Raw genomic sequence first — 57,359 nt, 5'->3', positions numbered from 1 at the left:
GTGGGAGCGCGGTCCTGGGTGCCGTCGTGACGGTCGTGCTCGCCCTCGACAGTGCCGGACCGGCGTCCGTCGTGATCGGCCTGGTGTGCACGTCGGTCGCTCAGCCACTGCTCGGTGCGCTGGTGGGCGGCGGCGTGCGGCCGTGCTGGGATCCCCCGTCGGCGGCGGAAGCCCTGCGCTGGGCCTCGGCCGTGGGACCCGCGGCCGTCGTGGCGGCGATCCTCGTCAATCTCGACTACCTGGTGGTCGGCCATCTGCTCGGACCGGACGCGGTCGGCGTCTACTCACTGGCCTACCGGCTGGCCTGGGTGCCCTACATCATGGTGGCGGTTGTACTGGGCGCGGTGGCCTTTCCGGTGTTCACAAGGTTGCGCGGGGAAGAAGGCGCGCTGCGGGAGATGGTCACCCGGTTCACCCGCGCCGTGCTCGTGCTCGCCGGCGGCCTGTACCTCGCGCTGATCGTGCTCGCCGACCGTGTCGTGGTGCTGGGCGCGCGGTGGGCGGACGCGGCGGATCTCCTGATCCCGTTGTCCGGTTACGGCCTGAGTATCTGCTTACTGCAGATTTGGTACCAGGCGGTGAAGGCGACCGGGCACGCCAAGCGGTATCTGGCGCTGGAGTGCGCCCATCTGGCGATGCTCGTGGCCGGGCTGGCGCTGCTGGCCGACCTCGGGATCGGCGCGGTGGCGGCGGTTCAGTTCTCCTCGGCCTGGCTCATGCTCCCGATCGCCTGGCGCGTCCTCACCGGGCTCGGCGTCGCGCCTCCTATGCCCGGACTGGCCGGGATCGTGACCCGGCTGCTGGGTGCTTGTGTGCTCGGCGCCCTGCCCGCCGTACTGCTCGACCACGCGGGCTTGTTCGGGCCCGCGGACTCACTGCCGGGGACCCTCGGCGAGGGTCTGGTCCTCGTCGCCGGTTACGCCACCGCGACGCTGGTCCTCCACCGCGGCGAACTGCGGGCGCCGCTCCGGGAGAGTACGCGATGAACATCGTGCACGTCTCCCAGCCGGTGACCGCCGGCGTGGCCGCGGTCGTCCTCGAACTCGCGGTGGCGCAACGGGATCGGGGCTGGTCGGTGACCGTGGTATGCCCGCCATCGGGCTGGCTCGCCGAACACTTGCGGCTACACGGGATCGAGGTGCGCGGCTGGGCCGCGACCCGCTCCCCCGGCCCGCGGGTGATCACCGAAACACTGAGACTGCACCGCGTTCTCGCCGAACTACGGCCGGAGGTCGTGCACCTGCACAGCTCGAAGGCCGGGCTGGCCGGCCGGCTGGCGCTGCGCGGAAAGCGGCCGACGGTGTTCCAACCGCACCTGTGGTCCTTCGAGACCGCATGCGGACCGCTGCGTCGTGCGTCCGCCGGCTGGGAACGGCTCGCCTCCCGGTGGACCGATCTCGTCGTGTGTGTGAGCGACGACGAACTCGCCGTCGGCCGGAAGGCGAAGGTCACCGCGGACGCGGAAGTCGTCTGCAACGGTGTCGACACGACCAGGTTCGCTCCTCGCGACCGGATCACGGCGCGGCGAAAGCTGGGGTTGCCCGAACGAGCGCCGATCGCCGTCTGTCTCGGCAGGCTGGCCGAGCTGAAAGGCCAGGACCAGCTGCTGTCGGCCTGGCCGGAGGTGCTGCGGCGCGTGCCCGGCGCACAACTCGTGCTCGCGGGCGACGGCCCGATGGGCACCGTCTGGCGTGACCGTCATCCGATGGCGGCGCACGGATCGGTGCGGTGGCCGGGGCATACCGACGACCCGGCGATGTTCTACACGTCCGCGGACGTCGTGGTACTCCCCTCGCGCGCCGAGGGAATGGCACTCGTCCCGTTGGAGGCCATGGCGTGCGCCCGGCCGGTGGTGGCCTTCGACGTCGGCGGGATGCGCCAAAGCATCGCCGACGCGGGCACCGTGGTGCCGCCGGGTGACCTGGACACGCTCGCCGCCGCGGTGGCCGCCCGGCTCGCCGGACCGGAACTGGCCCGGCTCGAAGGCGAACGCGGTCGGCGGCGCGTGGAGCTGTCCTTCGACCGGAGGCGGATGACCGACCAGATCGCCGTCCTCGTCGAGAAACTCGTCACGGAGGAGCACATCCGGTGAACCGCGTCGCCTATCTGCTGACCCAGGACCGGGGCGGTCCGGTCGACGTCACCGTCCGGCTCGCCGCGACCCTGCTCGGCGAAGGGGTCGACGTCCGTGTCTTCGGGCCTGTCCCCGCCAGGGGCGCCGACCTGCTCGACGACAACCACGAGCGGCTTCTGGTGGCGGACAAGCAAAACCTCGCCGCCGCCGGTCGCGCGCGGGCGGCGATCCGGGCCTGGCGGCCGGACGTGGTGCACGCCCAGGATCGCCGTGCGGGGCTCGTACTCGCGGGAATGCGCTTCACCCGCGCGGCACGGCCGCTTCTGGTCCAGACCTATCACGGCGTGCCGGACGACGTGACCGAGAAGTGGTTCCGTGCCGGACAAGGTGCCGCGGGGCCGTCCGCCTACACGCGGGCCGTCCTGGCCGGCGACGCGGCGGTGGCCAGGATCCTCGACCACACCATCGTGCCCGCCGGGGCGATGGGCCGCTTCCTCCGCGCTCGGCTGCGCGTGCCGTCAAGTCGGCTGAGCCAAATCGACAACTGCGTCGAGCCCGCCGAACCGAACCCTCCGACCGGACCGGTCCGGCACTTGATCTTCGTGGGCCTTCTGGTGGAACGCAAGGGAATCCTGGACCTCCTCGCGGCACTGTCGATGCCGGGGGTCTTCCCGCCCGGCGCCGGTCTGACCGTGGTGGGCGACGGCCCGCAACGAGCCGACGCCGAACAAGCCGCGCGGACGCCGCCCTTGTGCGGACGTGTCGACTTCCTCGGGTTCCGGCCGGATGTTCCCGCTCTGCTGGCGAAGGCGGACGCGCTGGTGCTGCCGTCCACCATGGAACAGCAGCCCTTGGTCGTGGCCGAGGCCATGGCGGCGGGAAAACCCGTCGTCGCTACCGATACCGGAGGAGTGGCCGACATGCTCGGCTCCGCTCCCCTGGCACCGCCGGGCGATGTTCCCGCCCTCGCCGAACGCCTGCGTGCGCTGTTCGCCGACCCGGACCCGGCCCGGACAGGCGCCCTGCTCGCCGCGCGAGCCCAGCGGCGCTACGCACCGGATGTCTGCGCGCGGCGACACCTCGACCTGTACGCATCGCTTCTCGCCGCGCGGGGTACTGCCGAGGGGTGAGTCGCAAGGAGGACGTGCGCGTGCTCAGAAACGTAACTCGCGTGTCTGGACGCCGCACTCGGGTGTTCGGCGTCCGATCACGCGAGTTACGTCTTCAAGCACGCGAGATCCGTCTTCAAGCACGCGAGACTCGTGTCTGATCACACGAGCGCGGTGCCGCGTCAGACACTCGGTCACGCCGCGTTCGACCAACGGGTACTACTTCGGCTTGACCATCACGATCCCGTCGGCGGCCGCCAGGGTGATCGGCGCGGGCCGTGCCGACGAGGAAGACGACGAGGAAGACCGCGAGGACGACCGCGAGGAAGACGACGAGGACGACGGCGAGGACGACCGCGAGGAAGACGACGACGACGACGAGGAAGACGACGAGGAAGACCGCGAGGACGACGGCGAGGAAGACGACGACGACAGCGGGGACGACGGCGCGGAAGACGACGACGACAGCGGGGACGACGAAGGCGGCCACGAGGAGGTCGGCGCGGTGCGGGTGCCCGCCACGACGAGTCCTTCAGGCGGCGTCACGGTCTGAGCCGCCGACGTGGGGTTCACCGCGACCCAGCCGCCGGTGAAGGTCCGGGTCCACACCCCGTTGGACTGCCGCTCCGCCGCGTCGACCGCTTCCCCGAGATCGCTGCCCTGCAGGGGCGACCATTCGGGATCGCGGTAATCGTCCGTGGTGGCCGGGGTCCAGCATGTCCGGGGGCCGGCCAGCAACGCGGCACTCGCATATCCCGCCCGGCCCTGCTGAGCCGACCTCGTCCGGGTGACCAGCAGCAACAGTGACTCCCCGAGCGCGGCCTGGGCCCGCAGTTCCTGGAACTCGTTGCCGCGGAAGGTGAGCAGACCGCCGGTCCCGCCGTCCTCGCGAAACCCGAAGTTCTCCTCCATCGCACCACCGAAGCGGGAATGCGCCGTCCACCTCCCCGGCAGCAGATGCGTCTCCGACACGTTCGGCACGAACAACTTCCCCGCCTTCTGCACGGCGTCCCCGATCAACGAAAGGAAGGCGTCGAGCCCCTCACGCAGCTTCCGATCGGTCTCCGCCGGGGTCGTCGTACCGGCGAGGACCGCCGTCGAGTAGTGGCGCAGGGAGTTGAAGTCGTTGTCCGCCAGGATCCCGTCCCAGCCCTCCCTGGTCACTTCCGTCATCACGGCGGAGGTCCACGCCTGCTGGTAGGCAGGATCCCACACCGTCATCTGCCAGTGCTTCGGGTAACCCCGCCATTCGATGCGCTGCCCTCGAATGTCGGTCGCGAACCATTCGGGATGCGATCGCTGCGCCGCGACGTAACCGATCCCGCTCGGCAGGAACTCGGCGTCCTCACCGCCGTTCACCGCGCCCGCGTAATTGCGGGTGCTGGACAAATCCTTGTAGACGAGCACCTTGACCCGCGGATTGAGCTCCCGGAGCGTCCGCATCGCCGCGGTCTGGTCGGCGTTGAGCACCACGACGTCGTACCGCCGGGCGGCCAGCTTCAGTTCCTCCGCCGTCGGCGGCTGCCCGATCCCGTACCACCACGCGCACGGCGCCAGCGGTTTCGGCGGTGGCGCCGCCGACTCGCCTGCCGAACTGGCCACACATCCGGCGGCCATGACCAATGCGGCGCATCCGGCGGCGAGCCGGACGACGACCGGGCGTTCGAACGTCAGCGCCGCCTTCCGCAAAACAATTCTCCCATCGTGAGGATGATGATCTTGACGTCCAGCCAGAGTGACCAATTGGCGATGTAGTAGTTGTCGTACCGGGCACGATCCGCGATCGAGGTGTCCCCACGCAACCCGTGCACCTGCGCGAGACCGGTCAACCCCGTCGGCACCCGATGACGGGCCCAGTAGAGGTCGTGGACGGCGGAGAACTCCTCGACGAACACCGGCCGCTCCGGCCGCGGTCCGACCAGGGCCATGTCTCCGCGCACCACGTTCCACAGCTGCGGCAATTCGTCCAAAGAGGACTTTCGCAGGAACCGGCCGACGGGTCCGACCCGGTGGTCGCCCGCCACCGACCAGCGTGTCGCGGAATCGTCGACCGTCTCCTGCCGGACACTGCGCAGCTTGTAAAGCAGGAAGGTGCGGCCGTCCACACCGACGCGCACCTGGCGGAAGATCACCGGGAATCCGCTCTCCAGCAGGACCGCGACCGCGCACAACGCGATGACCGGCGCCAGTACGACCAGCGCGACGGCGGCCAGCACGGTCTCGATCACGCGCTTGATCAGCCAGCTCGGCCGTCGAGTCGGCGACCCGGCCAGCCGCATCAGCGGATAGCTCCGAAGCCGGTCGACGCCGAACTTGTCCGGGCAGAGCGCGAACAGCCGAGGCAGGACCAGGGTGACGCACCCGAACCGGTGCGCCGTGACAGCCGCGTCGACGGCGGAGCTGTCACCTTCTCCGGTGTGTGCGAGCACGACCGTCCCCGCACCATGCCGGACGATGGCCTCGGCCAGCCCGTCACGGACCACCTCCACCGGGAAAGCGGACGTCCTCCCGACCGGGGCGGAGGGCACGAATCCCACCGGGAGGAGACCGAATTCCGGATGCCGCAACATCGTGCGGATCAGGTCACCGGCGCTGTCCCCCGCACCGACCACGATGGCGCGGTCACAGCGCCGGAACCGTCTGCGTCCCCATCGCCCGAAGGCGAACACCCACGGCCGCATGCCTTCGCTCAGTAGGGCGAACTCCAGCACCATCCAGTGCATCGAGGTCATTCCCGATATCACCGGTCGGGTCGCCGCCACGAAGCACGTGATCACCGCGAACGCGAGCAGGGAAGCACCCGCCGACCGCGGCAGATCCTGCAGCCACGACAACCACAGCCGACGCCGGTGCACCCGTCCGCCGACCCGCGCGCCCGCCAGGATCGTTCCGATCAGAAGCGCTTGAGGCACGGTCACGCCGGCGATCCGCGCCGCCGCCAGCCACGCGACGACGTCGACCACGACGAGCAGCACCACGACGGCGTTCACCCGCGCCAGCAACGGACGTCTCCGCCTGGTGGCGGACGGTCGGCGGTACGACCGGTCCCGTGGCGGTCCGGCGAGTGCCGGAATCCTCAGTTCGGTCACCACGCCGGTCCTCGCCGGGATGGGTGAACTCGCCCGGCCGAACCCTGCGCGAGTCCGCGTGTCGAACGGAAACCCCGTCCGCTGCCGGATCCGCCGTGGATCGATTTCGTCTTCACGATGAATTTCCACTTCGTCACAAGTCAGCCAATCGGACCAAGTCCTGTTCGGTCCGCCGTCTTTTTCCTCGGTTTTCCCCCGGCAGACCCGATCGGACGAGCGGAGTGGACCGACCTTTCAGGGGACACCGGTGAACACTTTGTGTTTGCAGGGACAACCCTCCTTTCGGGGGATCTCGGCCGACCCTAAAGAAAGGGTTCAACATAGCCGAATATGAGCTGTCGGCCGAACCGAGGTTTGCGGCCGGGGACCATTTCGAGCACTCGAAGGGGATACGTGTCAGCGAATGAGACCGCTCTGGCCACGAGAGCGGAACCGGACCGTCAAAGGGCACGGACCACTGGACGGTCGCATGTCGTTCTGCCCGCGTTCAACGAAGAAGCGGCCTTGCCCGTTCTGCTGGAACGGCTCGCCGAGGCCGCGCTCACCGAGGAGCTCACCGTTTGGGTGGTCGACGACGGTTCGTCCGATCGCTCCGCGGCCGTGGCCGAAGCCGGATTCGGCGAACTGGACGTGCGCGTCGTACGGCACGCGGTCAATCTCGGCCTCGGTCGCGCCGTGCAAACCGGTCTCCGCGCCGCGCTGGAAGAATCGGGTGTCGACGACATCATCGTCGTCATGGACGCCGACGACACCCACGATCCCGGCTTGCTCCGCCGGTTGCGTGAAGAGATCGCCGCCGGCGCGGACGTCGCCATCTGTTCGCGGTTCGTCCCCGGTGGCGACGATCGGACCGCGCCACCGGTCAGGCGACTGCTTTCCCTTGGCGCCGCCCAGCTTTTCCGGCACACCCTCGCTGTCGACGGGGTTCGCGACTTCACCAGCGGTTACCGCGCCTATCGCGCGACGCTGCTGGAGAGGGCCTCGGCGCACTGGGGTGACCGGCTCATCGAAGAGCAGGGCTTCGCGTGCATGGTGGAGCTTCTGCTCAAGCTCCGTCACTGCGACCCGGTGATCAAGGAGGTTCCGCTCACCCTGCGCTACGACCGCAAGCGCGGGCCGAGCAAGCTGAAACTCCGGCGGACCCTCGTGCAATACCTGAAACTGCTCGTCCGCGACCGGCTCAGCCCGGCGCCGTACCGGAAGCTGTGATCCTCCGGTGACCACCATGTCGTCCCCTGCCGTCGCGGTGATCGGCGGCGGAATCTGTGGCCTGACCACGGCTCATCGGCTCGCCCGCCGCGGGGTGCGGGTCACTCTGCTCGAGGCCGGTGACCAGCTCGGCGGGCTCGGCACGTTCTTCTCGCACGGCGACCAGGCGGTGGAACGGTTCTACCACTGCGTCATGCCGACCGACGCCGATCTCCTCGCCCTGCTGGACGAGGTGGGCTTGAAGGACGCCGTGCGCTGGCGGAAGACGACGATGGGCATGGTCGTCGACGGCCGCCGTCATCGCTTCAACTCCGCCCTCGACCTGCTGCGGTTCACCCCGTTGCGACTTCACGAGCGGGTTCGCTTCGGCCTCGCGTCCTTGATGCTGCGGCGGTGGGGAAGCGGCCGCGACCTAGACCTTCTCCGCACCGAGGACTGGCTCCGCGGACTTTACGGCCGCCGTATCTGGGAAGAGTTCTTCGCTCCGATGTTCGGCTCGAAGTTCGGTCCCTCCTTCGGTGACGTCCCCGCCCTGTACCTGTGGCAGCGACTCGGGCGTGAACGCAATGTCGCGACGCGCGGATATCCCGACGGGGGCTACCGAACGATCATCGACGCGCTACGGGCGTCCATTGAGGACGCGGGCGGGACGATTCGCCTGTCGACACCGGTCCATCGGCTCCGCGGCACCACTGGTGGCTGCTCACTCACGTTGCCTGGCGGTGAGGAGCTGGACGTGGACAAGGTGGTGTCGACCGTTCCCCTGCCGCAGTTGCGCCGGCTGGCCGACGATGAACTCGCCGAGCGCCTGCCGGGAAGCGAACTCCGGTACCAGGGAGTCGTCACCGGTGTGTTCTTCCTTCGCCGTCGGCTGAGCGGACATTATTGGACACCGGTGTTGCGCTCCGGTACGGGGTTCGACGGCGTGGTGGAGATGTCCGCCCTCACCGGTACCGAAAGACACGGCGGCGCGAATCTCGTCTACGTCATGCGCTACACCGATCGTTCATCCCGCCTCTACCGCGGCGAGCCGGACCGTATCGCCGCGCAATGGACGGATCAGCTCAGGGAGCTCTTTCCCGAGCTGCGCCCGGAGGACGTCGAGTCCGTGCGGGTCTTCAAAGCACCGTTCGTCGAGCCGGTGTACCCCCTGGGATATCTGGCGGCGCGGCCACCCGTCACGGTCGACGGCACGAGCCTTTTCTTGGCGACCACCGCACACGTGTACCCGGACGTCACGAGCTGGAATTCGAGCGTCAAGCTCGCGAACCGGGTGACCGGCCTCGTCTTCGAGAGCCTCGGACGGCAGGACGCCGGTGAGCGGGTGCCGTGACCGGCTCACCCCGGCGCGACCATTCCCTCGATGGCGTCGACGATCCGCTGCGCGGCGAACCCGTCCCCATACGGTGAAGGGATGTGCCGCAGCCGTTCGCGGTGCCCCGCCACGTCGTCCAGCCACACGGCCGCCTCCGCACCGATCCGCGGTCCAGGCGGCACGAGTGTCCCGAAGTCACCGCTGATCTCCGGGCGCTCGGTACTCCGGCGAACCACGATCACCGGTCGTTTCAGCACACTCGCTTCTTCCTGGATACCACCGGAATCGGAGATGAGCACCGCCGCTTCGGCGGCGAGTGCGAGGAAAGCGGGATAGGCCTGGGGTTCGAGTACCAGGAGTGGGACGAGAAGCCGGGTCAGGCCGAACCGCCGCACGTTCTTGCTCGTCCGGGGATGCAACGGGAACACCACCGGGAGCGGCAGCCTGCCGAGCTCTCGCAGGATCTCCGACAGCCGTGCGGGATCGTCGACGTTCTCCGGCCGATGGAGCGTCGCGAGAATATATCCGTCCCGGCGCAATCCGCGAACGGACAGGAGATCGGCCCTGGCCGCCGCGGGCGGGAGCCCGGCCAGAAGCGCCTCGACGACCGTGTTGCCGGTGACCACGATCCGTTCGGCGGAAACGTTCTCAGCGGCGAGGTTTCGCCGATTGAGCTCGGTCGGAGCACAACAGAGATCGGCGAGATGGTCGATGAGGACACGGTTGTGTTCTTCGGGCATCGCCCGATCGTGACTGCGCAGGCCGGCCTCGACGTGCACGAGCGGGAGTTCCCGGGCGTTCGCCGCCAGCGCCCCGGCGAGCGCGGACGTCGTGTCACCCTGCACCAGAACCACTGGCGGAGGGAAGTCGGCCAGGGCCTTGTCGACAGCGCTGATCGCTTGGCCGAGCTGCGCGGCACGGCCGTCGGCGGTCACGCCCAGTTCGCGAAAACGCCGAGACGACGGCAAGTCCGCGCGGATACGCGAGTACAGCGACTCGTCGTAGTGCTGTCCCGTGTAGACGACGGCGCAACGGTCACCGAGGCGGTTCATCAACGGGGACAGTTTGATGAGCTCCGGCCGCGTCCCGCAGACCAGCACGACGCCACCGGTTGTCGCTTGCCGTCGCGACCGGGGAAACACATCTGTCCGCTCTTCCGGTGGCGCGCCGGCACCGGTGACGATCGACATCTGGAGGTCCTTTCGGCTTCGGTCTGCACGCACGCTACCCACCGACACCATCGGTGACACCTCAATCAATCCATTGTGTGGTCCGGTTGCGGCACCCACCAGAAAGCACACCACTCGAATAGGGTGAAACGATCGAATGCCCACACAGAATGGGAAGCCCTTGCTCAAGAAATACCTCGCCCTGACGGCCGTGGTGCTCGCGGCCGCGGTCACCACGTCCATTCCACGCTCGGACGCCTCACCGGGCTTTCTGCTCCCCGATCTCCGTCAGGCACCACCAGGGTGCGCCGGAGGGTTCTCGGGTGATCCGCTCAAGTGCACCCATTGGGACGTGTGCATGGTGATCGATCCGGCCGCGCCGAACGGCCGCTGTGTTCTTCCCGCCGCCGCGAAAGCCGTCCGGATCCGCTTCACCAGCTCGGAAGAGAACATCGGCGACGGACCATTGCTGCTCTACGGCCGGCGCGACGACACGAAACAACCCCGCATGTCCGTCCGTCAGGCCTTGCGCGACGCCAAGGACGGCTCCATCCCCGCCGACTACAACGCGGCACAGCGACCGACCCGCGCCTTCACGTACTACGAACCGGCCATGGCCCATCAGCATTGGCACTTGATGAACTTCGAACATTTCGCGCTGACCTCGAAACGAGGTGAGGTCGTCGTCACCGACCGCAAGAACGGCTTCTGCCTCGGCGACCGGTTCCCCATCGCCGACCCGGTCAAGCCGGCCCGTGTTCCGGGGACCACCGGCCCCGACGCGGAACTCGCCGAACGTCTCCGCGCGAACAACTGCCGCCATCACGAACCGAACGCACTCGACGTCGTCGAAGGGATCTCCGTCGGATCAGGTGACGACTACAAGTACGACGTGGATTTCCAGTGGCTGGACATCACCAACGTTCCCTCCGGCCTCTACACGCTGGTGAACACGGTGAACGGGGACCGCACACTGGCGGAGACGGATTACGGGAACAATTCCTCGTCCGTGGCGCTGTCGATCGAATGGCCGGATGGCGAACCCGGGTTGTCCGGCGCCCTCTCGCGGGGACCGGTCGTCAAATTCCTCCGCAGTTGCCCTGGACAGGCACACTGCGGTTGAGGTGAATTCCGGCGTTGGGGCCAGGCTACCCGGACCGTGCCGGGTGCCTGGTCCATCACCCATCACCCATCGGCTGAGCGGCTCGGGGATGCGAAAAGCCGCCGCGCGGAAGATTTCCGCGCGGCGGCTTCGACGGAGTCGGTCAGTTCCCCTGCAGGGTCCCGCCGTCTTCGATGATGCCGCTGGCGCAGTTGTCCGGGGTGGCGCCTTCGGCCTCGGTCTCACCCGGGGACAGGACCGGAATGGCGATGCCTTCGGCGACGTCGCGGATCGGGACCTGCACACCGAGCACGTTGATGTTGTTGTCGCAGACGCCGCCGACGACGTTGAGGTTGTGGACCACGTCGAGGTTCTGGACGTTGGCGAGCCCGAGCTGGCCGTTGTGGTCGACCGGGTAGTCCGCGATGGCGGTGCCCGCCGCGGAGGCGGTTCCGCCGACGATCGCCATTCCGGCGGCGAGGGCGGTGGCGACGAAGCCGAGTTGCTTGATCATCTAAAAGACTCCTGAGGATATTGCCTCACCGCGTGCCCCGGTGAGGTCGGTTATGGTCCGTTCACGCCGGACGGGGACGCCTTCGCCTGGTTTCTCGACCGGCCCCCGCCCGTGCCGGCGTCGCTCCGCGTCGCGGGGGCGCCCGGAGTACGGAGCAGGAGTGTGCAACTCTCCCCGTACTCCCGGCACCCACCACGACAGCGACTCGAATCGCCGACCCCTGTGCCCCGGCCGCCTACTGTGCACGCGGGAACGACCGTGGCACCGAGACTTTCTAGTTGTCCTGCACCGTGCCACCGTCGGTCACGGCACTCGAGGCGCAGTTGTACGGCGAAGCGCCTTCGGCCTCGTGCGAGCCCGGCGAGAGAATCGGCACGCCGATGCCGTTGAGCGAGTCACGGATCGGCACCTGGACGCCCAGCACGTTCACGTCGTTGCTGCAAAGGCCGAGTGTGCCGTTCACGTTGTGCAGCGCGTCGATGTTGTTCAGGTTGACCAGGCCGACCTGGCCACTGTGGTCATAGTCGTAGTAGTAGTCGTCGGGGGTGTCGGCGGACGCGACACCACCGGTGATAAAGGCTCCGGCGGCGATCGCGGCCGCGACAAAGCCGATCTTCTTCAGCATTTGAGAATCTCCTCGATTCGAAGATCGCTTCGGACGGACGTCAAGCAGCGTGCTTCTGTCCTGCGACGAGGGAAACGTACTGACAACGAACGGTCTTTTCCAATTGCCGCCACCATCGTGTAGGTAGCGCACTGCCCTGAACACGCGATACGTGGCCCGATCGGGTTACGCGCTCTCCCTTGGGGCGGCAGGAACCTTGGGGGCCAAAGCGAATCCAGCCGGGCTATCGGCGTCGGGGACCGATGTCGCTCCACCACCAGAGCCTCGAATACCTTGGGATTACGCTGAACGAGACCATCCTCGACGCACGAACCTGCGGCGCCGTCACCCGTTCGGATGTCTTTTTCGCTTTCCGGGCAACGGATCGCAGGCCACCTCGAAGACCAGCCACCTCGGTGAGCAGCCAAAACCCGGTTCGCGGACACGAAGACCGCTCCTGTCCCCCGTCATGGTGTGTGTACTCTCCCCACGAGAGCGCCGCACCTCAGATCGCCGAGGTAGCCGCGCACCACCTGATGACCCATCACCTCGACAAACGGAGGATGTGGTGGTGAATGCCCTTGTCCTGGACGGCCGCCGTGAACCGCGTGAGCGCATGGTCCGGTTGCTCGCGAACGCACCGGGGATGCGGCGCGTCGGATCCGCCGGGACCAGCACCGAACTGATCGCCGAATTTCGTGCCCTGCCGTCGGATACCGTCTTCTTGAGCGCCCGCGTGCCCTCAGACGTCCTGACGGAGACGATCAGGACGATCGTCATGCTCCGGCCCGGCACGACAGTCGTGATCTTCGGCGCGCCGGAGTTCGCCTGCCTCGCTGTCGACGCGATCAGGCAGGGAGCCTCCGCGTTCATCGCCTGCGAAGCGAGCAGTACGAGCACCGGGTCGGCCAGCACACTGCCCGGCTCCTTCTCACTGCCGAGGCCCCGTTCCACAGTGGAACAAGCGCCGGCTTTGTCCAAGCGGGAGACCGAAGTGCTGCGCGGGATCAGCCTGGGCAAAACGAACAACGAGATCGGCAGTGACCTGCACCTCGCGGAGGACACGGTGAAAACCCACGCACAACGGCTCTTCAAGAAGCTGGCCGCCACCGACCGCGCGCACGCGGTCGGACAAGCGATGCGCAAGAACCTCATCAGCTAGGCGTTCCCAGACACACATCGGGATCGAGCGCCCCGCATCCCGGTCACCGTGACGAATCCAGCCCATCGAAGGCCACGCCGCTCGTCCATCCGTGCGTAGTCCATGCATCTTCGAGAAAGACAGGGCTCGCATTCGCTCGCCCAGGGGGAAAATTGAATGACCAACTCGTGACCGTGCCGTTGAGCGCGGCTTTCACTCCCCAGCTGGTCTGCACGACCGGCGACCGCCTCATCCATCCGGCGGACGGCCGCAACGACCTCGCCCGCATCGTCGTGCGCTGGGCGCGAAGATGGGTTCCCGAAACCTGGCCCGCGCGCGAGTACTTCGACGCGCTGGGGGTCGGCGACCTCGAATCACCCTGCTATCACGACGAATCGGTCGTAGGCTGGCTGCTCATCGAACCTCGGCCGAATTCACTGGCGTGGCAAGTGCGCACCGGGAGAATCGACATCACCACCGCGCTCACCGCCGAAGCCGAGGCCTGGCCTGACTGAGACTGACATCCCGGCCTGACTGACATCCCGCTTGAAGCAAACGAAGGCCCCTTTCCTTGCGCCTCGCAAGGAAAGGGGCCTTCGTTCGTACTCGGAACCTCGAACAGCGGTCAAACCCTGCCGCTACTTCTGCAGGAGGTTTCCCGCCGAGCCGGTGACCTGCTGCACCGCGGGCAGCCGGAGTTCCCCGTTCTCCGCCAATGCCGGCGAGTTCTGGACAGCGCCGAGCAGAGGCACGTTCTGGGACAGCGAGGCGATTTCACCGAGCATGGGCAAGCCACCGTTCGTGCCCATCTGCGCGGGAAGAATCGACTCGCCCATGGGCAAAAGCCCACCCACCAACGGAAGCCCGGAGGCAGGAGCATCGGCCCGCTGGGCCTGACCCGGTACGGCGGACATCCCCGGCATCGAGCCGGAGCCGGGGGTCTCGAACTCGGTCGCGGTCTGCGGCGCATCGGTGTGGAAAGCAGTCACCCTGGTGCCCGAGCCGGCGTCAAGCGGATCGGTGGCGACGGTCGTGTCGACCGGAGCGGGCAGCACGGCGAATTCGCCGTAAACGGGAAGGGCCGGCTTCTCCACCGGAATCTGCGCGACGCGCGAGAAAACCGGAAGGGCGGGCAACTCGGCGGCACCCAGTTCGGCGCCCAGCGGCGCGTTCAGGTCCGGCTCCTGCGCCTCGCCCGCGACATCACCGAGCTGCAACGGAAGGAAGTCCAGCAACCCCGTCGGCACCGGGTAGACCGGCCCGACCGGGGTGGTGGTGGGCGGCACCGCGGCGGGGACATCGTTCAGCACCGCGTCGACGGCCGGCTGCAAGGAATCCTCGTCCGCCGCGTCCAGCTGCTGCAGCGGCCGCGCCTGCTGCATGGCCTCGGTCAATCCGGCGGCCGCGGGGGCGACGATCTGATCCAGCGGGGAGGCAGGCAGATCGGGGTCGAGGTTCTCGCTCGCCGAGGCGATACCCGTGCCCAGCATCAGCAGTCCACCGGTGGTCACCGTGGTCTGCAGGAGGTACTTCATCCAGTTCTGCATGACAAAACTCCTTTACTGACAAAATGGGAAATACTTCGTGACGTGCCGTTGAAACGAGTCGCGGGCGACGGCCACGCGGAAAGGGGAACTACGGCATCGAACGCCGTGGGACAACGGCGATCGCCGCGGGAAAGCGACCACGCCCGGAAGGGGAAATCACCACCGGACGCGTAGGTGATCGCGAGAGGATCAGCCGGGTGTGACGTCCGGCCGGAGCACCACGGCCAGTGCGGCCTGGTGGCCGGCATTGGCGCGGTCCAGCGAAATTCGATCGGCCTGGCCCACGCGTCCGGGCAGGACGGCGCCACTACCGTGGTCGCCACCGCAGGCCACAGCGGAACTCGTCGACGTGCCGCACAGTGACATCGGTGACCACGGCGGAAGCGACTTTCCCGCGGTGTGACCGGAAGTGTGTGCGCGCGACGTTGTGGACGAAAGCTCGCCGGGAGACTCGTCCCGGCATGGTGCGGAGAGGGCGGTGCGGCCGTCGCCCGAACCCTGGTGCTCCAGGGCGGAGGAGGCGGTCACCGGGTTCGACATCGGCTGGCCGACGGCGGATGCCATGACCCCCATGGGGTCTCGATCGACATCACCCGGCCGCGCCAGAACTGCGGCGTCCAGGGTAGCGACGGTGTGGCGGGCGGCCTCGTCGGCGGCCGTAAGCACACTCGCCATGGACTTCGCTGTGCCATCAAGGTTTTTCACCGAGAGGACCGCGCGCTCGGCGAGCGACACCGCACTCTTCGATTTCCCGGTGAGCGACGGCGCCGCGGCCGCGGGCAGCGACGGAATCGCCACTGCGGAGATCGGATCACTCAACCACGCGGGTGTCGCCGATTGCGGCGAATCGATCTCGACCGCGGTCCTCGGAGCGATCCATTCGGACGCTTCCTCGATGACCGGGACATCAGCTCTCGCGGTGACATCGCCCGCGATCCATCCCGCGACGGTCGCCGCGGCCACACCGCCCACCAAGACGAGCGCACGGGCGAGAAGACGACGGACGCGCACCGCGTCGGTCATCTGGTTTCCCGCGTGCGTCACAGCGCTGACTTCCCTCGATCGTCAATTCTCTGCATGGCCGACATCGCGTGCCGTTATCGCGAATGAATGTTAATTGCGACGCATATGACGGCCACCGCGCACCCCCGGTGAAAAACCGGCCGCCGAGCGCCCGCACGGCCGGCCGGGACCGTTTATTCGAGGCTGACCAGCGACAATTCACTGAGTACCACTTCGGCGCCAAGGTCAATACCCAGCATGCCGTTCCACTCGAATCAGTGACCACGAGACGGAAATAACGGTGCGCGTCCGTAACACGATCGCGGGACTCTATCCGCGAGCCGCCTGCCGAGACGCGGACGGAACCGCCGACGTTCCGGGCCGGCCTCGTCGCGGCCTACCGGCAAGAGACGAATCGGCGGGTACTGACGGTGCTCGTCTCGACTACCGAACCGACGTGCAACCTTGTGGTCGACCGGCGCATTAGAGGGGTGGGAGCTGCCGAGGACAGGAGAGGCCGTGCGCGAGCGAGACCGTGACTACGTCGACTACGCGACGACACGGCTGCCCTGGCTGCGCCAGACGGCCTATCTGCTGACCCAGGACTGGCACCGGGCCGACGACGTGGTGCAGACGGCGTTCACGCAGCTGTACCGGCACTGGAAACGAGTGTCGCAAATGGAGAATCTGGACGGCTACACGCGCACGATCCTGGTGCGCTCGTTCCTCAGCGAGCGGCGCCGCTGGGGGTCGAGGGTCCGGCTGATGGCCGAAACGCCGGAATCTCCCGGCGAGGAGCCGGACCACGCCGGCCGGGTCGCGGTACGGACCGCGCTGGCCACCGTGCCGCCGCGGCAACGGGCCACCCTCGTGCTGCGGTTCTACTGCGACCTGAGCGTGGAGCAGGTCGCCGACGTTCTGGGCTGCGCTCCGGGAACCGTCAAAAGCCAAACCGCACGAGGCCTGGACGCGCTTCGGCGCGTGCTGGCCGACACCCCGTCACCGGCCTCGCCGGCCGCGGAGAGGAGCAATCGATGAACGAGCAGGATGTGCGCGTCCTTTTGGAGGATCTGGCCAACGCCCCCGCCCCACCATCCCGCGTCGACGTCGTGGGCGCGGTGACCGCGGCACGGCGCGGGCGTCGGGTCCGCACGGTGACCTCGGTCGCGGCGTCGGTCCTCGTCGTGGGGCTGGCCACCGGCGTCACCTACGCCGTCATCGACCGCTCGCCGCCGCCCGCCGGTTCGTCCGCCACGGTGCCCGCGGCCGCCCCCGCGCCCAGCGCGCCCCCGCGGTTCGACCCGCTGGTGCGGTACGCCTCGTTCGGCTGGCTACCCGAGCAGGACACGCTCGACCGGCGCATCACGTCGATCAACGGCGAGCGGCTGACGGTGACGGCGTCGAAGTTCGTTCCGAACCCGGCCAACGGCGCAGGCGCCGCCCTGCCCGCAGCGCACGTCGAGGTGCGCCTTTACGCGGCAGGCGTCGTCCCCATGACCGACCGGCCGATCGAGACGCGACTTCCCGGCAAGGACACGCGGATGGTGCCCTACGGGCCGGTGACCGACGCACCGGCCGTCAACGGCGCCCCGGCGTACTGGGTGGGGATACCCGGCGACTCCGAGACGCTCATCCTGAAGTGGCGCTACGCCCACGGCGGCTGGGCCGAGCTATCCGTCTCCCGGCTCAACGGCGACCCGCGCGAGACCGCCCACCGCATCGCCGGGGCACTGCACATCGGCGGCACCGAACGACTGCGCTTCCCGTTCCAGCTCACCGGCCTGCCCGCCGAGCTCCGACCGGTGGCCGGCGAGGTCGAGGAAGGTGGCCCCGGTGGGTCGTGGCGCGCCACCCTGGACCTGAGCCTCCGCCCCGACCAGCACGGACCGACCCTGAGCGTGTCCGTCCACCCCGGCACCGACGTCCTCGCGCCCAACACCACCGTCGACGGCCACCCGGCCCGCCGGGACACCCTCAGCGAGAACCACCTCGGGTCACCACAGTATTCAGACCGGCTGTCCGTCTCGGACCTCGACGGCCTGCAGGCCGATCTCTTCATCGACGCCACGTCGGCCGCCGACGCCGCCCCGCTGGGACGAGACGGCCTACTCGGCATCTACCGCGGCCTCACCGTCCACGCGGACCGTGCCGGCTGGACCGGCCAACCCGTCGTGCGCTGACCCTGCTTGCTCCAGTCGAGTGCTCAAAGGACGGGGTAGCGGCGATCCGTCGACCCGGTTTGACGGGCCTCCAGCCCCGCCAGAACACGACAGCGAGGCCTAAAATCGGTTCATGCGGACAGCCCGAGAAATGAGCAGGTTGACGGCGGTGTTCCTCGCCGGAGGCGCCGAAGCCCGCTTCTACGCCGGGGATCTCCGCCGCGCGGCGGCCGTCAGTCATCGGCGGCTAGCGGACATGATGGCGGAGATGCGTAACCGCGGTTGGGTCACCCACGAGTTCGACAAGTCCACATCCGACGGACGGCCGTACTACATGCTCACGGACGCCGGTCGACACGAACTGACCGGGCCGTAGCCACTCGGCTCGAACGCGTCGAAAAGTGGCCGGAGACCGGTCTACGGCCAGGGCCCGTGATGATCTATCGCGGCACACGCCGCGGTGAAACCGCCGGCCTCGGGGGCCGAAGTCGAGTACGAAATAGAAGAGGGCGACCCGAAGTCGGACGCGTCGACTCGGCGCGTTCCACTCGATCACGAGGGGATGCGACTCCTGCGCGAGCACCACGCACGGCAGCGTCGCGAACGGTTGCGCCTCGGCCCGGCATGGGTGGGCTCCGGGCGGGTCTGGACCCGGCCGGATGGCTCGCCCCTGCGGCCGTCGTGGATCGGCGACGAGGTCGAACGACACTGCAAAGCCCGGGGCCGCCACCCGATCCGATTGCACGATCTCCGGCACGTCGCGGCCACGCTCATGCTTCAGGCGAACATCGACCTGAAGGTGGTGCGGGAAACCCCACGGCACCCCAGCGTGAATGAGTGTCTTTCGGTGGAAGTGAAGTGAGCCGCCAAGGGGGCTCGAACCCCTGACCTTCTGTTTACAAGACAGATGCTCTACCAGCTGAGCTATAGCGGCCTCGCCCGGGGCAGCCCGGGCGAGGCCAGTATATCGGCGCCCGCTCAGCCGTTCACAGGGCGCACCCAGGGCTCCCCCGCCACCGCCCGGAAGGCGTGCGCGAAGGTGACGGCGGTCGCCGGGTCGCGTCGGTCGGCGACGTAGTACCAGTTCATCCGGACGGCGTCCGGCGTCACTTCGAGGACGCCGGGGCCGTGGGAGTCGAGTTCCACGAAGCGCACGTGCGGGTTCAGCGCGCGGATCGCGGCTTCGACCTTGAGCGAGCCGGTCCGCGGCGGGACGCCGAGTTGCTCGTCGATGTTGTCCGAGGTGACCGACGGGCAGACGAACTCCACCGCGACGCTCGTCCCGTCGCGCGGCACGTCGTTCGCCCACGAAGAGTGGACGTCGCCGGTCAGGAACACCGTGTTGCCCCGGCCTCGCGCGGCGATGGCGTCCAGTACCCGGCGGCGGTCGGCGGGGTAGCCGTCCCATTGGTCGGTGTTCACCGTGGTCGGCTGGCCGTCGAGCAGGTCGCCGAGCGCGAGCCGTTCACGGGTCGGCAGTGCGGGGATCTTGAGCGGCGTGACCATCACGGAATTCCCGATCACGTTCCACGACGCCGTGCCGCGGTCGAGGCCTTCGAGGAACCACTGCCGTTGCTCCGGGCCGAGGATCGTGCCTTCCGGATCTTCCGAAGGGCCGGGCTGCCGGGTCCGGTAGGTCCGCAGGTCGAGCATGGTGAGGTCGGCCAGTTTTCCGAACTTCAGCCGCCGGTACAGCCGGTCCCCGCGATGCCGCACCGGCATCCATTCGAAGTACGCCTGGTGCGCCGCCCGCATCCGGTCGGGCCAGCTGCCCTCGGTCGCCGGATCGTGGGACGGCGACCCGCCGGACCAGGCGTTGTCCGCCGCCTCGTGGTCGTCCCAGGTGGCGATCATGGGGTGGCGGGCATGAAGCCGCCGAAGGTGTTCGTCGGTCTTGTACATCGCGTGACGCTGCCGGTAATCCGACAGTGTGATCAGCTCGTTGGGCGGCAACGAGGGCCGAAGATCACCCGCAGGATTGGGAGCCCCCTCATAGAGGTAGTCACCCAGGTGAATGAAGGCGTCCAGATCGTCGCGACCGGCCAGATAGCCGTAGGGGGCGAAGTGACCGACAGCCCAGTTCGCGCACGAGACCACGCCGAAGCGCAGCCGCGCGACGTCCTCCTCGTGCGCGGGCGCGGTGCGCGTCCGACCGACCTGCGAGACCTTGCCTCGCGAGGTGAACCGGTAGAAGTACGCGGTCGAGGCGCACAGGCCGGCCGCCGTCACCTTCACCGTGTGGTCACGTTCCGGGCCTGTCCTGACCTGACCGCGGGCAACGACGTCCGCGAATCCGGCGTCCTTCGCCACCTCCCACCGGACGTCCACCGATGGTCCCCTGCCGGATCCCGGAGCGGCGTCGGGCGATGGGGTGACCCGGGTCCAGAGGAGCACCGAATCGGGCATCGGGTCACCCGACGCCACGCCGTGCGCGAAAATCGGAGCCTCCGCCCCGGTAGATGCACCCGAAAGGGTGAATGTCGCCGCTGTGCCGACCGCGGTGACCCCGGCCGCGCGAAGCATCGAACGCCTGGTCAAAGAAGACCCCATGGCTTGCAGTGTGCCTCAGTTCGGCTTCGCCGCGATGATCTTGCTCAAACGTGGTGGACGCCACTCCGGATTACCTGCAACGGTCGGGGCGCCGGTCCCGATGGTCCTCGGGAAAGTCCCGCCAAGCAGGCAACGAGCAGAGTGAGGAGGTGGATCGATCATGAAGATCAACGAGCGCACCAAGGGGGCCCAGCACGGCAGACGCGGTGTCGAGAAGAAGAACCAGGACGAAACACCCGAACGTGGCGGATGGCTGCTGGAAGCGCCGCGCCAGCGTGACGGTGAGCGCTCGACCCACCAGGCCCGCTCGCACCGGCCCAACCTGCTGCGCCGTCGCGCGTGGCAGATCCTCGAAGCCCCGGCGGCCGAACAGCCCGTCGTCGAGGGCGGCGAGGCGCTCGGCCCGAAGCCGCCCGACGACTCGACGGTCAACTTCGTCCTGGATCTCGCCCTGCGCGTCGGCGAGGTCCAGATGTCGAGCGGCGCCGGCGCCTCCGACGTCACGGCGACGATCATCGCGCTGACCTCCGCGCTCGGCCTCCCGCACTGCGAGGTCGACGTGATCTTCACGTCGATCACGGTGACCTGCCACCGCGGCACCGACATGGCGCCGGTGACGGCGCTGCGCGTGGTCCGTTCGCGAAGCCTCGACTACACGCGGCTCACCCAGACGGAGACCCTGGTCCGCAGGATCGTCCGGGGGAACATCGGCGCCGAAGAGGCGCAGCAGGAACTCCAGCGGATCACGACCGCGCCGCATCCGTACCCCCGCTGGGTGGCCACGGCCGCTTGGGGCGGGCTGGCCGCGTTCATCACCCTGATCCTCGGCGGCAGCATCGACGTCGCGCTGGTCGCGATGGTGATCAGCGCGGTCATCGACCGGCTCGGCCGGTTCCTCAACCGCTTCGCGCTGCCGTTCTTCTTCCAGCAGGTGGTCGGCGGCCTGGTCGCGACGCTGTCCGCGATGGCGATCGTCAGCAGTGATCTCCTCACCACGGACAAACCGACGCTGGTCGTCGCGGCGGCCGTCACGGTGCTGTTGTCCGGCCTCTCCACCGTTTCCGCCGTGCAGGACGCCATCACCGGCTACAGCGTCACGGCGGCCGGGCGCACGATGGAAACCGCGCTGATGAGTGCCGGGCTGATCGCCGGCGTGGTGCTGGCGCTGAAGATCGCGCTGGTGCTCGGCCTCCCGCGCACCCCGCTGCCGGAGGTGGTCTCCTCGACGCCGCAGCAGCTCCCGCTCATCGTCATCGGCAGCACCGGCGCCGCCGGCTGCTTCGCCCTCGCCTCGTACTCGACCATGCGCGCGATGCTCGTCGCGTCGGCGGCCGGGGCGATCGGCGGCGCGGTGTACGGCGCGCTGATGCTCACCGACTTCCAAGCCGTCAGTTCGTCCGCCATCGCCGCCACCCTGGTCGGCTTCTGCGGCGGCGTGCTGGCCAGGCGGCTCAAGGTGACGCCGCTCGTGGTGGCTGTGTCCGGCATCACTCCACTGCTTCCGGGCCTCTCCACCTATCGTGGTCTATACCAATTGGGGGTCGAGCCCGGCGGGGACATCACTACACTGATGACCGCGGTCGCCATCGGGCTTGCCCTGGCAGCGGGCGTGGTACTCGGCGAATACCTGGCACAGCCGGTGCGTACGGGGCTCGGCAGACTCGAACGCAAGCTCGCCGGGCCGCGCATGGCGGGTCCCATGGAACCCGCCGAGCGACGTTTGGAGTGACCGCGCGACGACCGGCCGTCGCGTGAGCGCGCGATAGGGTTTCCCCTAGGGCAGCGACCCGCGATTTTGAGGGAGCGGCTGGTGGACGACGGCATTGCTGAGACGGGTAGAACGAATTCCGCGGACTTCGTCGTGGTGGCGAACCGGCTTCCGGTGGACCTCGAACGGACCGCCGACGGGAGCAGGCGCTGGACGGCGAGTCCCGGCGGGCTGGTGTCGGCGCTCGAGCCGTTCCTGCGGTCCCGCAAGGGCGCCTGGGTCGGCTGGCCGGGGGTACCCGACGTCGACGTCGAGGAATTCGACGACGACGGCCTGGTCCTGCACCCGGTCTCCCTGACCTCGGACGACGTCCGTGACTACTACGAGGGCTTCTCGAACGCGACGCTGTGGCCGCTGTACCACGATGTGGTGGCCCGGCCGGTGTTCGACCGGAGCTGGTGGGAGTCCTACGTCCGGGTGAACCGGCGCTTCGCCGAGGCGAGTGCGAAGGTCGCCGGCGAGGGCGCGACCGTGTGGATCCAGGACTACCAGTTGCAGCTGGTCCCGGCGATGCTCCGCGAACTGCGCCCCGACCTCCGGATCGGGTTCTTCCTGCACATCCCGTTCCCCCCGGTCGAGTTGTTCATGCAGATGCCGTGGCGGACCGAGATCGTCCGCGGCCTGGTCGGGGCCGACCTCGTCGGTTTCCACCGGCCGGGTGGCGCCCAGAACTTCCTGTGGCTGGCGCGGCAGCTGGCCGGTCTCGAGTCCAGCCGGGGCGCGGTCGGCATCCGCACCCGCCCCGGCCTGATGCAGGTCGGCGACCGCACGGTGCGGGTCGGCGCGTTCCCGATCTCCATCGACGCCATCGGCCTCGACAAACTCGCCAAGACCAAGGGCGTCGCCGAACGCGCCGCCCAGCTGCGGCGCGACCTCGGCAATCCGAAGAAGGTCCTGCTCGGCGTCGACAGGCTCGACTACACGAAGGGCATCGACCTGCGGCTGCAGGCGCTGCACGAGTTGCTGCACGAAGGCCGCGTCCGCCCGGAGGACGTCACGTTCGTCCAGCTGGCCACGCCGAGCCGCGAGCGCGTCGAGCATTACCAGCGGATGCGCGGCGACATCGAGCAGATGGTCGGCCGGATCAACGGCGAATTCGCCAGGGTGGGTCGCCCGGTCGTGCACTATCTGCACCAATCGGTCAACCGGACGGAACTGGCCGCGTTCTTTTCGGCCGCCGACGTCATGGTGGTCACTCCTTTGCGTGACGGGATGAACCTCGTCTGCAAGGAGTACGTCGCCTGCCGCCACGACCTCGGCGGCGCGCTCGTGCTGTCCGAGTTCGCCGGCGCCGCGGCGGAGCTGACCAGTGCTCTCCTGGTCAACCCGCATGACCTGGACGGGGTGAAGAACGCCTTGGAGACTGCCATTACGCTCGACCCCGCAGAGGGACGCCGCCGTATGCGCGCCATGCGTCGCCAAGTCCTCACGCATGACGTCGACCGCTGGGCGCGCTCGTTCCTCCAGGCGCTCGGTACCGAACCGGCCGACTGATTCTTCCCCCATACCCCGCATAGTCCCCGAGGAGAAATCGTTGACCGCCGAGGCACTGCCCGCCGAGCTGAGGCGCGCGATTGTCCAGGTCGCGCGCACGCCGCGGCTGCTGGTCGCCTGCGACTACGACGGCACGCTGGCTCCGATCACGGCCAATCCGGACGAAGCCCGGCCGCTGCCCGAATCGGTAGGCGCGCTCAGGTCGCTGGCCGGCCTGCACGAGACGACCACCGCGGTCATCTCCGGCCGCGCCTTGCGCGATCTCGCCACCCTGTCCCGTCTCCCGGCCGAGGTGAACCTGGTCGGCAGCCACGGGTCCGAGTTCGACATCGGCTTCATCCACGCGCTCGACGACAAGGCCCGGGAGCTGCACAGACGGCTTGAGGCCGAGCTGGAAAACCTGGTGCTCGACGTGCCGGGCGTCTCGCTCGAGGTCAAGCCCGCGAGCATCGCGGTGCACGTCCGCCGCGCCGAGCACAAGGCGGGCCGCCGCGTGCTGCGCGAAGTCCACAATGGACCTTCGCAGTGGGAGGGCGTGTCCACGACCGACGGCAAGGAGGTCGTGGAGCTCGCGGTCGTCCAAACGGACAAAGGCCGCGCACTGGACACCCTGCGGCATCAGGTCGGCGCGACCGCGGCGGTCTTCCTCGGCGACGACGTCACCGACGAGAAGGCATTCGCCCGGATCTCCGGGCCGGACCTCGGGGTCAAGGTCGGCGACGGCGAAAGTCTCGCTCAGTACCGGGTCCCGGACACCGTCGACGTCGCGCTGGTGCTCGCCTTCCTGCTCGAAGAGCGGCGGAACTGGCTCTACGGCGAGCAGGCCCCGCCGATCGAGCGGCTGTCGATGCTGGCCAACGAGCGTTCGGTGGCACTGGTCACGCCGGACGCCCGGCTGACCTGGCTGTGCCACCCCGGCCCCGACGCGCCCGCGATCTTCGCGGACCTGCTCGGCGGTGCCGCCGCCGGCCACTTCTCGATCAAGCCGCACCGCAACGGCCTCCCGCTCGGGCAGCGGTACCTGCCGAACACCATGACGGTGGAGACCCGCTGGTCGCGGCTGCTCGTCACCGACTACATCGAGCCGGAAAGCCCCGCCCACCGCACGGACCTCGTCCGGGTGATCTCGGGCGAGGCGGCGGCGGAGATCGTGTTCGCGCCGCGCCCCGAATTCGGCGGCGTGCCGGTGAAACTGGTCGCACAGGGCGACGGGATCCTGGTGCAGGGCACTTCCGAGCCGTTCGCGCTGCGCTCACCTGGCGTGGAGTGGGAGATCACCTCCGACGGCATGAACGACACCGCGACGGCGCTGGTGACCCCCAGCCCGGAGAAGCCGGTGGTGCTCGAACTGCGCTGCGGCACCACGGACCTCGGCCCGCACGAACTGTCCGAAGTGGAGCGGCGCGCCCGCGCGGGCGACTACTGGAGCACCTGGGCGCAGACGCTCAAGCTGCCCAGCGTGCAGACCGACCTGGTCGGCCGCTCCGCGCTGACGTTGCGCGGGCTGGTCAACACCGACACCGGCGGCGTGCTCGCGGCGGCGACGTCGTCGCTACCGGAGGAGATCGGCGGCGTCCGTAACTGGGACTACCGCTACTGCTGGATCCGTGACGCGGCCATGACCGTGCGTGAGCTGGTCCACCTCGGCTCGATCGAGGAGGCGGAGGGCTACCTCCGCTGGCTGCACGGCGTGCTGTCGACCTTGGCCGGTCCGGAACGGCTGCACCCGCTGTACACCTTGGCGGGCAGCGTGATCGGCGCCGAGGCGGTCATCGAGTCGCTGCCCGGATACGCCGGTTCGCGGCCGGTCCGCGTCGGCAACCTGGCGAACCACCAGGTGCAGCTGGACGTCTTCGGCCCCGTCGTCGAACTCGTGCAGACGCTGGCCGAGGCGCGCGGCGAACTCCGCGACGAGGACTGGCAGATGGTGCGCGCGATGGCCGAGGCCGTCACGCGGCGCTGGAACGAGCCGGACCACGGCATCTGGGAGGAGCGGCACGTGCCGCGTCACCGGGTGTACTCGCGGGTGATGTGCTGGGTGACCATCGACCGGGCGATCAAGCTGGGCGAGGTCTACGGCCGCGAGGTGCCGGGCGCGTGGCCGTCGCTGCGCGACGAGATCGCCACGGATGTACTGGAGAAGGGCTGGAACGACGAGGTCCAGGCCTTCACCACCGCCTACGACGGCACCGACCTCGACGCCGCGTCGCTGTTCGTCGGGCTGACCGGGCTGATCGACCCGGGCGACCCGCGATTCCAGTCGACGGTGACCGCGATCGAGGCGGAGCTGCGCAGCGGGTCCACTGTGTACCGCTACCGCCGCGACGACGGACTTCCCGGCGGTGAAGGCGGCTTCCACATCTGCGCGGCTTGGCTCATCGAGGCGTACCTGCTCACCGGGCGGCGCACCGAGGCCGAGGAGCTGTTCACGCAGATCGTCGACGCCGCCGGCCCGACCGGCCTGCTGCCCGAGCAGTTCGACCCGATCGCGGAGCGCTCGCTGGGCAACCACCCGCAGGCGTACTCGCACATCGGGCTGATCCGCTGCGCGAACCTGCTTTCCCGCTAAGCCCCCGTGTCATGAGGGGTCCTCATAGGACAGATTTCGTCCTATGGGGACCCCTCATGACACTCGGCACCGACAACGGACTCAGCCACCGGCGACCGACGGGATGATCTGCACTTCCTTCGCGTCGGCGAGCGAGGTCTTGGCGCCGTCGAGCCGACGGCACTCCTCACCGTCCACATAGAAGTTCACGTAGCGCCGCAGTGCGCCGGTTTCGTCACGCAGGCGGCGTTCCAGCGCGGGGAACTCGGCACCGAGTGAGTCCAGTACGGCGCTGAGCGTCGGAGCGTCGACGTCGAACGTCCCCGCCCCGCCGGCGAGCGGCCGCAACATCGCCGGCAGCAGGACGCGGACCATCTAGACCACCTGGGCCCGCACGCACAGCACGTCCGGCAGATGCGCCGCCACCTGATGCCACGTGTCGCCCTCGTCGGGACTGGCCCACACTTCACCGGACCGCGTGCCGAAGTAGACGCCGTCCCGCGAGTCGACACACATCCCGTCACGGAGCACACCGGCGTAGAAACCCTTGTCCGGCAAGCCGTTTCCGAGCCCCGTCCAGGTCTCGCCCGCGTCGTCGCTGCGATAGACCCGGCAGCGGCCCTCCGGCGGGAAGCGGAGAACGTCGGCCACCAAAGGGAAGTTGTAGATGGTGTCCGGTTTGGACGGATGGACGACCATGGCGAACCCGAAGTCGTTCGGCAGGCCGTCGGCGATGGACGTCCACGTCCTCGTGTCGTCGTCGCTACGGTAGACGCCGCCGTGGTTCTGCAGGAAGAACCGCTCGGGCCGGGCCGGATGCATCGCCACCTTGTGCACGCACTGGCCGAACTCGGGTTCCTCGTCCGGCAGGAAACCCGCGCTGATGCCGCGATTCGACGCCGTCCAGCTCTTGCCGCCGTCCTCGGTGCGGTAGACACCGCCGGTCGACATGGCGACGGTGACGCGGTCCGGATTCGTGGGATGCGGCAGGACCGTGTGGATCATCTGGCCGCCACCACCGGGAGTCCAGTGTGGACGGTGCTCGTGCTCCCACAGCCCACGCACCAGTTCGAAGGTCTCGCCACCGTCTTCGGACCGGAACAGGGCGGAGGGTTCGACACCCGCGTAGATGACGTCGCCGGAGATCGCGATCTGCCAGATGCCTTCGAGCGCGGTGTCGGTGTCGGCGGGGAAGGCCACCGGGGCGTGCTCGGGTTCCGACCAGGTCTCACCGAAATCGCCGGACGTCGCGATCGTCGGGCCGAAATGCTCGTTGACCGCCGCGGCGTAGATCCGCGACGGGGTCAGCGCGACCGCCCGCACGGCTTCCATCGGGAACTTCGGGGTGGAGAGTTCCCAGTTCTCCCTGTCCTCGCTTGTGGCGAGGAACAGTCCCTTCCTTGTTCCGATCCCCAGCTGGAACTCCACGACGACGGCCTCCTCGGTCGATGCTGTGACTCAGGTCACCAAGCACCGTACCTCGGGGAGCACGTGAAGACGTCGCGCCGGCTGCTGTCCAAGGGGTCGTGACACTCGTCTTCTCGGGAGAACGAGGCCACAGACGAACAGCCGGCGCGACGGGCTTGCGGTGGGGTCAGGTCCCGCTGATCAGGCGCAGGGCCAGGTCGGGGCTGAACTGACCGGCTTCCACGTTCGGCGCGATCCCGCATTTGCCGTCGGAGTCGCCGGGCACCTTGACCCAGAGCAGCATCTCGGCGCCACCGCCGACCTGCGAGGTCGCCCCGAGCTTACGCCCGGCCGGGTTGCACCACTCGGAACCGAGCGGGCCGTTGCCGTTGCGGCTCGTGTCGATGACGAACGGCTTGGTGTAGCCGTACTTGCTCGACAGCGCCGCGCTGACGGCCTTGCCGTAGTTCGCCGAGTCGGTGGTGGTCTTGTAGTTCGACACGTTGATCGCGAGGCCGCGGATCGACTTCACGCCGACGGCGTTGAGCCGGTCGGCCATGGTGGCGGCGGGGATCCAGGTCGAGTTGCCACCGTCCATGTAGGCCCAGGTGTTCGGGGCCTTCGCGGCGAACTGCTCGGCGGCGTACTTGAGCAGGTCGAGGCGGGTCTGGCGCTCACCGACGGGCAGGCAGTCGACCTGCGCGAGGGCGTCCGGCTCGATGACGACGACCGCGGGCTTACCGCCGATGCCGTCCGCGAAGTTCGAGATCCAGGTCCGGTAGGCGTCCGGACTGCCGGCGCCGCCGCCGGAGTGACCGCCGCAGTCGCGGCCGGGGATGTTGTAGGCGACCAGGATCGGCAGCTTGTCCGCGACGTCGGCGGCGTAGGTGTAGCCGTCGACCGCGGTCTTGACGTTCCCGCTCCAGTTGCCGAACCAGCGCGCGCCCGCCTTGGTGGAGATGGCGGCCCTGATCTTGTCGGCAGTGCTGCCGGGGTTGTTCTTCACCCAGACGGCGTGGTTGGAGTTCGGGTCGACGTAGAAGCCGTTGGTCTTCTCAAGGGGGTTGCCGTCGGCGGCCTGTGCCGGCGCGGCGATGAGGGCCAGCATTGAGGCGGCCAGCAGACCGAGCGTCTTGATGCGCATATCGGCAGCTTCGCGCCTTCCCGTACAAGATTCGTACAACCCGCGTTTCGTCCTCTAAATGCGGTAGTTGCGCTTGGCAACTACCGCAAGTAGAGGACGAAACGCATCGAGGGTCAGGCCGAGTAGCCCTTCGGCGGGATCAGGGTGGCGAGCTGGTTGAAGGTGAGCCAGTAGATCTGGTTGCCGCCGAAGTTGGCCGGGTCGGCGATCTTCACCGTCATGTTGTCGCTGTTGTAGCCGATGATCGTGAAGTAGTGGTAGATCGTGTAGTTCGGGTAGCCCGGCGGGTGGTTGTTCGCCGGGGCGACGATATTCGCGACGATCGCGTAGCCCTTGCCGATGTCCAGCACGATGTCGCGCCACAGGAGGTCGCGCTGCGCCTGGGTCGGCGGGTCGTTCGGCATCTCTTTGGTCTCGTACCAGCCGCCGCCGACGTGGTTGTTGAGGACGCGGGTGACCTGCCCGATCCAGTCGGTGCCGTTGGTGGTGGTCGGCAGCTCGTTCGCGAGCTGCTGCTGGCTCGGCGGGTTGCCGTTCTTGGCCGAGATGGCGATGCGGGTGGCGGCCGGTCCACACCAGTAACCGGTCTGCTGGACCTGGTACTGGATGTTGAGCTCGGCTACCGCCTGGACACCCTCCACCTTGGCGGGCGCGGGCATCGATTTCACGAAGTCGGGCGCGGGCACGACATAATCGTCTTGAGCGGCGGCCATCGCCGGCGCGGTGATCAGTGCGGACACCGCTAGCGCGGCGACGACCGCGGTCCTGAGTCGACGCATGATAATCCTTCCCCAGTTCGGATATTCGTTGGTGAATATCCGATAGGTCGATCTTCGCGTTTCGGGCCCCGCTTGTCTGCCCCCTACCTGGGCGTTCCCCGATCGGCGCACGACGAAAGTAGGGTCGAATGAACGCAGGAGGGGTCATCGGGCAAGAGCGATCGTGCAGGTGATGAAAAAGGATCACGAGCAGCCCGGTTCGCGGGGGCCGGACCGGCCGGATCTCGACGGTCCCGACCCCGCGCCCGTCTTCGGCATGCTCTTCGACGCCCACGCGGCCCCGCTGCAGCGCTATCTCGCGCGCCGTGTCGGCGTCGAGACCGCGCACGACCTCGTCGCCGAGACCTTCCTCGTGGCGCTCCGGCGGCGGGAGACGTACCGCCCGGAGGCCGGGACCGCACGAACCTGGCTGTACGGCATCGCGACGAACCTGCTGCGGCACCACGTCCGCACCGAGACCCGCGCGCTCAACGCGACGGCCCGGCTCGCGGCCGCCGAGCACGGCGTCTCGGCCGGGCATGACGGCCGCGTCGCCGAACGGGTCGACGCGCAGCTCCGCGCGGCCCGGCTGGCGGGCGCGCTGGCCGAACTGAGCGTGGCGGACCGCGACACCCTGCTGCTGGTCTCCTGGGCCGGCCTGGAGCCCGGCGAGGTCGCCGAGGCGCTGGGCATTCCCGCCGGAACGGTCAGGTCCCGGTTGCACCGAATCCGAAGATGGTTGCGCGCCAACGCACCAGAGGTCACAGAAGAGTCCACAGAGGACGATTCGAGCGAAGAAGGGACACCCGGCCGTGGACGGCGGTAGCATCAGGAAGGTGTGGTCCGACGCCGAACTCGACGAGGCGCTGGCCGACCTCCACGCCGGACCGGAAACCCGGCAGGACGAACTGACCCGCGCCAGGGCGGCACTCCTGCGCGCGGCCGGGGACGTCGAGGACGAACTCCTCCCCGTGTCCGTGTCACCGGTGCGGAAACGACCGGGTTCGTGGCGCTGGATCGCGGCCGCGGCCGCCGCCGCGCTGGTGTCCGGCGGGGTGATCGTCGCGACGAACGTCTTGACCGGCGACAACGGCCAGGACACCGCGGCCCACTCGACCCTCGCCCCGGTCGACGACGCGCTCGAAGCCCTCCACGGCGACGACTTCCCGCTCGGGGAAAACCAGTACCGGCTCGTCACCGAGTCCACCTGGACCACCCATGTCACCAAGACCGGGCTCGTCTACCAGACCCACGAGATCCTCGAACGCTGGCTTCCTGCCCACACCAGGGCTCCTGCCAAGACCCAGTTCACGAGAACCGGTGAAATCCGCTGGATCAAGGGCGACTACCAGTCGGCGATGACCTTGGGAGAGGCGCTTCCCGGCCCGTCGTCCCAGACCACCACGGAACAAGCCGTGCCACCGCGGACCACCACCACGTCCCCGCCGCCACCCCGTGCCACGACCTCCGAGCCACCATCGCCCCCGCCTACGACCCAGCACCGGCTGCCATCCAAAAGCGGTTGGACGGACCCCACCACGGAGTTCCTTTCCGCACTGCCGACCGACCCGACGAAGCTGTCCGAACGACTCCGCCACGACGGCCTCTGGCTGGACGGGCGCTCACCGGAACAACCGAACTCGCCGACCGAGATGTTCGAGATGGCCTACAACGTCCTTCGCTCCTCCCAGGGCTTCGGTGCGCTGCGGGTGGCGCTGTGCAAAGCGCTCGCGAAAATGCCCGGCATCACCACGGAGAGCGTGACCACCGCCGACGCGCGGCCCGCGTTGTCCTTCTCGGTCGTGTTGCCGGACCAGACGCGCACGTTCGTCGTCGACCGGGCGACGGCGGCGGTCGTCGGAAACCGCGCCGCCCGGTCCACCGGCGACGACGACGGCTGGCCGGGACTGACCCTGTTCGACACGTCGGTCTCGGTGGTGATCACCGATCGGGGCGGCCCCTAGCGCGCGTGTTCGGCGGCGTTGAGCGCTTTTCGACGTCGGCGCCGCAAAGGTGAACAGGACTTCCCCCGGCTTCGAAGGAAAGTCCTGTTCACCGCGTTCATTCGATCAGGTCAGGTGGCTACGCGCCGCACTGAGTAGACCTGTCGGTCGTGACCCCGGTCACGGAGTTGTGGTGGATGGAGCCGCGTTGGAAGTTGCTGCACCGTCCGCCTGTCACGGCCAGCTCGTCCGAGGTGGGGTAGCCCAGGTAGGACCGCTCCCAATCCAGTGCACGCCAGCGGTCCTTGATCGAGCCGTAGATCAGGTGCGCTCCGGTGGCGGACGTCCAGTAGATGGAGCCGCCGCCGGCGAAATGGTTGTAACGACCGATTCTGTCCGGTGTCCCGGTTTCGTCGGTGGTGGGGGCACCGAATGCGTAGTGACGCAGTGCGTCCACCTGGACGTACTTGGCGAGGATGGTGCCTTCCATCTGCTTGACCCCCGTCGGCGCCGTCCAGGTCAGACGACCTTTCTGGTAATCGCGGTAGCGGATGTCCCCCTCGACCTTCTCGTCCGCGATGGGGTCGCCGACGCGGGCGCGGACGGGATCGTCGTTCAGCCAGCGACGATGGATGGCGGTGGTGGTCGGGTTCTCGCCGTGAACACGCCAGAACCGGTCGATTTCGTAGTAGGCAGGCGCGTCGAAGACGTTCGCGCCGCTGTTGTTCGCCGCCCACAACTGGCCACCGTAGTGGCGCAGGAAGCGTCCAGGGGCTCCCTTCGCTTCCAGGGTCACGCCACCGGAGTCGGTACGGCTGCACCAGGTCGCGTCGGTGCGGAACCGGTCCGTGCCGTCGTTGGGCGCGATGAGCACCTTGAAGTCGAGCTGGCGCAGGTAACTGCCCGGCTTGGTCACCGACTCGAAGGAATAACACCCGAAATCCGCCAGCCCCGGAACGACCTTCCATGACGCGTCGGCGCCCTCACCCGGCTGAGGCGCCGGGTTACCGAAGCCGATCACGGCTTGACCACCGTGCGGGCCGCGGACGTAGGATCCTCGCACTCCCAGCGTGTCGGCCTGCAACGCCTGCCTCAACACCCAGTCCTCGTACTGACCGATCCGCAGGAAACGGTCGACAGCCTCGTAATCCCCGGCCAGCGCCTTGCCCGCCGCCCACACAAGCGTCGGAAGCAGCCCGCTGTTTTCGGCCCGGACCTTCAGCTCCTGCAACCGCTTCCGCTCGGCATCGGCCTTCTTCTGCAGCGCGATCTCCAAATCCCGCCTGTTCGCGGCATAGATCCCGGTGTCGATATACGCCTTCCAGTCCGCGGCATTGCTGCTACGCAGGGCTCGTTCGGCAGCGATGGCGACTTCCGACCCGGCCACGGCCCGGTTCCAGATCTCCCGGACGAAATTCTCATCCGACAGGACGAGCAAACTCTCGGTCGCGACGATCCCCAGCACGGCAGCCGCGTTGGCCTTCGCGTTCCGGGCCGCCAAGCGTGCCTTCTCGGCTTCGGTGGCTTCCTTGTCGGCATCGATCTTGTCCTGCTGGTCCTGTGCGTGCGCGGTCACGATGCCCGTGGACAGGAAAGTCTTCTGTGCGGCCTCATCGGCACCGAACGCCGCCAGCGCCGCGGCCTTCACCTTGGGCCCGGTCGCTCGCTGCCACAGGACGTAGACGAAGTCCTTGTAGCTCTGGATGAGCAGCTCCGCCTCAGGGATAATCCCGATCGTCGCCGCGGCACGCTGCTTCAATTCACGTGCTTGGCGCGCGACCTCGGTATCGCGGATCTCGTTGGTGTCGTCACGCTTCTTCGCCTCGTGGATACCGGTCTTGATCCACTGCGTGCACTCGAGATCCGCCCCCGCGAACGCCAGCTCGGCCGACGCACGCACCTCCGCACCCTTCGCCTGACGCCACAGAGCGATGACGAAGTTGCGATCGTTCAGGATGAGCAAATCGTCCCCGGCCAGGATCCCCAGCACCGCGGCCGCCCGGACCTTGTCCTCCATCGACGACTCCGGCACCGCCGCGGCCGCCTTCCCCGCCGCCGGCGGGGAGTTCACCGGCGTGGCCGCAACGGCGGGAACTCCGGCAAGGCCTGCCATCAAGGCGGCCGCGGTAGCCGTCACCAATACTCGCGAAAGTACGCTGGGTCTTTTTCTCACATTTTCCCCTCAATCTTGTTCAAACATCAGCCACGCTCTGGAGAAAGGTGGATCGACCACACTTGGCCTACCTGCGGCCCGGCCATCTCAGGATCGTCCACCTGGGATACGACGGTCACCTGGACGTTCGAGTTCGTTAAGGCGAAGCGCTCGTAATGAGAAGTCGATTCGTCGACCTCGGGCGTGAGAGTAATGTTCCGTCGCGCCAATAATGTCTCCAGCTCGGCGAACTTGACAGCACGATCAAAATCACCGTACCGCACCTTTAACGGAGCAGGAACAATGCCGGTCAGATCATTGGAGAGCCGATGAACTTGAACAGCCACGCTGTAACAACGCCAGATCCCCTCTTTTCGTTGAAAAGAGACTTCGACCAAGCCGAAGTCTCGGCGCATGAGCGCCTTACCGCGGACATCGACGTAGCGGTTCCCCAGCTTTGCCTCCCATTCCTCCGGAGACGAAGCCACAGTGACACCCAGTACATCGCCTGTAGCGATGACCTGAGCAAAAAAATCCAAGTCTCGCACGCCTACATGGCCTCCAACGCCTTGATGAGGAAATTCATCTCAGCCGCCCTGTTCACCACGTCTCCGAACTCACCCGAATTGAACTTCTCTCGCGCGGACTTCGCCTGCTCAATCAGGTAGTTTCGCAGCTTCGGGTTACTCTTGATCGCCTCGATGGTCGCGGCGATCATATTGGGGGTAGCTTCCCCGTGGGTAAGGTGAATCGTTTTGCCCATAATACCGCCGACACCGTCCGGTTTGACGCTGACCTCGAGGCCATTGGTCAGCTTGACGTGAGCACCCTTCTCCACCCAGTCGCGGTCGACCGGCGAAACCCGCTCGATCTTACAGGCCGCCGCTTGGGCCGACAGTGATTGCGCTTCAGCCGACTTGACGGTGGGAGCACAAGCGTTCTTGAAGATATTCGCGAGTTTGCGACTCTTGTCGAGGACGAGACGACCTGCGGACGACGCTTCCAGGAACTTGACCAGACCACCGATGACCTTGGCGACAGCGGCGCTGACAGCCGGCAACTTGGCTATCAGTAAAACCAGCGACCCGACATTGATCACTGTCCACAGACAGGCTGCGACATCCCCTTCACCGAAGCAACGCTTAGCGTCATCAATGCCCAGGACACTAAGCAGGACCTCTCCGCCGACCTCCATTATATAGTCGATAACACTCTTCTTGGCGTCCTCGAAGGCTTGCCGGTACTGATCGAGCAACTCTTGCCCGCCCCAGTCCAACATCGCCTGTTCCTCTTCAGGAGATAGCCCTGGCCCCGCTTCGCCTGCCTGGATTTGCTGCTTGCGCTTTTCCTCTGCCGCCTTCCTCGCCGCTTCCTCGGCCCGGTCGGCAGCCTTCCCGGCGTCGACGGCGCTCGCCAGTGCGTTCCGTGCCGCTTCCGCCGCGTTGTCGGCATGCGTCTGAGCACTGGCGGCCGCCGCCTCGGCGGCGGTCGCGTCTGTCTCGGCTCGATCGGCCGCGCCTCGCGCGGCGGTGGCGTCGGCTTCGGCGGCGGTTGCCGCGGCTCGTGCGGCGGTGGCGTCGCGTTCGGCCGCGGCGGCGTTGCGACCGGCGATCGCGGCGTCGTTGTTCGCCGCGTTCGCGGCGGCTCGGGCCCTGCGCGCGTCTTCGCGTGCCTGTGCGTCCGCCTCGTTGGCTCTGGCGGCGGCCGCTCGTGCCGCTGCCCCGTCGACGGCCGCGTCCGCTGCCGCTTGCTGGGCTTCGGCAGCCGACTTCGCGGCGGCGGCGGACGATTTCGCGGCGGCGGCGGCCGCGGCGAACGCGGGCTTGACCTCGGCCGCAGCGCGGTCGGCCGCTTCCTGCGCCAGCCGCGCGGCATCGAGGGCTTCGGTGGCCCGCTTCTGTGCGGCCGCGGCTTGTTCGGCACCGACGGCCTTGGCCTGGTTGGCCACGAGCAGGACGAAGTCGGCGTCGAGATCCGAGCCGCTGAAGGGGGCGGCGACGGTGATCGCGGTGTTCGCCGGATCGGTGATCGCCTTCGACGAAGCCCTGGCCGCTGTCGCCGCCTGGACCGCCAGACCCGCTTGGGTCGCCGCGGAAACCGACTCCGCCGCCGCGGCGTCCGCCTCCGCCTTGGTGCGCTGCGCCGACCACAGGGCGTTCATGGCCTCCGCAGCGGCCTGCTGAGCGAGCGATTGCGCCGCACGGGCGGCCTCGGCCGCCTTCGTCTCGTTGAACGTCGCGTCGGACGCGGCCGCGTTGGCCTGCATCGCGGCCGCGTGCGTGGCCGCGGCCTCCGATTCCGCCGTGTTCGCGGCCGCGTTCGCCCTCGCCGCGGCGGCCGCCGCCTGCTGGGCGGCCGCACGGGCACGAGCCGCGTGCCTGGTGGCGTCCGTCGCCGCTGCCCGCGCGCCTGCCGCGGCACCGGTCGCTATGTTCGCCGAGTTACGAGCGGCACCCGCCGCTCCCCTGGCCGTACCGGCGTCGGCACGCGCCTGGTCCGCCGCGGACTGCGCCGCACCCGCGTGTTGTCCACCACGAGCAGCCGCCGCGGTGGCGTCGAGAGCAGCAGCACGAGCCTCTGCCGCTCTTTGGTCCCGTTCCGCCGCGTAAGCACGATCCCTTGCTTCGGCGGCCAGGCGCTCTTCGGTCCTCGCGTTGGTTTCGGCCGTCCCGGCGAGTCCATCGGCGGTCTCGGCCCCTCGGCGCGCGTCCGCCGCGATCCCGGCCTGACGGTCCGCCTCGCGGCGGGCGCTCTTGGCGACGGCGGCTTGTTGCTCCGCCCTGCCGCGAGCGCTGGCGGCCGCTGCCCGCTCGCGTTCGGCGACGGCGCGCGCCGCCGCGGCGTTCGCGGCCTCACGTTCGGCGGTGATCCGTGCGTTGCGGGTCCGTTCCGCCGCCTGCCATGCCCGCGACTCGGCGGCCTCGGCCGCTTGACGGGCCGCCTTCGTCCGCGAGGCGGCGTCCTTCGCCGCGTCTGCCTGCACTCGAGCGGCTTCCGCGATCTGCGCGGCCGTCCGGGCGTGTTCTTCGGCGTGCAGACGCCACTTCTTCGCTTCTTCCGCGTGACGCTCGGCCTTCTCCTGCGCGTCACGTGCCTGGTCGGTGAACGCCGTCGCGTCGATGGCGTGCTGAGCCGTCTCGGACGCGGCGACCGCGGCGCGGGCGGCCTCGGCCATGGCACCCGCCATCTGCGCCCACTGGACCCCGTAGGTCAACCCGGTGTCGACCAGGACGGTCGCTTGGACCTGCGCGGACGCGGAAGCCGCCTGCGCGTCGGTGGCGGCCTGCCTGGCATAGCCGAGCTGACGGGCCACCTCGGCCTTGACCTCGTCGAACGCGTTCGGCGGATGCTGCCCGCCCGCCGTGTTGGCGGCGAGGATCTGCGCGGCACGACGTGCTTCCGTACCGGCCGAGATCAGCGCGTTCGAGGACTTCTCCAGCGCACGGATCCCGTTGCCATGTGCCACGAGAAGAAGCCGTCGCGCCTGCGCCGCCCGCGCGGCCTTCTGCGCCAGGTCCGAGAGCTCTTCCGCGGCCTTTTCCCTGGCTTCTTGATCCCTCAGGAACTGTTCGCGTGCCTCGGCGTCGGCCTTCGCCGCGACCAGATAACCGGTCTTGAAGAACTCCGTGACCGCCGCGTCGCCAGCGTCCAGCGCGGCCTGGGCGGCTCGCTTGACCTCGGGGCCAGCCACCCCGAGCAGGGCCTGCAGCTTCGCGCGGTTCGCCGCCGCAGCCTCTTGCGCACCCTTGGCGGCCTGCTCGTCCCGCTGGCGGGCGACGTCCCCACCGTAAGCGAGGAACAGCTTGCGATCGGAATCAGACCCGGCGAGCACCCGCTCGACTTCAGCGTTGAAATTGGGGCCGCCCGTACCGCGCAAGGCCTGGACGTCCGCCAGGTTCTTCCGCGCTTCCGCTGCCTTGCGGTCGGCCGCGCGGGCCTTCGCCGCGGAAAGACCACGGTCCAAGAACTCCATGATCGCCGCGGTGCCCCCGACGGCGAGAGCGGCGGCCGCGGCCTCCCGGACCTCCTGGTCCTCGGCGAGTTCCGCGTTGTCGACCACGATCTGACGCAGCCGCGGGTCACCCCAATCGGGAACGCCCGTCCCGCCGTCCCACTCCCGATAGGGATCCGCCGGCATCGGCCGTGGCTCGGTGTTCACCGGTGGCGGTTCGGCCATCAGTCCCACGGACGGCGAACCCACCGCGACACCAGGTTGGACGAGACCTGCGAAAACGGCGAGTACCAGGAACGTGATCAAGAATCTTCGTGCGCGCGCCAAAACATCCCCCTCAATATGGATTCGGAATCAGGCAGGGCGGAAATCAATCAGCCTTCGGCGCGAACGCGCTGTTCACCGTCGCGCGCCTGCCGTAAAAGGTCGTTCCAGTACTGGGCCTGCTGCGCGGCCGCGGCCCGTTCGGCGTCCCAAGTGGACTGACCGGCCTCGGCGGGCGCGACGATCGCGGCCCAGTTCGGCCCGGACGCGGCGACCGCGGCCGCGTAAACCGCCGCCCAGTTGGCGGCCTGCTGCTCGGCGTGCCGCTGCGCGTCACCCCAATAGGAACGGGCCGGCGTCGTCTGCTCACCCACGGCCTGCCAAGCGCGGACAGCGGCGGCCTTTGCCTGTTCGGCAAGCTCTTCCGACGCCTCGCGTGCGACCTTCTCCGCGGCCGCCGCTTCCTCGACAAGACGATTGAGCGCCGCGCGCCACCGCATGTCGTTGTCCGCGCCGAGCTGCCGGTGCGTCTCGACGTCGAGCCGGGCACCGAACGCCCAACCCGCCGCGAAGAAGTCGACGAGATCACCATCGCTCGCACCGACCCGCGTCGCATACGCGGCACTGGCCCGCACCTGCGCGCCGGGATCGTTCACAGCCAGATCACGCACGAAGGCCCGATCCGCCTCCACCAACGCCCGTGCTTGCTCACCCTGAGCGTCTCGCGCGGCGGTGTCACGCAACTTCGCGGCCTCGAAGCCGCCATTGGCGAAGCGCTCCCGATCCGCATCGTCACGGCTGTTCACCGCATACGAAGCAGCCTTGTGCACCTCCGGCGCGAACTCGGCGGTGAACGCCGCCAGAACACGCTTCGCGAAGTCCATGTTGCGAGCTTTTCGCTCAGCCGAAAGCTTTACCGCGTAGTCGTAGCCACTCTCGACGAACTGCGCGACAGCCGCCTCCGGAGCGCTCGACAGCAGCGTCTGCCAAGCAGCGACACGTACCGGCGACCGCGGGTCCGACTTCGCCAAGTACTGCACCCAGACCCGATCGCCCGCCGTCGAAGCGACGGCGGCGACAGGGTTCGACCACATCGCCAGCACCGCGACGAACATCAGGCAAAGCGCACGTCTCAAGGCATGCTTGCGCATCTATGATCCCCCTCTTACCCACGGTCACCGTGCCGTAGCCGTACTGAACGTATGGGGGCGGAAGACAGGCCGTCTCTCAGAGAAAGATCACAGGACAGGTCTAGACAAATGCGTAACGCGGCGACCACGAAGAGCGATCACCGGCTTGTCAGCGCCGGATTCCGGCTTTGGACGCAGCCACAACTGCGTCATACGGATCTACGGAAAGCTTGGGCAGACACCCCCATCCCGACGGTCGTCCTGAAGACGACAGGATTCTGTCCACCCGATCACTAGCGGGCGTGTTTGGCGGCGTTGAGCGCGCTTCCGACGTCGGCCACTTCGAGTACCCGGATCCCCGGCGGGATCTTGCCGGAGTCCGGCGGCACCAGCGCGTAGGTGTAGCCGAGCCGGGCGGCCTCCGCGAGCCGCCGCGTGACGCTCGGCACCCGCCGGACCTCACCGGAAAGCCCGACCTCGCCCATCGCGACGAGTTTGGGCGAGAGGGGCGTGTCTCTCGCCGACGAGATCAGGGCGAGCACCACCGCCAGGTCGATCCCCGGCTCGGTGATCTTCATGCCGCCGACTGTCGCGACGTAGACGTCCTTGTCACCGACCTTGATGTTGGCCCGCTTCTCGACCACGGCCAGCACCATCGCCACCCGCGCCGAGTCGAGGCCGCTCACCGCGCGCCGGGGCTGCGGTGACTGGGTCGCCGAAACGAGTGCTTGCACCTCCCCCAGCAGCGGCCGCTTGCCCTCCATGGTCACCGTGACGGCGGTGCCCGCGACCGGCTCGGCGGTGTGGCTCAGGAACAGCCCGGACGGGTCGGGCACCCCGACGATGCCCTCCTCGACCAGTTCGAAGCAGCCGATCTCGTCGGCGGCGCCGAAGCGGTTCTTGATGCCGCGCAGCATCCGCAGCGTCGAATGTTTGTCGCCCTCGAACTGCAGGACGACGTCGACCAGATGTTCCAGCACCCGCGGCCCGGCGACCGAGCCGTCCTTCGTCACGTGACCGACCAGCACGATCGGCAGCCCGCGCTCCTTGGCCAGCGCGACCAGCCCGGAGGTGACCGCGCGGACCTGGGTGACCCCGCCCGGCGAACCCTCCACCTGAGGCGACGCCATGGTCTGGACCGAGTCGACGATCAGGACGCCGGGTTTGACGGCGTCGACGTGGCCGAGGATGGCGGAGAGATCACTCTCGGCGGCGAGGAACATCTCGTCGTGGACGTTGCCGGTGCGTTCGGCCCGCAGCCGGACCTGCCCCGCCGACTCCTCACCGGTGACGTACAGCGCGCGGCCGGCGGTGGCCGCCCATTGGTAGGCGACCTCCAGCAGGAGTGTCGACTTGCCGACACCGGGCTCACCGGCGAGCAGGATGACCGCGCCCGGCACGAATCCGCCGCCGAGCACGCGGTCCAGTTCGGAGACGCCGGTGGGTTTGGCGCGAGCCGTCTCCACGTCGACCTCGCCGATCGGGCGCGCCGGGGCACTGGGCGCGCCCGCCGCGACCCTGGCTATCGCGGGACGGGCGGTACCGCGCTCCTCGATCGTCCCCCATGCCTGGCATTCCGGGCAGCGCCCGACCCACTTCGGCGCCTCGTACCCGCATTCACCGCACCGGTAGGTACTGCCTTTCTTGACCACCCCGCGAGGCTAGCGGCCACCACCGACAAACCCCGGGACCGACGCAAGTACGTGAAGGCCCCCTTCAAGGCGCCTAGCGCCAGGGTCCCGACAAAGTCAGGATCAGGCGCTTCTGGGCGCCGACTCGGGTATCCATGTCGGCATGGAGCTTGCCGAGATCGACGATGAAGGAATCGGGACGTTGAGTGTCCCGATTCCTTCATCGTCGCGAGGCCAACCTGGGTGATCGGGGAAGATTCCGGCCGTTGAACGTCCGGAATCTTCCCCGCTCGAAGCCTGCCGGAGGTCGTGACCGACCTGACGTTGATCGACGGAGGATCGGGGACACTCAACATCCCGGATCCTCCGTCGTCGATCCCGCCGTCCGCTGGACCGCCACCCTCGGGCGAGTCAGGCGCAGAAAGAGCCCGGTCGGTGGCCAGCATCGCGCTATCCCGACTTTGCCGCGCCCCTGGGACCGACGTAAGTACGTGAAGGCCCCCTTCATTGCGCCTAGCGCAATGAAGGGGGCCTTCACGTACTTACGAAAGACTTAGTGCCCGCCGCCCTCGGCCTTGGGCTTTTCCGGCGCGGGTGCCCGGCTGCCCGGGTGCGACGGAGCCGCGACCGGCAGGTCCACGGTGACGGAACCGGAGTTCTTGAAGACGAAGGTGACCTTGATGGTCTGGCCCGCCCACACCGGCTGCTTCAGGCCCTGCAGCACGACCGTGGCCTTGCCCACCTGGTCCGGGGTGTTGGACGGCTCCGGGCCGGCCGACGGCGTGACCGTCCCGGCGACGCTCGACGACGGGGCGCCAGAGGAGGACGGGGCTCCTGAGGAAGACGGGGCTCCCGAGGACGGCGGCGCGGAGGGGGCACTCGTCGGAGCGACCTCCTTGGTCGACTCGACCGCGTCGGACGGGCCGATCACGAGCGCGTGGCTCGAGACGATGGCCTTGGCCCCCGAGATCTTGGCGTCACCGGTGGCGACGTCGGAGGTGACCGAGACGAGCTCGTCGTCCTGCTTGCCCTGGTTCACGATGGTCAGCGTCAGCGGCACGGCGGCTCCGGCCGGGTACGCCTGGCCTTCTTCCGGGAACTGAAGCGCGGCGTTCCGCAGCACCAGGTCCTTCGCCTGCGCGTACGTCCCGTTGACCGCGGGCTGCTGCGAGTCGGTCTGGGTGATCTGACCAGCACCGCAGCCGGCGAGCACGAGCGCGGCACCGAGCGCCAGCACACCTGCGCCGAACACGCGACGATTCTGCAGCCTCACGTCGGAGTCCTTCCATCTCACGGCCTCTTCACCGCGAAGACTAGCCGGGCGGCTTCGCGGGCGGAGAACCCGGTGCGTGTTGACACGCCACCAATGCGGTGACGTGCCCAAGATCAACCGTCCACAAAGGATTTGGAAATCGTTCGCTTCTCACCTGCATGAGCATGGGCGAATTGAGTTTGTCAACCCCCGGGCGGACCACCGTCAGGCCGCTGACCTGCGACGACGATCGCAGGCCACTAGGTGGGCTTCGTCGGCACGTGCTAAGATGAATTCAGCGAAAGGGGCAGAGGACACATGGTTTTCAAGGTCGGAGAGACCGTCGTCTACCCGCACCACGGTGCCGCACTCATCGAAGCCATCGAAACCCGCGTGATCAAGGGCGAGGAGAAGAAGTACCTCGTCCTCAAAGTCGCGCAAGGGGATCTTACGGTTCGCGTGCCCGCTGACAACGCCGAGATCGTCGGCGTTCGCGATGTCGTCGGGCAAGAAGGACTGGACAAGGTTTTCGACGTTCTGCGTGCTCCGCACACCGAAGAGCCCACTAACTGGTCTCGTCGGTACAAGGCCAACCTCGAGAAGCTCGCCTCCGGCGATGTGAACAAGGTGGCCGAAGTGGTGCGCGACCTCTGGCGGCGAGAGAAGGACCGCGGACTTTCAGCCGGCGAGAAGCGCATGCTGGCGAAGGCGCGGCAAATTCTGGTCAGCGAGCTCGCGCTCGCGGAGGGCACCGACGAGGACAAGGCTGAAGTCCTCCTCGACGAAGTTCTGGAAACCGCGGCAGTCTGAACCTGCGGGTGTCCCGCGCCAGGTGAGGCTGCGGGGGATACCTCTACGATCGCGCACATATGAGCACCGTCCCTATGAGCACGATCGTGTTCGTCACTGCCGTTTATCACCATGCCTCCGACGCGGAGCTCGCTCTCGCGCCGGTCAATGGTGAAGCGCTACTCACGCACACCGTGCGGGGGCTGCTCGCGCTGCCGGATCTCGATCTGGTGGTCGTGGCGGCCCCCGAGCGGTGTGCTCAGTTGTTTTCGGCCGCTCTGATCGACTTCCCGGAGCGTTGCCGGATAGTACCCGGCTCGTCACTCCACCATGTTTTCGACTCCGTCGAAAAAGACATCGCCGGAAATCCCGTCTTTCTCTTGCACGACGCTTTGCGGGCTTTCACGCCCGCCGACACGGTCCGTGCCGTCGCGGACGCGGTCCGTGCGGGTGCGCCTTCGGTGGTTCCCGTACTACCGATGGCTGACACCGTGAAGGTGACCGACGCGACAAAGGTCATCACAGGCACCGAGGACCGCGCATATCTGCGCACGGCGCAAACCCCGCTCGGCTTCACTCGTGAGACTTTTCTCTCTTATGTCGACAAACCGTCCCTCGACGGCGCGCACACCGTCGCCGGGCATCCCGACGCGATGCGGGTCACCAACTCGTTCGAACTGAAACTGGCCGAGGCGATCGCTTCCGCCGGGGACCAAGAAGAAACCCTGTGATCGGCTCGCGCCGCGGCACCCGCGTGGGCCGAAGAGCGCGCGGGGCGGCCGTGAGGCCCCGCCATCGCGGCGGCAGGGCGCCTCTCCCCGTTCCCGAGGTAAGTCACTAACGTGCGCCCTGGCGACGCGATCGCGGTCGCGCGCAAACAGGCGAAAAAGAGGAGTGCTGTGAGGATCGGGAACGGCGTCGACGTCCATCCCATCGAGGCAGGCCGCGAATGCTGGATCGCCGGTCTTCTCTGGCCCGGCGTCGACGGCTGCGCCGGGCATTCCGACGGCGACGTCGCGGCGCACGCGCTGTGCGACGCGCTGCTGTCCGCGGCCGGACTCGGTGACCTCGGAGCGGTCTTCGGCACCGGCGACCCGCGGTGGGCGGGCAAGCACGGCGTCGAGTTCCTCGCCGAGGCGCGACGCCTGGTCGAGGCGGGCGGCTGGACCGTCGGCAACGCGACCGTCCAGATCGTGGGCAACGCGCCGCGCGTCGGGAAGCGCCGAGAAGAGGCGCAGAAGGTGCTGAGCGAGGCCGTCGGCGGACCGGTGAGTGTCTCCGGGACGACGACCGACGGACTCGGCCTGACCGGACGCGGGGAAGGCATCGCCGCGTTCGCGACGGCGTTGCTGCTGCCCTCGCAGGAATAGGGCTTGCCGGAGGCCGGTTTTCCCCTGGCATGGCAGTCACACTTCCCGAACCGGTCCGCGAACTGGTGAACGGCAAGAACTTCGCGACCGTGGCCACGCTGGACGCCGACGGCGGCCCGCAGACCTCGGTCGTCTGGGTGGGTCTCGACGACGGCGATCTGGTCTTCAGTGCCACCGAAGACCGGCTGAAGGTGCGGAACCTGCGGCGCGATCCGCGCGCGAGCGTGTCCATCACCGACGCCGGGAACCCGTACCGGCACACGCAGCTGCGGGGCACGGTCACGATCACCCCCGATCCCGGCAAAGAACTCTCGAAGGCGTTGAGCCACAAGTACCTCGGCCAGGACCCGCCGCCGGAGGGCCCGGAGGTCGAGCGGGTGATCGTCCGCCTGCGGGTGGACAGGATCGCCGGGAACGTTCGTTGACAGGCCGTGTCCTGTGAGTCTGTTCGATGGTCTCCGTGCCGCCAGGGGCCGCCTGGGCGCGGAGACCGCGAACACGAGTTGCGGGATACGGCCTAGGCTCTCGCCATGGGTGTGACTTTCAACGACGCGACCAAGAAACTCCTCGACGGCAACAACTTCCCCGTCCTCGCCACCATCAACGCCGACGGCTCCGCGCAGACGTCCGTGCTGTGGGCGAAGCGGGACGGCGACACGGTGGTCTTCGCGACCGTCCGCGGCCGTCTCAAGGAGCGGAACATGGCCAGGGACCCGCGGGTGTCCGTGTCGGTGTTCGACCAGGAGAACCCGTACGACTACGTCGAGATCCGCGGCACCGTGGAGATGACCGACGAGGGCGGGCGCGAGCTGATCAACGAGCTCTCGCACAAGTACCTCGGCAAGGACTACCCCGAGGAGCCGGCGGACGTCGTCCGCGTGCTGGTCCGGATCACGCCCACCAAGATCACCGGCAACGCCGCCTGACCCCTTCGCGGCGTGAGATGAACGGGACTTTCATTACGAAATTTGAGATGAAAGTCCCGTTCATCTCACCGGCAGAGAGAGGCGCAGGTCCCACGATCGTGGCTAGTGTGGGGCTCGTGACCTTTCGCGCTGTGTTGTTCGACTTCTCCGGCACGATCTTCCGGCTCGAGCAGGACGAGACCTGGCTCGCCGACCTCACCGATCACGAGGGTGAACGCCTCGACGTCGAGGCCCAGACCGAATTGATGCGCCGGATGACCGCGCCGGTCGGTCAGGTCGTCGACCTCGACGAGGAACACCTGCACGCCTGGAACCACCGCGATCGTGACCCGGTGCTGCACCGCAAGGTGTATCTCGAGGTCCTCAAGCGGTCCGGCGTCCCGCACGCCGACCAGGCCGTCGCGCTCTACACGCGGCTGATCGATCCCAGCCAGTGGACGCCGTACCCGGACACCGAGGCCGTCCTCAAGGGCGTCTCCGGCAAGGGCGTGAAGCTCGGGGTGCTGAGCAACATCGCCTTCGACATCCGCCCCGCGTTCAGCCGCCGGGGCTGGGACGCCTTCGTCGACGAGTTCATCCTGTCGTTCGAGGTCGGGGCGGTGAAGCCGGAGCCGGAGATCTTCCGGACGGCCGTCGAGCGGCTCGGCGTCGACCCGGCGGAGACGCTCATGATCGGCGACAGCGACGAGGCCGACGGCGCCGCACGCGAGATCGGCTGCGCGTTCGCGCTGGTAGAGCCGCTGCCGACGACCGAGCGGCCGGACGCTCTCCTCAGCGCCCTGCGTGCCCATAACGTGCTGTAATACGGTCACTGCGACGCCGCTCACGCGGACCCCGTACCCTTTTAGGGTGGCACTACACCTCTATGACACCGCGACCCGGAGCGTGCGGGAATTCCATCCCGCCCGTAGCGGAACGGCGTCCATGTACGTGTGTGGTGCCACCGTGCAGGGCGTACCCCATATCGGCCACGTCCGCGGTGCCCTGAACTACGACGTCTTGCGCCGCTGGCTCGTCCACAGTGGACTAGACGTGCTGATGGTCCGCAACGTCACCGACATCGACGACAAGATCCTCACCAAGGCCGCCGACGCCGGCCGCCCGTGGTGGGAGTGGGCGGCCACGCACGAGCGCGCCTTCGAGTCGGCGTACGAGTCGCTCGGTTGCCTGCCGCCTTCGATCGCCCCACGGGCGACAGGGCATGTCACGCAGATGATCGAGTTGATGCAGCGGCTGATCGACGGCGGGCACGCGTACGCCTCGGGCGGCGACGTGTACTTCTCGGTCAAGGCGTTCGACGGCTACGGCGACCTGTCCGGGCAGAAGCTCGACGAGGTCCAGCAGGGCGAGAGCCTCGGCGAGGGCAAGCGCGACCCGCGCGACTTCACGCTGTGGAAGAGCGCGAAGCCGGGTGAGCCGTCGTGGCCGACACCGTGGGGTGAAGGCCGCCCCGGCTGGCACCTCGAGTGCTCGGCGATGGCGACGGCGTACCTCGGTGCCGAGTTCGACATCCACGGCGGCGGCGTCGACCTGGTCTTCCCGCACCACGAGAACGAGCGCGCCCAGTCGAACGCGGCGGGTGACCCGTTCGCGCGGTTCTGGCTGCACAACGCCTGGGTGACCTTGTCCGGCGAGAAGATGTCGAAGTCGCTGGGCAACACGGTCTCGATCCCGGAGATGCTCAAGAACTACCGGGCGCCCGAACTGCGGTACTACCTGGTCCAGCCGCATTACCGGTCGACGATCGAGTACTCCGACGGAGCACTCGCCGAAGCCGCGCAGGGCTACCGGAGGATCGAGCAGTTCCTTCGGCGCACCGCCGGTAGCGCCGGCGCGGTCGGCCTCGGCGAGGTCCCGGCGGACTTCGCCGCCGCGCTCGACGACGATCTCGCCACCCCGCACGCGTTCGCAGTGCTGCACAACACGGTCCGCGACGGTAACGCGGCACTCGACGCGGCCGACAATTCCAAGGCACTCGAAATCGCCGCCTCCGTGCGCGCGATGGTCGACGTGCTCGGCCTCGACCCGCTCTCCGCGCGCTGGTCCGAGGCGGGCGGAAACGAAACGCCCACCCGGCAGGCGCTGTCCGAACTCGTGGAAAGCCTGCTCGCCGAACGGCAGCAGGCCCGCGCCGAGAAGGACTTCGTCCGTGCGGACGCCGCGCGTGACCGCCTCCAGCAGGCGGGCATCGTGGTGGAAGACACCCCGAACGGTCCACAGTGGACTGTCAAGGACGTCTGACACTTACTCGGTTTCTAGCTCAAGGATTCTCACTGATGGCAGGCAACTCCCGGCGCCAGGGCGCTATTCGCAAGCCCGGCACGAAGAAGGGTCAGGTCGTCGGTTCCGGCGGCCAGCGCCGGAAGGGCCTCGAAGGCAAGGGCCCGACCCCCAAGGCCGAGGACCGGCCAGGGCACAAGGCGTACCGCATGTCGAACGCGCGGGACCGCAAGGAACAGGCGCGCCAGAAGAAGGCGGACAAGCCGGAATTGATCGCCGGGCGCAACCCGGTGGTCGAAGCCCTGCGCGCCGACGTGCCGACCACCGCGCTGTACGTCGCGGTGAACATCGAGATCGACGACCGCGTCAACGAGGCCGTCCGGCTCGCCGGTGACAAGGGCATCTCGATCCTCGAGATCCCGCGCGAGGAACTCGACCGCAAGACCAACCGGGCCATGCACCAGGGCCTCGGCCTGCAGGTCCCGCCGTTCGAGTACGCGCACCCCGGCGACCTGATGACGGCGGCGAAGGACTCCGGCAACACGCCGCTGTTCGTCGCGCTCGACGGCGTCACCGATCCACGCAACCTCGGCGCGGTGATCCGCTCGGCCGCCGCGTTCGGCGCGCACGGCGTCCTCCTGCCGGAGCGGCGGAGCGCGGGGATGACCGCGGTGGCGTGGCGGACCAGCGCCGGCACCGCCGCCAAGCTGCCGATCGCCGTCGCGACCAACCTCACCCGCCAGCTCAAGGCGTGGAAGGAAGACGGCCTGATGGTCGTCGGCCTCGACGCGGACGGCTCGGTCGACATCGACGCACTCGACGTCGCGGCGGACCCGCTGGTCATCGTGCTCGGCTCGGAGGGCCGCGGCCTTTCCCGGCTGGTGCGCGAGACCTGCGACGCGACCGTGTCGATCCCGATGGCGGCCGGTGTCGAGTCGCTCAACGCGTCCGTCGCGGCAGGCGTGCTCCTCGCCGAGGTGGCGCGCCGTCGTCGTCTCGCGGGACGTGTCTGACCGCGCACTTCGTCGACAAGGTGCGGGGCGCGCAGGCTAAGGTCACCAGCGGATAACGCGTAACCGCCCTGGGGGACCCCGCACCGATGTCGTTCATTTCGCCGCTGTTCCTGTGGTACTTCATGCCGGCGGTGCTGCTCGCCGTCCTGGTGTGCCCGCGCGGCTGGCGGAACGGCATCGTCGCGGTCGGCAGCCTGATCTTCTACGCCACCGGCGCCGGGCCGTACACGCTGGTGCTGATCGGCTGCATGGTGGTCAACTTCCTGGCCGGGCCCGCGCTGGAGCCGAACGCCTGGGATCTGCAGAACAAACGGCGTAAGCGGCTGCTGCTCGGCGTCATCGGCCTCAACGTCGGCATGCTGCTGATCTGGAAGTACGCGGGGTTCGCGACGGAGCAGATCGCGGCCGTGACGCAGTGGTTCGGCGGCGGCTTCCCGGTGGCCGACCTGGTCATCCCGATCGGCATCTCGTTCTACACCTTCCACCACATCTCGTACGTTGTGGACATCTACCGCGGTGAACGCCGGGCGCTGCGCGATCCGGTGTCGTTCGCCGCGTACATCGCGATGTTCCCGCAGCTGGTCGCCGGGCCGATCGTGCGGTACCGCGAGATCGCCGACCAGCTGCCGCAACAGCGGTCCCACCGCCTCGACGACATCGCCGCCGGTTTCCCGCGTTTCGCGCTCGGATTGTGCAAGAAGACGATCATCGCCGACTCGCTCAGCCCGATGGTGGACGCGTGTTTCACCACGCCACCGGATCAGATGACCTTCGCGATCGCCTGGCTCGGCGCGATCGGCTACACCCTTCAGTTGTTCTTCGACTTCTCCGGCTACTCCGACATGGCGATCGGACTCGGCCGCATGCTCGGCTTCCGGCTCCCGGAGAACTTCGCGCGGCCGTACTCGTCGGTGACCATCACCGAGTTCTGGCGACGCTGGCACATGTCGCTGTCGCGCTGGTTCCGCGACTACGTCTACATCCCGCTGGGCGGCAACCGCACCGGCGCCGGGCATACGTACCGGAACTTGTGCATCGTGTTCGTGCTGACCGGGTTCTGGCACGGCGCGGAGTGGACGTTCCTGATCTGGGGCATTTACCACGGCGCGCTGCTGATCGTGGAACGCGCTTTCGGCTACGACATCACCCCGAAGACCCAGGCCGCCCGCATCGGGCGCCGCGCGCTGACCCTCGTGCTCGTCGTCTTCGGCTGGGTGTTCTTCCGCGCCAAGGACCTGCCGCACGCGCTCGGCATGATCGGGCACATGGTGCTGCCGGACTTCACCGGCCTCACCGACGTCGTCGAGGGCGCGGTGACCAACCAGCGGCTGATCATCCTGCTGTGCGCGCTCGCGATCGTGTTCCTGCCCGCGCATCCGGTGACCGGGCCGCTGCTGGAGTCCTCACGAAGCCGCCCGGCCACCGCGCTGCGGATCGGGGTGATGACGGTGGGACTGGTGTACGCGGCCATCCTGATCGCGACCGGCACGTTCAGCCCGTTCCTGTACTACCAGTTCTGAGGGAGCCCGCGCATGACCGAACCGACCAATCTGGCCAAGATGCCGGGCGTGATCCCGTACGTCGACAACCACGACGGTCCCCGCCGCCTGCTCACCATCGAGGTACCTCCCTTCGGTTCCCTGGGAAGGATTTACGTGCCTTTCGTGAGCATCGACGGCAGGCAATACGTGGTCTCGTGGGGTTCGATCACGTTCGAGGTCCCCGCCGACCGGAACGTGCACGTCAGCGCGCATCTGCACACCAACTACGGGTCCGGGGCGTCAGCGACGCCGTACGCCTCGATCGTCCTGGCTCCGCATCAGGAGCCGGTCCGGCTGACCACCCAGTTCACCTCGACCGGCGGTTCGATGTTCCCGGTCGGCTAGCTTGGCCGCATGACCGACGGCTGGAAGCGGGACCGGATCGGTTCGGCGCTACGCGGTGAAAATCCCACCGTGCTGCGACGGCTGGACACGGGCTTCGCGGTGATCGGCGACACGCAGTTCCTGCCGGGTTACTGCGTCCTGCTGACCGACACACCCGGCGTCGGCCGCTTGACCGATCTGCCGCGGGCACGGCGGCTGGAGTTCTTGGCGGACATGGAGTCGCTCGGCGAAGCGGTCGAAAACGTCTGCGCGCGAAGGGATCCGGCCTTTCGCAGGGTGAACCTGGAGATCCTCGGCAACACCGACCCGTTCCTGCACGCGCATGTCTGGCCGCGCTACGACTGGGAACCGGCGGACGTGGTCGGGCGTCCGGTCTGGCTGTATCCGATGGAGAACTGGGCCGTGCCACTCGGGCCTCAGCACGACTCTCTGCGGTCCGAGCTGACCGCGGAGATCGACAGGCTGCGGGCCTGAGTACCCGGGGAGCGCCCCGCCGCCGAAACCGGCGACGGGGCGCTGTCTCAGACGAGACCGGTCAGCAGGTCGGCGAAGACCCGCGGCCGGCTGAAGTAGCCCACGTGCGACGAGGCCAGGGTGTGCACCTCGAACGGGTTGTGCGGAGTCAACTCGTCGGCCTTGCGGATCATGTAGTCCTGGACCGCCGGAGTGATGCTGAAATCCTCAGTGAGCCGGACGTAGGTATGGGAGACACGTCCCCATCCGTCCGCCTGAATCAGCGCACCCGGTTCGAGCACCGCGTAGTTCTCGTCCGGATCCAGTGAGTCCAGCAACAGCCGGAACTGGTGATCGGTGGAGTCAGCCATGATGGCGGCCTTCAGCTCGGCGAACAAGGCCGGGTCACCGTGGGCACTACGCCAGTTCAGCCGGGCCACGCCGGGTTCGTCCACGTCCGGCACGGTGATCCGCGCCGCGAGGGCGTCCAGCAGATTGTCGTCGACCACATCCCACGGTTCGGTGAGCATGGCCGGGTCGCTGAGACAGAGCGCGGAGAGGTAGACGACCCGGTCGAGCAGTTCCGGCGCGGCATTGGCGACGGCGCTGATCGTCAACCCTCCGAGACTGTTGCCGACCAGGACCATCGGTCCCCCGTCGGCGAGCCGTCGCAGGGTGTCCACCACGTGCTTCACGTTGTCCTGCAACGTGACTCCGCGCAGCGGGGAGGGAGCGGCCGCCAGCGCCGTGAGGTCCTGAGGTTGCCGGTAGTAGGCGGCCGGGCTGTCCGCGAGGTCGCCGTGGCCGGGCAGGTCGACGGCGTGTGAGCGGTACCCCAGCAGAGCCAGCTCGTTCTGCAACGGGCCCCAGGCCCGTGCGTTACTGGAACCGCCGTGAACGAAAACGAAAACGGGGCGCGAATCTGCGCGCATGATGAAGATCCTTGTCATCCCTTGGCGAACGGTGGACGTGGACCTCGAAGCCGACGAGAGGCGGCATCGGGTCAGCGCGCCGGCCGGATGCGAATGGCCTGCCAAGTGTGGATGACGGAACACATACCGATCACCTTAGCCGGAAGCGCCGCCGGACGCCCCCGATTTACCGGTACCGGAAATCGGCAGGCCGTGGGCCGCGTCGAGTACGAGCTGAGCGAATTCCTTGCCGCGCACCATCGGCAGGTAGTGCCCCGCTTTGGGGACGTTGACCAGCCTGCCGTCGGCGCAGACGTCGAGGAACCGGCGTTCGTGGCGGCGGAAGTGGTCGCGGGAGCCGTTGATGAGCCACGTCGGCCCCGGGTATGTCCTTAGTTCCGAGAGAACGTCGAAGTCGGCGAGAGCCTCGGCGACATCCGGGATCACCTCGGTCGCGATGCCGCCGGTGATCACGGCCTCGGCGAGTTTCGGCGGCAAGACGCTCCGGAACTGCCACCGGCTCAGCCGTTCACCCCGGTCCGGTAACCGCATGAGCAAGCGGTGCGCGACGCGGAAAGGTGTCTCCAGTGTCCGGCCGGGCAGGTAGGTCGAGTCCGCGACGACAAGGCCCGCGACGCGTTCCGGATGCCGTGCCGCCGCGGCGATCGCGACGTAGCCACCGAGGGAGTGCCCGACGACCAGGGCGGGTTCGTCGATGGCTTCGACGACGGCGTCCGCCGCCGCGGCCAAAGTGAACCGCTCGCCGCGACGGAGGCCATGGCCAGGCAGATCGACCGCTTTCGCGGGATGTCCGAGCAGTTCGAGTTGCTCGGTCCAGGCGGCGCGGCTGAGCCGGATGCCGTGGACGAACAGGACGGGGACCATGGATTACCTCCAGTATGCAACGCACCGTTGCGTTGCAAAGTACCCGTGCTCACAGTGCAACGCAACGGTGCGTTGTATTCTTCGGGAGTGAGCGTCCAGAACGGTCCCCGTAAGGCCGAGGCGATCTTCGCCGCCACCCTCGAACTGCTGGCCGAGCATGGCTACGACAAGCTCGCCATCGAGGCCGTCGCCGCCCGGTCCGGCGTCAACAAGACGACGCTGTACCGGTGGTGGCCGTCGAAGGACGCGCTTCTGGCCGCCGCCCTGCGCGATTCGGGACTGTTCGCCGTCGACATCCCCGACACCGGCAGTCTCCGCGGCGATCTCCTCGCCGTGGCAACGCAAATTCACCGGTTGCTGACGTCGGAGCACACCGCGCCGGTCGTCACGGCGACATTGACCGCGGGCCCCCGCCGCCCGGAACTCGGCGAGGTGGCACGAAGCTTCTTCGCTGACCGGATGGCGCGCGAAGAGCCGATCTTCGAACGCGCCGCCGCCAGAGGCGAACTGCGCCCCGGGGTCGATCCGGTCGTGGTGATGGATCTGCTCGCGGGGGCGATCTGGTTCCGGCTACTGCTGCGTGGCGGCGAAGCCGGTCCGAAATTTCTCGAAGAAGCCGTCGACACAGTACTGAACGGGGTCGCATGAAAATCGCGTTGAAGATCGAATCCGAGCGGCTCGAAGATTATCTCGTCGCCGACGCGGTCGTCGATCACGGGCATCCACTGATCCGCGAAACGGCTGACCGGCTGGCACCGACCGGCGGCACCGAGGTCGACGTGATTCGTTCGATGTTTCACTTCGTGCGCGACGACATCGCCCATACGGTGGATGCCGCCGATTCGCGCGTCACTCTTATGGCCTCCGCGGTTCTGCGCGAGCGGGTGGGCCTCTGCTATGCGAAGTCCCATCTGCTGGCCGCTTTGCTTCGCAGCCAAGGCATCCCGGCCGGGTTCTGTTATCAGCGCATCGGCGTCCTGCACGGCCTCAACGGCGTGTACCTCGCTGGTCTGGACCGGTGGATCCGGCTCGACCCGAGGGGCAACAAAAATGGTGCGGACGCCCATTTTTGCCTGGAGGATGAGCGACTCGCGTGGACGCTCGACCCCGCCCGAGGAGAGATCGACTTCCCGACGGTGTACGCCGCACCGTCTTCGGCCGTTGTCGAAACACTCTCGTCGGCGACGCCCGGTCCCGCGTGGCACGAAGGAATCCTTCCGCACGCTCCGTGAGTGGTTTTTCCGTGATCCGGCGAAACCTCCGATGCGAAAGCGGTATCGCCGAGCGTCACCCTCGCTGTTGGGATCTTTCCCCCGAATTTCTTATTTCGACATTGTCACGAGGCGCGTAGAGTAACTCCCCGCACTCAAACCGACACGCAATGCGTTCGTCCGTTCGAGTGCGGATCAAGGAGGTGACCCCCGTGCCCGCGGAAGCCGACCGGCTCCGCCGTACCCCACTGCAAGAGATCTTCTGGACCAGGACAAGTCTGCTGCTCACCGTACTGGTCGTCGTCGCGGGCCTCAGCCTGTGGATCTCCAGCATGATGGATCCCGGCGCCGGCAGAACGCTGCTCACTTCACTGGGCACCGGCACGCTGATCTCCGCGGTGGTCGGCTTCGGCCAGACCCTGATCACCGCCACCGCGTCCCAACGCGCGATGGTGACCCCGGTGATCGAGGAGAGCCGCCGCGCGCTGGAAGCACTCAGCGCCGAATACCGTTCGCTCAACAAGGAATTCTTCCCCACCCACGTCTTCGAGGCGACCACCGACCCGGATCCGTTGTTCAACCGGGTCATGACCGAAGACCTCGCCGTGACCCGGCACTACTTCTTCCGCGGATTTTCCGGCAGGCATGCCGCGGCCCGGTTGCTGTTGTCCCGCACCGAAAGGGAGCTTCGCGTGGTCATCGCCGACCCGCGCGACGAGGGCGCCATCAGCGGCAGGGCGCGGTATCTCCTGCGCAGCGAGGAAGCGGGCATGGACTACGAGACGATCCAGAAGCGGCTCGACGACGAGATCAGCATCGGCCTGGTCGGACTGTTCCTGGCCCGCAGCCGGTGTTCGCTGGTGGACATCACCGTCGTCGCCGATCCGCCACTGGACCGGCTCGAAGTCTTCGACGAAAGCGTTTGGGTGACCTTGTACAGCGACATCCGCGGCGCGACCACGCTGTATCCGCGAACGTTGCGGTTCAGCGAAGGCTCCTTCCTGTACAACAAGGAACGCTCGGAATTCCTGCGGGTGTCCCAATCCCGGTTCGGGCGGCACTTCCGCATCTCCACCTCGACGACGAGGGCGGATTTCCTGGCCCTGTACGAAAAGATCACCGGCTCTCCCCTGTCCGAAGAGAACTTCCTGGACCTGGAAGCGAAATTCCACGCCTTCCGGAAGGAGTTCACCACACTCGCCGAGCTGAACCCCTGACCTCTCGGCGCCGAAAAGCACTAGAACTGAGGAGCTGAAGTTGCTCACTCGTTTGTCCCCCCTCACCCAGCTGGCCGCGTTGCTCCGCACCACGGATCTTCCGCTGGCGCAGCATTGGCAAGTCGTCGACGAGATCTTCCGGGACTGGACCTCGAGACCGGATCTGCGCACCGATCTCCGGCGGCATCTGGATTCGCTGAGCCCGGACGAGGCGAGCGCGGTTCTCGGTCGATCCCGCGAAACGACCACCCATTTCGCCTGGTGCCTGCTCGACTCCCCGACGGATCCCTTTTCGATCTGGCTTCACGAGTACAAGGCACCGGAGGACTGGCGCGAAGGTTACGCCGACTCCGTGCACAACCACAGATATCACTTCTGCACCACGCTCCTCCGCGGTAACTATGTCCACGAGCGCTACTCGACCCTGCGAGATCAACTTTCCGGATTGATCACATCGGTTCGGTTACGACGTAGCACGCTGTGTCAGGCGGGGTCGGTAGGCGTCATGTACGCGGACGAGTTCCATCGGATTCCCGAAGCCTCCGAAGGAACTATGACGTTTCTGGTGAAATCACGCCCAGTAAGCGAGTTCAGTCTTTCCTATGACCCGAAGACGGGAATCGGGCATCGTCACGTTCCGGTCGAGGTCCGATTGGGGGACCTGGCCGCCCGCATCTAACTACACACCGCCGTCGAAGGCGCATACCATTACTCCACCCGAAAGCGGGATCGGAGAGGTGTATGCGCGCGCGAAAGAGCACGATTCCTTCCCAGACCATCGACGCCGTCGAGCAACGTGTCCGGCAACTGTGCTGGAGATATGCGGACAAACTGCAGTTCCACGGCTGGCACCACGTGAGTTTCGTCCGGGCGAAGGCCGCGGGATTCGCCGAGCACAACGGTGCCGATCGCACCGTCGTCGAGGTGGCGGCACTGGTGCACGACGTGAACTACATCGTGCTCCGGAACTCCCCCGCGGCCGCCGGGCGAGATCTCCGGATGGGCATCCTGCGGGAATGCGGCGTCGACGACACCGTGGCGCGGTGGATCGACGACATCGTCGACGAGGCCGAAATGGCCACCCGCGGCCGTCACATCTCGCTGGAGGCGCAGGCGTTGAGCGACGCCGACACGCTGTTCAAGGCGCTACCGGTGACACCCGTCGTGCTCGCCCACCGCTATCTGCGGGAGAACGGGCTGAGCCTGCGCGAATTGGCGCACAAGATCGTCGGCGAGCAGCGGGACGTCCACGACAGTGGCTACTACTTTTACAACCCGAAGGCCGCCGAGACCTACTCCCGGTGGGCGCTGGCGAATCTTCAGCTGTGGCAATGCATCAAGGAAGCCGTCGACGATCCGACGGTCGTCGAGCTCCTTGACGCGGTGCACGCCGTGGACGGTATGGACTTCGAAGCGGAACCGGCGGCTTCCTAACGCTGTCCGTCAGGAGGTCTTCATGTGCGGTTCCGCGTGGGTCGTGAGTGATAATGAGGGTTAGAACGACCCAAATCACTCACGACCCTTTGCCGGGCCCCTGAGGCTGTCCGTAGCCGCGGAGTTTCTCCACGACGTGCTCGATCTCGGCCGGAGGGAGCAGGTTCGGTGTGCCCGCCGCCCGCGCCGTCAGCCAAACCCGGCAGACCCATTCGAGCTGCTGGGCCCGGCTGTACGCGGAGCCGAGGCTGTCGCCGAAGGTGATCGTGCCGTGGTTGGCCAGCAGACAGCCTCTGCGGCCCGCCAAGGCCTCCAGCATGGCCCTGGCGAGCTCTTCGGTGCCGTATGTCGCGTAGGACGCGACGCGGGCCGTCGGGCCGATCGCGGCGAGCATGTAGTGGATCGGCGGCACCTCGTCGACGAGGGTGGAGACGGCCGTGGCGTGCACGGAGTGGGTGTGCACCACGGCGGAGACCGCCTTGCCGTCCGGATCCGCCGCCTCCCGGTACACGGTGAGATGCATCGGGAGTTCGCTGGTCGGTTCGAGCGAGCCGTCGGCGACCTCGCCGTCGAGGTGGACCACCGGCACGTCTTCCGGCCGGAGCCCGGCGTAGCCGACCCCGGTCGGGGTCACCGCGACCAAGTGGCCCCGTCTCGCGGAGACGTTGCCGGACGTGCCGACCACGAGTCCGTCCGTCGTCATCAGGCGGGCGAATTCGCAGACCGCCGCGCGTTCTTCGGCCAGGATCATCGGTCAAGAATGACGTACCGGTGCAGGTGGTCGTGAGTGGTAATGACGGCTATTGAGTGGTAAGGCAAAGGTGTCGTGTTCGGGAGGGCCTGTGAGACGTTGGACGTCAGGCTTCAGCACTGGGCCGTGGCGTCCCGAAGGTGTCGCGAAAGCCACTTTCGGGACATTACATGTCCTGAAAGTGGCTTTCGCGACACGGGCAGCGGGCGTCGCCTTCGCGGGAACGCGCACCGCATAGGTGGCATGCCCTGGGGTCAGGCTTGGTG

At 67.9% G+C, this 57,359-nt stretch carries 54 protein-coding genes and 1 tRNA gene (1 of these 55 running past the window's edge); 33 read left to right on the top strand and 22 right to left on the bottom strand.

The features are described 5' to 3' along the window. The 3 genes in view from ACZ54P_RS31310 to ACZ54P_RS31300 are tightly spaced (each overlapping or abutting the next) and all read left to right on the top strand, a layout consistent with a single transcriptional unit that may run on beyond the window. Positions 1-986, top strand: the 3' portion of a protein-coding gene (locus tag ACZ54P_RS31310) for an oligosaccharide flippase family protein (protein ID WP_465465191.1). It extends 451 nt beyond the left edge of the window; the window shows 986 of its 1,437 coding nt (coding positions 452-1,437); the start codon falls outside the window, past its left edge; it ends in the stop codon at positions 984-986. Further along, positions 983-2,092, top strand: coding sequence for a glycosyltransferase (locus ACZ54P_RS31305; RefSeq protein WP_465465190.1), 1,110 nt, complete (start codon positions 983-985; stop codon positions 2,090-2,092). The genes ACZ54P_RS31310 and ACZ54P_RS31305 overlap by 4 nt, the downstream gene beginning before the upstream one ends. Continuing rightward, complete coding sequence (locus ACZ54P_RS31300; protein ID WP_465465189.1) at positions 2,089-3,204, top strand: glycosyltransferase family 4 protein; 1,116 nt, start codon at positions 2,089-2,091, stop codon at positions 3,202-3,204. The genes ACZ54P_RS31305 and ACZ54P_RS31300 overlap by 4 nt, the downstream gene beginning before the upstream one ends. Positions 3,205-3,402: 198 nt before the next feature. Here ACZ54P_RS31300 and ACZ54P_RS31295 read toward each other — a convergent pair whose 3' ends face one another. Together ACZ54P_RS31295 and ACZ54P_RS31290 are read right to left on the bottom strand one after the other, a co-directional pair. Further along, positions 3,403-4,872 (bottom strand): putative glycoside hydrolase family 15 protein, encoded by a 1,470-nt coding sequence (locus tag ACZ54P_RS31295; RefSeq protein ID WP_465465188.1) that lies wholly within the window; start codon positions 4,870-4,872, stop codon positions 3,403-3,405. Beyond that, entirely contained in the window at positions 4,854-6,272 is a 1,419-nt protein-coding gene (locus tag ACZ54P_RS31290; RefSeq protein WP_465465187.1) for an exopolysaccharide biosynthesis polyprenyl glycosylphosphotransferase, read from the bottom strand. Before ACZ54P_RS31290 ends, ACZ54P_RS31295 begins: the two co-directional genes overlap by 19 nt. Positions 6,273-6,665: 393 nt before the next feature. Here ACZ54P_RS31290 and ACZ54P_RS31285 point away from each other — a divergent pair, with 393 nt between their 5' ends. Further along, positions 6,666-7,481 carry a glycosyltransferase gene (locus ACZ54P_RS31285; protein WP_465465186.1) on the top strand — a complete coding sequence of 272 codons (816 nt, stop codon included), beginning with the start codon at positions 6,666-6,668 and terminating at the stop codon, positions 7,479-7,481. Between the two features lie 16 nt (positions 7,482-7,497). Continuing rightward, positions 7,498-8,814 carry an NAD(P)/FAD-dependent oxidoreductase gene (locus ACZ54P_RS31280; RefSeq protein WP_465465281.1) on the top strand — a complete coding sequence of 439 codons (1,317 nt, stop codon included), beginning with the start codon at positions 7,498-7,500 and terminating at the stop codon, positions 8,812-8,814. Positions 8,815-8,819: 5 nt separating this feature from the next. Here the strand turns inward: ACZ54P_RS31280 and wecB are convergent, their stop codons facing one another. Beyond that, positions 8,820-9,986: a non-hydrolyzing UDP-N-acetylglucosamine 2-epimerase gene (gene wecB / locus ACZ54P_RS31275; protein WP_465465185.1), complete on the bottom strand. Its 1,167-nt coding sequence runs from the start codon at positions 9,984-9,986 to the stop codon at positions 8,820-8,822. Between the two features lie 136 nt (positions 9,987-10,122). Here wecB and ACZ54P_RS31270 point away from each other — a divergent pair, with 136 nt between their 5' ends. Next, positions 10,123-11,088: a lysyl oxidase family protein gene (locus tag ACZ54P_RS31270; protein WP_465465184.1), complete on the top strand. Its 966-nt coding sequence runs from the start codon at positions 10,123-10,125 to the stop codon at positions 11,086-11,088. 142 nt (positions 11,089-11,230) lie between these two features. Here ACZ54P_RS31270 and ACZ54P_RS31265 read toward each other — a convergent pair whose 3' ends face one another. Together ACZ54P_RS31265 and ACZ54P_RS31260 are read right to left on the bottom strand one after the other, a co-directional pair. Continuing rightward, the gene (locus ACZ54P_RS31265) at positions 11,231-11,581 is read right to left on the bottom strand and encodes a hypothetical protein (RefSeq protein ID WP_465465183.1); all 351 of its coding nucleotides are present in this window, start codon (positions 11,579-11,581) and stop codon (positions 11,231-11,233) included. A 274-nt stretch (positions 11,582-11,855) separates the two neighbouring features. Further along, a complete protein-coding gene (locus ACZ54P_RS31260; RefSeq protein WP_465465182.1) occupies positions 11,856-12,206 on the bottom strand; it encodes a hypothetical protein in 351 nt (116 codons plus the stop codon). A 550-nt stretch (positions 12,207-12,756) separates the two neighbouring features. Here ACZ54P_RS31260 and ACZ54P_RS31255 point away from each other — a divergent pair. Both ACZ54P_RS31255 and ACZ54P_RS31250 read left to right on the top strand, forming a co-directional pair. Next, complete coding sequence (locus ACZ54P_RS31255) at positions 12,757-13,347, top strand: response regulator transcription factor (RefSeq protein ID WP_465465181.1); 591 nt, start codon at positions 12,757-12,759, stop codon at positions 13,345-13,347. Positions 13,348-13,499: 152 nt separating this feature from the next. Next, the gene (locus tag ACZ54P_RS31250; RefSeq protein ID WP_465465180.1) at positions 13,500-13,841 is read left to right on the top strand and encodes a hypothetical protein; all 342 of its coding nucleotides are present in this window, start codon (positions 13,500-13,502) and stop codon (positions 13,839-13,841) included. A gap of 123 nt (positions 13,842-13,964) precedes the next feature. On the opposite strand, the gene ACZ54P_RS31245 is transcribed toward ACZ54P_RS31250, so the two are convergent. Continuing rightward, positions 13,965-14,873, bottom strand: coding sequence for a hypothetical protein (locus ACZ54P_RS31245; RefSeq protein WP_465465179.1), 909 nt, complete (start codon positions 14,871-14,873; stop codon positions 13,965-13,967). A 189-nt stretch (positions 14,874-15,062) separates the two neighbouring features. Continuing rightward, positions 15,063-15,896 (bottom strand): hypothetical protein, encoded by an 834-nt coding sequence (locus tag ACZ54P_RS31240; protein WP_465465178.1) that lies wholly within the window; start codon positions 15,894-15,896, stop codon positions 15,063-15,065. 498 nt (positions 15,897-16,394) lie between these two features. On the opposite strand from ACZ54P_RS31240, the gene ACZ54P_RS31235 reads away from it, so the two are divergent. The 4 genes from ACZ54P_RS31235 to ACZ54P_RS31220 all read left to right on the top strand — a co-directional run bounded on the left by ACZ54P_RS31235 (position 16,395) and on the right by ACZ54P_RS31220 (position 18,896). Beyond that, the gene (locus ACZ54P_RS31235) at positions 16,395-16,913 is read left to right on the top strand and encodes a SigE family RNA polymerase sigma factor (protein ID WP_465465177.1); all 519 of its coding nucleotides are present in this window, start codon (positions 16,395-16,397) and stop codon (positions 16,911-16,913) included. Beyond that, positions 16,910-18,055 carry a hypothetical protein gene (locus tag ACZ54P_RS31230; RefSeq protein WP_465465176.1) on the top strand — a complete coding sequence of 382 codons (1,146 nt, stop codon included), beginning with the start codon at positions 16,910-16,912 and terminating at the stop codon, positions 18,053-18,055. The genes ACZ54P_RS31235 and ACZ54P_RS31230 overlap by 4 nt, the downstream gene beginning before the upstream one ends. A gap of 112 nt (positions 18,056-18,167) precedes the next feature. Continuing rightward, on the top strand, positions 18,168-18,410 hold the full coding sequence (locus ACZ54P_RS31225) for a hypothetical protein (RefSeq protein WP_465465175.1): 243 nt from the start codon (positions 18,168-18,170) through the stop codon (positions 18,408-18,410). Between the two features lie 84 nt (positions 18,411-18,494). Continuing rightward, positions 18,495-18,896 (top strand): tyrosine-type recombinase/integrase, encoded by a 402-nt coding sequence (locus ACZ54P_RS31220; RefSeq protein WP_465465174.1) that lies wholly within the window; start codon positions 18,495-18,497, stop codon positions 18,894-18,896. Here ACZ54P_RS31220 and ACZ54P_RS31215 read toward each other — a convergent pair. Continuing rightward, positions 18,896-18,968, bottom strand: a tRNA-Thr gene (locus tag ACZ54P_RS31215). The two genes, ACZ54P_RS31220 and ACZ54P_RS31215, sit on opposite strands and share 1 nt — an antisense overlap. 44 nt (positions 18,969-19,012) lie before the next feature. Next, positions 19,013-20,584, bottom strand: a complete 1,572-nt coding sequence (locus ACZ54P_RS31210; protein ID WP_465465173.1) for an alkaline phosphatase D family protein — start codon at positions 20,582-20,584, stop codon at positions 19,013-19,015. Positions 20,585-20,744: 160 nt separating this feature from the next. Between ACZ54P_RS31210 and ACZ54P_RS31205 the strand changes: the two genes are divergently transcribed. The 3 genes from ACZ54P_RS31205 (at position 20,745) to otsB (ending at position 26,415) form a co-directional block, all read left to right on the top strand. Continuing rightward, entirely contained in the window at positions 20,745-22,313 is a 1,569-nt protein-coding gene (locus ACZ54P_RS31205) for a threonine/serine exporter family protein (RefSeq protein ID WP_465465172.1), read from the top strand. A gap of 81 nt (positions 22,314-22,394) precedes the next feature. Next, positions 22,395-23,846, top strand: a complete 1,452-nt coding sequence (locus ACZ54P_RS31200) for an alpha,alpha-trehalose-phosphate synthase (UDP-forming) (RefSeq protein ID WP_465465171.1) — start codon at positions 22,395-22,397, stop codon at positions 23,844-23,846. A gap of 40 nt (positions 23,847-23,886) precedes the next feature. Beyond that, positions 23,887-26,415, top strand: coding sequence for a trehalose-phosphatase (gene otsB / locus ACZ54P_RS31195; RefSeq protein ID WP_465465170.1), 2,529 nt, complete (start codon positions 23,887-23,889; stop codon positions 26,413-26,415). Positions 26,416-26,496: 81 nt separating this feature from the next. Here the strand turns inward: otsB and ACZ54P_RS31190 are convergent, their stop codons facing one another. The 4 genes from ACZ54P_RS31190 to ACZ54P_RS31175 form a co-directional block, all read right to left on the bottom strand. Beyond that, positions 26,497-26,769: a MoaD/ThiS family protein gene (locus ACZ54P_RS31190; protein ID WP_465465169.1), complete on the bottom strand. Its 273-nt coding sequence runs from the start codon at positions 26,767-26,769 to the stop codon at positions 26,497-26,499. Next, entirely contained in the window at positions 26,770-27,822 is a 1,053-nt protein-coding gene (locus ACZ54P_RS31185; RefSeq protein ID WP_465465168.1) for a WD40/YVTN/BNR-like repeat-containing protein, read from the bottom strand. It lies immediately after the preceding gene. 166 nt (positions 27,823-27,988) lie between these two features. Next, the gene (locus ACZ54P_RS31180; protein ID WP_465465167.1) at positions 27,989-28,945 is read right to left on the bottom strand and encodes a glycoside hydrolase family 6 protein; all 957 of its coding nucleotides are present in this window, start codon (positions 28,943-28,945) and stop codon (positions 27,989-27,991) included. A 113-nt stretch (positions 28,946-29,058) separates the two neighbouring features. Then, positions 29,059-29,724 carry a C39 family peptidase gene (locus ACZ54P_RS31175; RefSeq protein WP_465465166.1) on the bottom strand — a complete coding sequence of 222 codons (666 nt, stop codon included), beginning with the start codon at positions 29,722-29,724 and terminating at the stop codon, positions 29,059-29,061. 163 nt (positions 29,725-29,887) lie between these two features. Between ACZ54P_RS31175 and ACZ54P_RS31170 the strand changes: the two genes are divergently transcribed. Together ACZ54P_RS31170 and ACZ54P_RS31165 are read left to right on the top strand one after the other, a co-directional pair. Continuing rightward, entirely contained in the window at positions 29,888-30,529 is a 642-nt protein-coding gene (locus tag ACZ54P_RS31170) for an RNA polymerase sigma factor (RefSeq protein ID WP_465465165.1), read from the top strand. 10 nt (positions 30,530-30,539) lie between these two features. Continuing rightward, the gene (locus tag ACZ54P_RS31165; protein ID WP_465465164.1) at positions 30,540-31,667 is read left to right on the top strand and encodes a CU044_5270 family protein; all 1,128 of its coding nucleotides are present in this window, start codon (positions 30,540-30,542) and stop codon (positions 31,665-31,667) included. A gap of 118 nt (positions 31,668-31,785) precedes the next feature. On the opposite strand, the gene ACZ54P_RS31160 is transcribed toward ACZ54P_RS31165, so the two are convergent. From ACZ54P_RS31160 to ACZ54P_RS31135, 6 genes are all read right to left on the bottom strand, one after another. Then, complete coding sequence (locus ACZ54P_RS31160; protein WP_465465163.1) at positions 31,786-33,783, bottom strand: AbfB domain-containing protein; 1,998 nt, start codon at positions 33,781-33,783, stop codon at positions 31,786-31,788. Between the two features lie 62 nt (positions 33,784-33,845). Next, positions 33,846-34,346: a hypothetical protein gene (locus ACZ54P_RS31155; RefSeq protein ID WP_465465162.1), complete on the bottom strand. Its 501-nt coding sequence runs from the start codon at positions 34,344-34,346 to the stop codon at positions 33,846-33,848. A 2-nt stretch (positions 34,347-34,348) separates the two neighbouring features. Next, a complete protein-coding gene (locus ACZ54P_RS31150; RefSeq protein WP_465465161.1) occupies positions 34,349-38,056 on the bottom strand; it encodes an ALF repeat-containing protein in 3,708 nt (1,235 codons plus the stop codon). Between the two features lie 68 nt (positions 38,057-38,124). Then, positions 38,125-39,165, bottom strand: coding sequence for a hypothetical protein (locus tag ACZ54P_RS31145; RefSeq protein WP_465465160.1), 1,041 nt, complete (start codon positions 39,163-39,165; stop codon positions 38,125-38,127). A gap of 272 nt (positions 39,166-39,437) precedes the next feature. Beyond that, positions 39,438-40,796 (bottom strand): DNA repair protein RadA, encoded by a 1,359-nt coding sequence (gene radA / locus ACZ54P_RS31140; protein ID WP_465465159.1) that lies wholly within the window; start codon positions 40,794-40,796, stop codon positions 39,438-39,440. Positions 40,797-41,328: 532 nt separating this feature from the next. Then, positions 41,329-42,048: a copper chaperone PCu(A)C domain-containing protein gene (locus ACZ54P_RS31135; RefSeq protein WP_465465158.1), complete on the bottom strand. Its 720-nt coding sequence runs from the start codon at positions 42,046-42,048 to the stop codon at positions 41,329-41,331. A gap of 297 nt (positions 42,049-42,345) precedes the next feature. Here ACZ54P_RS31135 and ACZ54P_RS31130 point away from each other — a divergent pair, with 297 nt between their 5' ends. The 11 genes from ACZ54P_RS31130 (at position 42,346) to ACZ54P_RS31080 (ending at position 50,705) form a co-directional block, all read left to right on the top strand. Next, on the top strand, positions 42,346-42,837 hold the full coding sequence (locus ACZ54P_RS31130; RefSeq protein ID WP_005165253.1) for a CarD family transcriptional regulator: 492 nt from the start codon (positions 42,346-42,348) through the stop codon (positions 42,835-42,837). A gap of 74 nt (positions 42,838-42,911) precedes the next feature. Further along, complete coding sequence (locus ACZ54P_RS31125; RefSeq protein ID WP_465465157.1) at positions 42,912-43,547, top strand: IspD/TarI family cytidylyltransferase; 636 nt, start codon at positions 42,912-42,914, stop codon at positions 43,545-43,547. 168 nt (positions 43,548-43,715) lie between these two features. After that, positions 43,716-44,186: a 2-C-methyl-D-erythritol 2,4-cyclodiphosphate synthase gene (gene ispF / locus ACZ54P_RS31120; protein ID WP_005165257.1), complete on the top strand. Its 471-nt coding sequence runs from the start codon at positions 43,716-43,718 to the stop codon at positions 44,184-44,186. Between the two features lie 29 nt (positions 44,187-44,215). Further along, positions 44,216-44,611: a PPOX class F420-dependent oxidoreductase gene (locus ACZ54P_RS31115; protein WP_465465156.1), complete on the top strand. Its 396-nt coding sequence runs from the start codon at positions 44,216-44,218 to the stop codon at positions 44,609-44,611. A gap of 105 nt (positions 44,612-44,716) precedes the next feature. After that, positions 44,717-45,112, top strand: coding sequence for a PPOX class F420-dependent oxidoreductase (locus ACZ54P_RS31110; protein ID WP_034310197.1), 396 nt, complete (start codon positions 44,717-44,719; stop codon positions 45,110-45,112). Between the two features lie 116 nt (positions 45,113-45,228). Then, the gene (locus ACZ54P_RS31105; protein ID WP_465465155.1) at positions 45,229-45,915 is read left to right on the top strand and encodes an HAD family hydrolase; all 687 of its coding nucleotides are present in this window, start codon (positions 45,229-45,231) and stop codon (positions 45,913-45,915) included. 46 nt (positions 45,916-45,961) lie between these two features. Then, positions 45,962-47,353 carry a cysteine--tRNA ligase gene (cysS, locus tag ACZ54P_RS31100; RefSeq protein WP_465465154.1) on the top strand — a complete coding sequence of 464 codons (1,392 nt, stop codon included), beginning with the start codon at positions 45,962-45,964 and terminating at the stop codon, positions 47,351-47,353. A 35-nt stretch (positions 47,354-47,388) separates the two neighbouring features. After that, positions 47,389-48,345 (top strand): 23S rRNA (guanosine(2251)-2'-O)-methyltransferase RlmB, encoded by a 957-nt coding sequence (rlmB, locus tag ACZ54P_RS31095; RefSeq protein WP_465465153.1) that lies wholly within the window; start codon positions 47,389-47,391, stop codon positions 48,343-48,345. Between the two features lie 86 nt (positions 48,346-48,431). Further along, the gene (locus tag ACZ54P_RS31090) at positions 48,432-49,865 is read left to right on the top strand and encodes an MBOAT family O-acyltransferase (protein WP_465465152.1); all 1,434 of its coding nucleotides are present in this window, start codon (positions 48,432-48,434) and stop codon (positions 49,863-49,865) included. Between the two features lie 12 nt (positions 49,866-49,877). Next, positions 49,878-50,231 carry a hypothetical protein gene (locus ACZ54P_RS31085; RefSeq protein WP_465465151.1) on the top strand — a complete coding sequence of 118 codons (354 nt, stop codon included), beginning with the start codon at positions 49,878-49,880 and terminating at the stop codon, positions 50,229-50,231. 9 nt (positions 50,232-50,240) lie between these two features. Next, on the top strand, positions 50,241-50,705 hold the full coding sequence (locus ACZ54P_RS31080) for an HIT family protein (protein ID WP_465465150.1): 465 nt from the start codon (positions 50,241-50,243) through the stop codon (positions 50,703-50,705). Between the two features lie 47 nt (positions 50,706-50,752). Here the strand turns inward: ACZ54P_RS31080 and ACZ54P_RS31075 are convergent, their stop codons facing one another. Next, positions 50,753-51,616, bottom strand: a complete 864-nt coding sequence (locus tag ACZ54P_RS31075) for an alpha/beta hydrolase (RefSeq protein ID WP_465465149.1) — start codon at positions 51,614-51,616, stop codon at positions 50,753-50,755. Between the two features lie 135 nt (positions 51,617-51,751). Then, positions 51,752-52,480: an alpha/beta fold hydrolase gene (locus tag ACZ54P_RS31070; protein WP_465465148.1), complete on the bottom strand. Its 729-nt coding sequence runs from the start codon at positions 52,478-52,480 to the stop codon at positions 51,752-51,754. A gap of 87 nt (positions 52,481-52,567) precedes the next feature. Here ACZ54P_RS31070 and ACZ54P_RS31065 point away from each other — a divergent pair, with 87 nt between their 5' ends. The 5 genes from ACZ54P_RS31065 (at position 52,568) to ACZ54P_RS31045 (ending at position 56,342) form a co-directional block, all read left to right on the top strand. Further along, positions 52,568-53,128, top strand: a complete 561-nt coding sequence (locus ACZ54P_RS31065) for a TetR/AcrR family transcriptional regulator (RefSeq protein ID WP_465465147.1) — start codon at positions 52,568-52,570, stop codon at positions 53,126-53,128. Next, a complete protein-coding gene (locus ACZ54P_RS31060; RefSeq protein ID WP_465465146.1) occupies positions 53,125-53,712 on the top strand; it encodes a transglutaminase-like domain-containing protein in 588 nt (195 codons plus the stop codon). Before ACZ54P_RS31065 ends, ACZ54P_RS31060 begins: the two co-directional genes overlap by 4 nt. Before the next feature lie 149 nt (positions 53,713-53,861). Next, a complete protein-coding gene (locus ACZ54P_RS31055) occupies positions 53,862-54,908 on the top strand; it encodes a hypothetical protein (protein WP_465465145.1) in 1,047 nt (348 codons plus the stop codon). A 40-nt stretch (positions 54,909-54,948) separates the two neighbouring features. Beyond that, positions 54,949-55,587 carry a hypothetical protein gene (locus ACZ54P_RS31050; protein WP_465465144.1) on the top strand — a complete coding sequence of 213 codons (639 nt, stop codon included), beginning with the start codon at positions 54,949-54,951 and terminating at the stop codon, positions 55,585-55,587. Between the two features lie 62 nt (positions 55,588-55,649). Further along, entirely contained in the window at positions 55,650-56,342 is a 693-nt protein-coding gene (locus ACZ54P_RS31045; RefSeq protein WP_465465143.1) for an HD domain-containing protein, read from the top strand. A gap of 79 nt (positions 56,343-56,421) precedes the next feature. Here ACZ54P_RS31045 and ACZ54P_RS31040 read toward each other — a convergent pair whose 3' ends face one another. Then, complete coding sequence (locus ACZ54P_RS31040; protein WP_465465142.1) at positions 56,422-57,093, bottom strand: class II aldolase/adducin family protein; 672 nt, start codon at positions 57,091-57,093, stop codon at positions 56,422-56,424. Positions 57,094-57,359: the final 266 nt, after the last annotated feature.

This window comes from Amycolatopsis sp. NPDC034160 (assembly GCF_055575355.1).
Note: the sequence above shows the minus strand (reverse complement) of the source record. Positions and strands in the feature narration are given on the sequence as shown.

Bases quoted from the DNA above. Each gene is read 5' to 3' on its own strand.
- ACZ54P_RS31265 (WP_465465183.1), bottom strand. From the start codon at position 11,581: ATGATCAAGCAACTCGGCTTCGTCGCCACCGCCCTCGCCGCCGGAATG.
- ACZ54P_RS31225 (WP_465465175.1), top strand. From the start codon at position 18,168: ATGCGGACAGCCCGAGAAATGAGCAGGTTGACGGCGGTGTTCCTCGCC.
- ACZ54P_RS31085 (WP_465465151.1), top strand. From the start codon at position 49,878: ATGACCGAACCGACCAATCTGGCCAAGATGCCGGGCGTGATCCCGTAC.
- ACZ54P_RS31045 (WP_465465143.1), top strand. From the start codon at position 55,650: ATGCGCGCGCGAAAGAGCACGATTCCTTCCCAGACCATCGACGCCGTC.
- rlmB (WP_465465153.1), top strand. From the start codon at position 47,389: ATGGCAGGCAACTCCCGGCGCCAGGGCGCTATTCGCAAGCCCGGCACG.
- ACZ54P_RS31145 (WP_465465160.1), bottom strand. From the start codon at position 39,165: ATGCGCAAGCATGCCTTGAGACGTGCGCTTTGCCTGATGTTCGTCGCG.
- ACZ54P_RS31230 (WP_465465176.1), top strand. From the start codon at position 16,910: ATGAACGAGCAGGATGTGCGCGTCCTTTTGGAGGATCTGGCCAACGCC.
- ACZ54P_RS31125 (WP_465465157.1), top strand. From the start codon at position 42,912: ATGAGCACGATCGTGTTCGTCACTGCCGTTTATCACCATGCCTCCGAC.
- ACZ54P_RS31260 (WP_465465182.1), bottom strand. From the start codon at position 12,206: ATGCTGAAGAAGATCGGCTTTGTCGCGGCCGCGATCGCCGCCGGAGCC.
- ACZ54P_RS31245 (WP_465465179.1), bottom strand. From the start codon at position 14,873: ATGCAGAACTGGATGAAGTACCTCCTGCAGACCACGGTGACCACCGGT.
- ACZ54P_RS31090 (WP_465465152.1), top strand. From the start codon at position 48,432: ATGTCGTTCATTTCGCCGCTGTTCCTGTGGTACTTCATGCCGGCGGTG.
- ACZ54P_RS31115 (WP_465465156.1), top strand. From the start codon at position 44,216: ATGGCAGTCACACTTCCCGAACCGGTCCGCGAACTGGTGAACGGCAAG.
- ACZ54P_RS31060 (WP_465465146.1), top strand. From the start codon at position 53,125: ATGAAAATCGCGTTGAAGATCGAATCCGAGCGGCTCGAAGATTATCTC.
- ACZ54P_RS31240 (WP_465465178.1), bottom strand. From the start codon at position 15,896: ATGACCGACGCGGTGCGCGTCCGTCGTCTTCTCGCCCGTGCGCTCGTC.
- ACZ54P_RS31055 (WP_465465145.1), top strand. From the start codon at position 53,862: ATGCGTTCGTCCGTTCGAGTGCGGATCAAGGAGGTGACCCCCGTGCCC.
- ACZ54P_RS31080 (WP_465465150.1), top strand. From the start codon at position 50,241: ATGACCGACGGCTGGAAGCGGGACCGGATCGGTTCGGCGCTACGCGGT.
- ACZ54P_RS31175 (WP_465465166.1), bottom strand. From the start codon at position 29,724: ATGCGTCGACTCAGGACCGCGGTCGTCGCCGCGCTAGCGGTGTCCGCA.
- ACZ54P_RS31110 (WP_034310197.1), top strand. From the start codon at position 44,717: ATGGGTGTGACTTTCAACGACGCGACCAAGAAACTCCTCGACGGCAAC.
- ACZ54P_RS31040 (WP_465465142.1), bottom strand. From the start codon at position 57,093: ATGATCCTGGCCGAAGAACGCGCGGCGGTCTGCGAATTCGCCCGCCTG.
- ACZ54P_RS31180 (WP_465465167.1), bottom strand. From the start codon at position 28,945: ATGCGCATCAAGACGCTCGGTCTGCTGGCCGCCTCAATGCTGGCCCTC.
- ACZ54P_RS31190 (WP_465465169.1), bottom strand. From the start codon at position 26,769: ATGGTCCGCGTCCTGCTGCCGGCGATGTTGCGGCCGCTCGCCGGCGGG.
- ACZ54P_RS31130 (WP_005165253.1), top strand. From the start codon at position 42,346: ATGGTTTTCAAGGTCGGAGAGACCGTCGTCTACCCGCACCACGGTGCC.
- ACZ54P_RS31070 (WP_465465148.1), bottom strand. From the start codon at position 52,480: ATGGTCCCCGTCCTGTTCGTCCACGGCATCCGGCTCAGCCGCGCCGCC.
- wecB (WP_465465185.1), bottom strand. From the start codon at position 9,986: ATGTCGATCGTCACCGGTGCCGGCGCGCCACCGGAAGAGCGGACAGAT.
- ACZ54P_RS31210 (WP_465465173.1), bottom strand. From the start codon at position 20,584: ATGGGGTCTTCTTTGACCAGGCGTTCGATGCTTCGCGCGGCCGGGGTC.
- ACZ54P_RS31075 (WP_465465149.1), bottom strand. From the start codon at position 51,616: ATGCGCGCAGATTCGCGCCCCGTTTTCGTTTTCGTTCACGGCGGTTCC.
- ACZ54P_RS31205 (WP_465465172.1), top strand. From the start codon at position 20,745: ATGAAGATCAACGAGCGCACCAAGGGGGCCCAGCACGGCAGACGCGGT.
- ACZ54P_RS31305 (WP_465465190.1), top strand. From the start codon at position 983: ATGAACATCGTGCACGTCTCCCAGCCGGTGACCGCCGGCGTGGCCGCG.
- ACZ54P_RS31280 (WP_465465281.1), top strand. From the start codon at position 7,498: ATGTCGTCCCCTGCCGTCGCGGTGATCGGCGGCGGAATCTGTGGCCTG.
- ACZ54P_RS31270 (WP_465465184.1), top strand. From the start codon at position 10,123: ATGCCCACACAGAATGGGAAGCCCTTGCTCAAGAAATACCTCGCCCTG.